This window comes from Chitinophaga sp. 01L420 (assembly GCF_056399985.1).
This window is the reverse complement of the sequence record NZ_JBFTSK010000011.1, coordinates 1-57671: the sequence shown is the minus strand read 5'-3', so window position 1 is coordinate 57671 and position 57671 is coordinate 1. Positions and strand designations below refer to the sequence as shown.

The 57671-nt window shown below is 45.1% G+C and carries 47 protein-coding genes and 1 riboswitch (1 of these 48 running past the window's edge); of the genes, 19 read left to right on the top strand and 28 right to left on the bottom strand.

The features are described from left to right. The 3 genes from AC1DP6_RS13140 to AC1DP6_RS13130 form a co-directional block, all read left to right on the top strand. A protein-coding gene (locus AC1DP6_RS13140; RefSeq protein WP_477055240.1) for an efflux RND transporter permease subunit crosses the window boundary here: on the top strand, positions 1-2888 show its 3' portion. Its footprint begins 280 nt before the window's first position; only the last 2888 of its 3168 coding nucleotides appear in the window; the start codon falls outside the window, past its left edge; the stop codon is at positions 2886-2888. Beyond that, positions 2881-4314: a TolC family protein gene (locus tag AC1DP6_RS13135; protein WP_477055239.1), complete on the top strand. Its 1434-nt coding sequence runs from the start codon at positions 2881-2883 to the stop codon at positions 4312-4314. The genes AC1DP6_RS13140 and AC1DP6_RS13135 overlap by 8 nt, the downstream gene beginning before the upstream one ends. Positions 4315-4451: 137 nt before the next feature. Further along, positions 4452-5399: a hypothetical protein gene (locus tag AC1DP6_RS13130; RefSeq protein ID WP_477055238.1), complete on the top strand. Its 948-nt coding sequence runs from the start codon at positions 4452-4454 to the stop codon at positions 5397-5399. Here AC1DP6_RS13130 and AC1DP6_RS13125 read toward each other — a convergent pair. Next, positions 5386-6102 carry a hypothetical protein gene (locus AC1DP6_RS13125; RefSeq protein ID WP_477055237.1) on the bottom strand — a complete coding sequence of 239 codons (717 nt, stop codon included), beginning with the start codon at positions 6100-6102 and terminating at the stop codon, positions 5386-5388. The genes AC1DP6_RS13130 and AC1DP6_RS13125 overlap by 14 nt on opposite strands. A gap of 99 nt (positions 6103-6201) precedes the next feature. Here AC1DP6_RS13125 and AC1DP6_RS13120 point away from each other — a divergent pair, with 99 nt between their 5' ends. After that, on the top strand, positions 6202-6885 hold the full coding sequence (locus AC1DP6_RS13120; RefSeq protein WP_477055236.1) for a hypothetical protein: 684 nt from the start codon (positions 6202-6204) through the stop codon (positions 6883-6885). A gap of 61 nt (positions 6886-6946) precedes the next feature. Here the strand turns inward: AC1DP6_RS13120 and AC1DP6_RS13115 are convergent, their stop codons facing one another. The 3 genes from AC1DP6_RS13115 to AC1DP6_RS13105 all read right to left on the bottom strand — a co-directional run bounded on the left by AC1DP6_RS13115 (position 6947) and on the right by AC1DP6_RS13105 (position 8987). Beyond that, entirely contained in the window at positions 6947-7633 is a 687-nt protein-coding gene (locus AC1DP6_RS13115) for a hypothetical protein (RefSeq protein ID WP_477055235.1), read from the bottom strand. Between the two features lie 174 nt (positions 7634-7807). Next, positions 7808-8476, bottom strand: a complete 669-nt coding sequence (locus tag AC1DP6_RS13110) for a hypothetical protein (RefSeq protein WP_477055234.1) — start codon at positions 8474-8476, stop codon at positions 7808-7810. Then, the gene (locus AC1DP6_RS13105; RefSeq protein ID WP_477055233.1) at positions 8463-8987 is read right to left on the bottom strand and encodes an RNA polymerase sigma factor; all 525 of its coding nucleotides are present in this window, start codon (positions 8985-8987) and stop codon (positions 8463-8465) included. The genes AC1DP6_RS13110 and AC1DP6_RS13105 overlap by 14 nt, the downstream gene beginning before the upstream one ends. Before the next feature lie 238 nt (positions 8988-9225). On the opposite strand from AC1DP6_RS13105, the gene AC1DP6_RS13100 reads away from it, so the two are divergent. Next, positions 9226-10614 carry an aminopeptidase P family protein gene (locus tag AC1DP6_RS13100; protein WP_477055232.1) on the top strand — a complete coding sequence of 463 codons (1389 nt, stop codon included), beginning with the start codon at positions 9226-9228 and terminating at the stop codon, positions 10612-10614. A gap of 14 nt (positions 10615-10628) precedes the next feature. Further along, positions 10629-11939 (top strand): hypothetical protein, encoded by a 1311-nt coding sequence (locus AC1DP6_RS13095; RefSeq protein ID WP_477055231.1) that lies wholly within the window; start codon positions 10629-10631, stop codon positions 11937-11939. Between the two features lie 23 nt (positions 11940-11962). On the opposite strand, the gene AC1DP6_RS13090 is transcribed toward AC1DP6_RS13095, so the two are convergent. Beyond that, entirely contained in the window at positions 11963-13681 is a 1719-nt protein-coding gene (locus AC1DP6_RS13090) for a peptide MFS transporter (RefSeq protein ID WP_477055230.1), read from the bottom strand. Positions 13682-13898: 217 nt separating this feature from the next. On the opposite strand from AC1DP6_RS13090, the gene AC1DP6_RS13085 reads away from it, so the two are divergent. Continuing rightward, on the top strand, positions 13899-15242 hold the full coding sequence (locus AC1DP6_RS13085) for a jacalin-like lectin (RefSeq protein WP_477055229.1): 1344 nt from the start codon (positions 13899-13901) through the stop codon (positions 15240-15242). Between the two features lie 55 nt (positions 15243-15297). On the opposite strand, the gene AC1DP6_RS13080 is transcribed toward AC1DP6_RS13085, so the two are convergent. After that, positions 15298-17415 carry a chondroitinase-B domain-containing protein gene (locus AC1DP6_RS13080; protein WP_477055228.1) on the bottom strand — a complete coding sequence of 706 codons (2118 nt, stop codon included), beginning with the start codon at positions 17413-17415 and terminating at the stop codon, positions 15298-15300. 365 nt (positions 17416-17780) lie between these two features. On the opposite strand from AC1DP6_RS13080, the gene AC1DP6_RS13075 reads away from it, so the two are divergent. From AC1DP6_RS13075 to AC1DP6_RS13040, 8 genes are all read left to right on the top strand, one after another. Then, positions 17781-18611 (top strand): SDR family NAD(P)-dependent oxidoreductase, encoded by an 831-nt coding sequence (locus tag AC1DP6_RS13075; RefSeq protein ID WP_477055227.1) that lies wholly within the window; start codon positions 17781-17783, stop codon positions 18609-18611. A 60-nt stretch (positions 18612-18671) separates the two neighbouring features. Then, positions 18672-19472, top strand: coding sequence for a helix-turn-helix domain-containing protein (locus tag AC1DP6_RS13070; RefSeq protein ID WP_477055226.1), 801 nt, complete (start codon positions 18672-18674; stop codon positions 19470-19472). Between the two features lie 116 nt (positions 19473-19588). After that, positions 19589-20362: a hypothetical protein gene (locus tag AC1DP6_RS13065; protein ID WP_477055225.1), complete on the top strand. Its 774-nt coding sequence runs from the start codon at positions 19589-19591 to the stop codon at positions 20360-20362. A gap of 47 nt (positions 20363-20409) precedes the next feature. Further along, positions 20410-21930 (top strand): MocR-like pyridoxine biosynthesis transcription factor PdxR, encoded by a 1521-nt coding sequence (pdxR, locus tag AC1DP6_RS13060; protein WP_477055224.1) that lies wholly within the window; start codon positions 20410-20412, stop codon positions 21928-21930. A gap of 87 nt (positions 21931-22017) precedes the next feature. After that, on the top strand, positions 22018-22929 hold the full coding sequence (locus AC1DP6_RS13055; protein ID WP_477055223.1) for a haloalkane dehalogenase: 912 nt from the start codon (positions 22018-22020) through the stop codon (positions 22927-22929). A gap of 94 nt (positions 22930-23023) precedes the next feature. Further along, on the top strand, positions 23024-23587 hold the full coding sequence (locus AC1DP6_RS13050; RefSeq protein WP_477055222.1) for a Crp/Fnr family transcriptional regulator: 564 nt from the start codon (positions 23024-23026) through the stop codon (positions 23585-23587). Between the two features lie 75 nt (positions 23588-23662). Then, complete coding sequence (locus AC1DP6_RS13045; RefSeq protein ID WP_477055221.1) at positions 23663-24085, top strand: DUF2147 domain-containing protein; 423 nt, start codon at positions 23663-23665, stop codon at positions 24083-24085. After that, entirely contained in the window at positions 24082-24465 is a 384-nt protein-coding gene (locus AC1DP6_RS13040; protein ID WP_477055220.1) for a DUF5360 family protein, read from the top strand. Before AC1DP6_RS13045 ends, AC1DP6_RS13040 begins: the two co-directional genes overlap by 4 nt. 242 nt (positions 24466-24707) lie before the next feature. On the opposite strand, the gene AC1DP6_RS13035 is transcribed toward AC1DP6_RS13040, so the two are convergent. The 3 genes from AC1DP6_RS13035 to AC1DP6_RS13025 form a co-directional block, all read right to left on the bottom strand. Beyond that, a complete protein-coding gene (locus tag AC1DP6_RS13035; protein ID WP_477055219.1) occupies positions 24708-25721 on the bottom strand; it encodes a terpene synthase family protein in 1014 nt (337 codons plus the stop codon). Positions 25722-25807: 86 nt separating this feature from the next. After that, positions 25808-26203, bottom strand: coding sequence for a barstar family protein (locus AC1DP6_RS13030; protein ID WP_477055218.1), 396 nt, complete (start codon positions 26201-26203; stop codon positions 25808-25810). Between the two features lie 131 nt (positions 26204-26334). Next, positions 26335-27732 carry a hypothetical protein gene (locus AC1DP6_RS13025; RefSeq protein WP_477055217.1) on the bottom strand — a complete coding sequence of 466 codons (1398 nt, stop codon included), beginning with the start codon at positions 27730-27732 and terminating at the stop codon, positions 26335-26337. A gap of 426 nt (positions 27733-28158) precedes the next feature. On the opposite strand from AC1DP6_RS13025, the gene katG reads away from it, so the two are divergent. Next, positions 28159-30435, top strand: coding sequence for a catalase/peroxidase HPI (katG, locus tag AC1DP6_RS13020; protein ID WP_477055216.1), 2277 nt, complete (start codon positions 28159-28161; stop codon positions 30433-30435). 70 nt (positions 30436-30505) lie between these two features. Here katG and AC1DP6_RS13015 read toward each other — a convergent pair whose 3' ends face one another. Further along, complete coding sequence (locus AC1DP6_RS13015; protein ID WP_477055215.1) at positions 30506-30922, bottom strand: pyridoxamine 5'-phosphate oxidase family protein; 417 nt, start codon at positions 30920-30922, stop codon at positions 30506-30508. Then, entirely contained in the window at positions 30919-31122 is a 204-nt protein-coding gene (locus AC1DP6_RS13010) for a hypothetical protein (protein WP_477055214.1), read from the bottom strand. Before AC1DP6_RS13010 ends, AC1DP6_RS13015 begins: the two co-directional genes overlap by 4 nt. On the opposite strand from AC1DP6_RS13010, the gene AC1DP6_RS13005 reads away from it, so the two are divergent. After that, positions 31115-32020: an NmrA family NAD(P)-binding protein gene (locus AC1DP6_RS13005; protein ID WP_477055213.1), complete on the top strand. Its 906-nt coding sequence runs from the start codon at positions 31115-31117 to the stop codon at positions 32018-32020. The two genes, AC1DP6_RS13010 and AC1DP6_RS13005, sit on opposite strands and share 8 nt — an antisense overlap. A gap of 141 nt (positions 32021-32161) precedes the next feature. On the opposite strand, the gene AC1DP6_RS13000 is transcribed toward AC1DP6_RS13005, so the two are convergent. Both AC1DP6_RS13000 and AC1DP6_RS12995 read right to left on the bottom strand, forming a co-directional pair. Then, positions 32162-33205, bottom strand: coding sequence for an SMI1/KNR4 family protein (locus AC1DP6_RS13000; protein ID WP_477055212.1), 1044 nt, complete (start codon positions 33203-33205; stop codon positions 32162-32164). Between the two features lie 57 nt (positions 33206-33262). Continuing rightward, a complete protein-coding gene (locus tag AC1DP6_RS12995; protein WP_477055211.1) occupies positions 33263-34099 on the bottom strand; it encodes a hypothetical protein in 837 nt (278 codons plus the stop codon). 233 nt (positions 34100-34332) lie between these two features. On the opposite strand from AC1DP6_RS12995, the gene AC1DP6_RS12990 reads away from it, so the two are divergent. Then, entirely contained in the window at positions 34333-35955 is a 1623-nt protein-coding gene (locus AC1DP6_RS12990; RefSeq protein WP_477055210.1) for an NADP-dependent glyceraldehyde-3-phosphate dehydrogenase, read from the top strand. A gap of 59 nt (positions 35956-36014) precedes the next feature. Here AC1DP6_RS12990 and AC1DP6_RS12985 read toward each other — a convergent pair whose 3' ends face one another. The 15 genes from AC1DP6_RS12985 to AC1DP6_RS12915 all read right to left on the bottom strand — a co-directional run bounded on the left by AC1DP6_RS12985 (position 36015) and on the right by AC1DP6_RS12915 (position 56878). Next, positions 36015-36263: a cysteine-rich CWC family protein gene (locus AC1DP6_RS12985; RefSeq protein WP_477055209.1), complete on the bottom strand. Its 249-nt coding sequence runs from the start codon at positions 36261-36263 to the stop codon at positions 36015-36017. 92 nt (positions 36264-36355) lie between these two features. Beyond that, entirely contained in the window at positions 36356-37285 is a 930-nt protein-coding gene (locus AC1DP6_RS12980; protein WP_477055208.1) for a hypothetical protein, read from the bottom strand. 45 nt (positions 37286-37330) lie between these two features. After that, complete coding sequence (locus tag AC1DP6_RS12975; protein WP_477055207.1) at positions 37331-38671, bottom strand: DUF5074 domain-containing protein; 1341 nt, start codon at positions 38669-38671, stop codon at positions 37331-37333. 41 nt (positions 38672-38712) lie between these two features. Beyond that, positions 38713-39306: a DUF6580 family putative transport protein gene (locus AC1DP6_RS12970; RefSeq protein ID WP_477055206.1), complete on the bottom strand. Its 594-nt coding sequence runs from the start codon at positions 39304-39306 to the stop codon at positions 38713-38715. Positions 39307-39502: 196 nt separating this feature from the next. After that, a riboswitch (cobalamin riboswitch) is annotated at positions 39503-39730 on the bottom strand. A gap of 185 nt (positions 39731-39915) precedes the next feature. Continuing rightward, positions 39916-43257, bottom strand: a complete 3342-nt coding sequence (locus tag AC1DP6_RS12965) for a TonB-dependent receptor (RefSeq protein WP_477055205.1) — start codon at positions 43255-43257, stop codon at positions 39916-39918. Positions 43258-43279: 22 nt separating this feature from the next. Further along, the gene (locus tag AC1DP6_RS12960) at positions 43280-44227 is read right to left on the bottom strand and encodes a fasciclin domain-containing protein (RefSeq protein ID WP_477055204.1); all 948 of its coding nucleotides are present in this window, start codon (positions 44225-44227) and stop codon (positions 43280-43282) included. Positions 44228-44251: 24 nt separating this feature from the next. After that, entirely contained in the window at positions 44252-45295 is a 1044-nt protein-coding gene (locus tag AC1DP6_RS12955; RefSeq protein WP_477055203.1) for a fasciclin domain-containing protein, read from the bottom strand. A gap of 12 nt (positions 45296-45307) precedes the next feature. Beyond that, positions 45308-46576 carry a fasciclin domain-containing protein gene (locus AC1DP6_RS12950; protein WP_477055202.1) on the bottom strand — a complete coding sequence of 423 codons (1269 nt, stop codon included), beginning with the start codon at positions 46574-46576 and terminating at the stop codon, positions 45308-45310. Between the two features lie 53 nt (positions 46577-46629). After that, on the bottom strand, positions 46630-47652 hold the full coding sequence (locus tag AC1DP6_RS12945) for a fasciclin domain-containing protein (RefSeq protein ID WP_477055201.1): 1023 nt from the start codon (positions 47650-47652) through the stop codon (positions 46630-46632). Between the two features lie 18 nt (positions 47653-47670). After that, entirely contained in the window at positions 47671-48930 is a 1260-nt protein-coding gene (locus AC1DP6_RS12940) for a hypothetical protein (RefSeq protein WP_477055200.1), read from the bottom strand. A gap of 7 nt (positions 48931-48937) precedes the next feature. Next, positions 48938-50728, bottom strand: coding sequence for a hypothetical protein (locus AC1DP6_RS12935; protein WP_477055199.1), 1791 nt, complete (start codon positions 50726-50728; stop codon positions 48938-48940). Positions 50729-50753: 25 nt separating this feature from the next. Beyond that, entirely contained in the window at positions 50754-54194 is a 3441-nt protein-coding gene (locus AC1DP6_RS12930) for a TonB-dependent receptor (RefSeq protein WP_477055198.1), read from the bottom strand. Between the two features lie 49 nt (positions 54195-54243). Further along, positions 54244-55215, bottom strand: coding sequence for a FecR family protein (locus AC1DP6_RS12925; RefSeq protein WP_477055197.1), 972 nt, complete (start codon positions 55213-55215; stop codon positions 54244-54246). A gap of 94 nt (positions 55216-55309) precedes the next feature. Beyond that, a complete protein-coding gene (locus AC1DP6_RS12920; RefSeq protein WP_477055196.1) occupies positions 55310-55882 on the bottom strand; it encodes an RNA polymerase sigma factor in 573 nt (190 codons plus the stop codon). Positions 55883-56164: 282 nt separating this feature from the next. Beyond that, positions 56165-56878 carry a Crp/Fnr family transcriptional regulator gene (locus AC1DP6_RS12915; RefSeq protein ID WP_477055195.1) on the bottom strand — a complete coding sequence of 238 codons (714 nt, stop codon included), beginning with the start codon at positions 56876-56878 and terminating at the stop codon, positions 56165-56167. Positions 56879-56973: 95 nt separating this feature from the next. Here AC1DP6_RS12915 and AC1DP6_RS12910 point away from each other — a divergent pair, with 95 nt between their 5' ends. Next, the gene (locus tag AC1DP6_RS12910; protein WP_477055194.1) at positions 56974-57378 is read left to right on the top strand and encodes a biotin/lipoyl attachment domain-containing protein; all 405 of its coding nucleotides are present in this window, start codon (positions 56974-56976) and stop codon (positions 57376-57378) included. Positions 57379-57671: the final 293 nt, after the last annotated feature.

Genomic DNA, 57671 nt, shown 5'->3' with positions numbered 1-57671 from the left:
TTAACCTGGGAACCGATCCTAACCAGGCATCGTTGAATGTTCAAAACAGGGTGGCATCAGTAGTGAATAAACTGCCCCCACTGGTGGTACGTGAAGGTGTTAAGATTACCCGTGAGGAATCAAACATGCTGATGTACATCAACCTTTACAGTAATGACCCACAGGCGGATCAGAAATTCCTGTTCAACTTCGCCGACATCAATATATTGCCGGAGTTGAAAAGAGTAGATGGTGTTGGGTTTGCTGACATTCTCGGTAACAGGGAATATGCCATGAGAATCTGGCTGAAGCCCGACCGCATGCTGGCTTATAAGATTTCTGCCGATGAAGTGATGAAAGCCCTGGGTGAACAAAGCCTGGAAGCTTCTCCCGGTAAAACCGGCGAAAGCTCTGGTAAAAGATCCCAGACCTTCGAATATGTATTGAAATATCCCGGCAGGTTCACCACCAAGGAAGGATACGAGAATGTGATCTTAAGATCCAGCCCTAATGGAGAAATACTTCGCCTGAAAGATGTGGCGGGTGTAGAGTTCGGAAGCTCGATGTATGATATTTACTCTAACCTGAATGGCAAACCTTCCGCCGCCATCGTATTAAAGCAATCGTATGGAAGTAATGCCAGCCAGGTAATCAAGGATATCAAAGCAAAAATGAAGGAGATCAAATCCAGCTCTTTCCCTAAAGGAATGGATTATGAGATCAGCTATGACGTATCAAAATTCCTGGATGCTTCTATTGAAAAAGTAATCCATACCCTGGTGGAAGCCTTTATCCTTGTAGGATTGGTGGTATTCCTGTTCCTGGGCGACTGGCGCTCTACCCTGATTCCTGCCATGGCGGTACCGGTATCTCTTATCGGAACATTTATGTTCATGCAGTTTTTCGGTATCACACTCAACCTCATCACGCTGTTTGCGTTGGTGCTGGCCATTGGTGTGGTGGTAGATGATGCCATTGTGGTGATTGAAGCAGTGCATGCTAAAATGGAGGAAGAACACCTCTCTCCATTGAAGGCCACCAAAAAAGCGATGCATGAAATCAGCGGGGCGATCATTGCCATTACGTTCCTGATGGCGGCGGTATTTATCCCGGTAGCATTTATGTCCGGCCCGGTAGGGATCTTCTACAGACAGTTTTCCATTACTATGGCAACGGCCATTATTCTTTCGGGTGTGGTGGCGCTGACCCTTACACCAGCGCTTTGCGCCATGATCCTGAAGAATGGACATGGGCTGCCTAAAAAGAAAAATCCCGTAGACAGGTTCCTCGATGGCTTTAATAATTCATTCAACCGTGCATCCGGAAAATACCAGAAAATACTGGGCGCCATCGTTAACAGAAGAGTAGTCACCATTGTGGTRTTACTCGCTTTCTGCGCCGGCACCTGGATCCTGAACAGCAACGTTCCTTCCGGTTTTATCCCGAATGAAGACCAGGGAATGTTCTATGCCATCATACAAACACCTCCGGGATCATCGCTGGAAAGAACCAACCAGATAGCCGAAAAGCTGCAAAAAGTAGCGGAAGGTATTGAAGGCGTGCAATCTGTTTCCGCACTGGCAGGCTATGAAATCCTGACAGAAGGAACAGGATCCAACTCAGGTACCTGTTTGATTAACCTGAAAAGCTGGGAAGATCGCAAGCATTCCGTGCAGGAAATCATGACGGAGCTGGAAGAGAAATCCAAAGACATTCCAGGTGCTACCATCGAATTTTTCCAGCCGCCTGCCGTACCTGGTTATGGTGCTGCCGGTGGTTTCGAGCTGCGCTTGCTGGATAAAGCCGGATCAGGTGATTATAAAAAGATGGAAACCGTGAGCAGGGAGTTTGTAAAAGAACTCACCAAACGTCGCGAACTATCTTCTGTATTCAGTTTCTACAGCGCCAGCTTCCCGCAATATATGCTGAGAGTGGACAATGATATTGCCCAACAAAAAGGTGTCAGCATTGATAATGCCATGAACACACTTTCTACCCTCATTGGAAGTAACTACGAAATCAGCTTTATTAAATTCGACCGTCAATACAAGGTGATCATACAGGCATCGCCGGAATACCGCGCATTGCCGGAGGATATCCTGCAGTTGTATGTAAAAAATGACCGGGATGAAATGGTGCCATTCTCTGCTTTCATGAAAATGGAAAAAGTGTATGGCCTATCAGAGATCACGCGGCATAACATGTACAACGCATCAGAAATAAGTGGCGCCGCCGCACCCGGATACAGCAGTGGTGAAGCCATTAAAGTCATCGATGAAGTAGCGAAGAAAACCTTACCCAGAGGGTTTGGGATAGACTGGGCTGGTATTTCCAAAGATGAGGTGGCGCAGGGCAACCAGGCCATTTATATATTCCTCATCTGTCTTGGTTTCGTATACCTGATCCTCGCGGCACAATATGAAAGCTTTATCCTGCCGCTGGCAGTGGTACTGTCGCTGCCTCCCGGGATTTTTGGTGCGTTCCTGCTATTGAAATTACTGGGGTTGGAAAATAACATTTATGCACAGGTAGCAATGGTAATGCTCATCGGTTTGCTGGGTAAAAATGCGGTGTTGATTGTGGAGTTTGCCGTGCAGAAACACCGGGGTGGAGCCACTGTACTTCAAGCCGCCATGGAAGGTTCTAAGGTGAGGTTCCGTCCTATCCTGATGACTTCCTTCGCATTTATTGCGGGATTGATTCCATTGGTGATGGCGTCTGGTCCGGGTGCATTGGGTAACAGAACCATTGGTACTGCTGCAGCCGGGGGTATGCTTTTCGGAACCGTATTCGGCGTGCTGATTATTCCCGGACTGTATTACATATTCGGCAGAATTGCAGAGCGACATGCACTTGTGAAAGACGAAGAAGAAAATCCATTAACAGAAGAAATTGATCACAATGTATAAATTCAGGATACATAGCGGCATTGGTATGCTGAGCGCTTGCCTGGCGATAGCCAGCTGCAAGGTGCCGGCAATAATGCCATCGGCTGAAAACAAGGCTGTTCCGGCATCCTACGACAACAATGCTGATACGACCAATACGTCCAGCTTGCAGTGGCGCAACTTTTTTACCGATAAGAACCTGGTAAGTCTGATTGATACCGCACTGAAAAATAACCAGGAGTTGCTGGTCACCTTACAGGAAATTGAAATTGCAAAGAGTGAAATCCGGTTCAAACACGGCGCATTACTTCCTACAGTTACTGCAAAGGCAGGTGCGGGCGTTGAAAAGGTAGGAAGATATACCAGCCAGGGTGCAGGTGATGCCTCTACGGAAATTGAGCCAGGCAAAGAGATGCCGGATCCGCTGACGGATTTTACGATTGGCGCCTATGCTAACTGGGAAGTGGATATCTGGAAGAAGCTGCATAACGCCAAAAAAGCCGCAGTAACCAGGTATTTATCTACGGTAGAAGGCAAAAATTTTGTGCTGACCAACCTGATCGCAGAGGTAGCCAATTCTTACTATGAATTGTTATCGCTCGATAAGCAGTTCGAGATCGTTAAACAAAACATCGAGCTGCAAAAAAATGCACTTGAAATTGTAAAGGTGCAGAAAGAAGCCACCAGGGCAACTGAGCTGGCAGTTCAAAAATTCCAGGCGGAAGTATTAAAGTCGCAGAGCCTGGAGTTTGATATACTGCAGAATATTAAAGAGGCAGAGAACAAGATCAATTTCCTGCTGGGTCGCTATCCGCAGGAAATTATCCGGGATAAAAATGCCTTCTCCGGTTCTCTCCCCTTGACCATCAGCGCCGGTATTCCATCACAATTGCTGGCCAATCGTCCGGATATTAAACAGGCAGAACTGGAATTAACAGCCGCGAAGCTGGACGTAAAAGTGGCCCGGGCCGAATTTTATCCTTCCCTCGGCATCTCAGCCGGACTGGGATTACAAGCTTTCAAGCCATCTTACCTGGTGAAGTCGCCGGAGTCATTATTATACTCACTGGCCGGGGAGCTTGCCGGACCATTGATTAACCGGAATGCAATCAAAGCGGAGTTTAACAAGGCCAATGCCAAACAGCTACAGGCCATGTATAATTATGAGCGTACCATTTTACATGCATACCTCGAAGTATCTAATCAACTTTCCAACATCAGCAACCTGGAAAAGAGCTATGATTTAAAGTCGAAACAAGTGGATGCACTCACCAGGTCGATCGACATTTCCAATGACCTGTTTAAGTCTGCCAGGGCCGATTACCTGGAAGTACTGATGACACAACGGGATGCACTGGAATCTAAACTCGAACTCATAGAAACCAAAAAACAACAACTGAATGCGGTCATCAATGTTTACAGAGACCTCGGCGGTGGTTGGAAATAAAATAACCTGATAAATAAAAGAGCCGGCAGCGATGGTTGCCGGCTCTTTTATTTATATCCTATATTTTAATTTCACCATTCCCTGATCTCCTCTTCCATCTCTTACCGAAAAATATTTTACATTTATTGAAAAAAGAGATGCAATATTTCATTCATCAGACACCCAAAGAAATACGATTAGTCACCGTTTCAGATATAGTAGCAGAAAAGATAAGCGCACAAATGAAGGGCTTCCGGATACAGAGCGGTACAGTGGAAACCTGGGAGAACGAGGAGAAAATGCCTGCCAACTTCCCCGAGAAATTGTTGAAGAACGGATACGCAGCTATCACGGAAACACAACACCAGGAGCACCTTAAAACAGCCGCTGCTGCGCTGTTAGCATTAACACAGGAACCATCCGGAAAGGACTATCATATTGTTTCCTGGGAAACAATTGAACCACAATTTGAACCGCCGTTTCTGAACGATGTCAATGAATATTTACGTGAACCCGCACTCCGCAATTTCTGCCTGTATCCCGGCGATACCGTTATTGAGGGAGATCTGGTGATCGACTATTCTGAACTGGCAACAACCGCCCAAACAGCCAGCAGGAATATCATCGTGAATGGTCATCTCACCATCAACGGCAACCTCGATGCCGGCCGGACTATAGAAGCATTGCCTCAATTCATTTACGTTACCGGTGATCTCCAGGCCAACAACCTCCTGTTATCCGGCTGGCTGGACATCGTCATAGGAGGAAATGCCACCATTACCGGAACGGTGCTTGGCTACTTTGGAGAACCAGGCGGCAGACTGCTGATAAAAGGGAACCTGACCACCACACATCTACTGAATGGTTTTATGTACCAGATCAACGTAGAAGGTAACACCCAGGGTGCATGTTATAGCTTTGACAAATACGACACCGAAGGATTACAGCCACAGGAGATAAAAAGTAACTTCCCCGAAGGGCAGATCCCCGATGGATATCCATTAGCTCCCACGGTGATACCTTTCGATACAGATTTAAAGGAATGTAGTTTTAGGTATGAAACCGCCTATGCACTGCTCAAGGAGGGACAGACTATTTTTGTATAGTGGGCGGTAAGTCGGTCAGGAAAGGGATGCGTATGAACCACACGAGGACCAGGCCATAAATGAATAATTCCACCGGCAGGCATAATGTTCTGTTATAGTCTTCTATCGCATGCAATCTCGAAAAAAGACACCAAAGATGTATGGCCATATAGCATGCATTTATGCCAAACGCAAGGTTAATGAGGAAATTTATTCTTAATTGCCGGCTGAAAGTAAATGCCAGCATAATACTGGATATAATAAGTGAAAATGTTACCGGAAAATTCAAGTACCGACGTATACTCAAAAATTTATACAATTCGTGAACAGCATCTTCCCGCACATGTGGACCATTCATCGTCGATATCTCCGAAGGCAATTCTATTGTCATTCTGAATAGATAAATGGCTTGCAAACATATTTCTATTGAACTGGAAAAGAATAATCCCAAAAAAACAGCGATAGCCGTAACAGGTGATGYTGCGTAATGGTGTATACAAATCACCAGCAAGGGATATAGTATGGCAAATGAAAGGACCAGCATCAGGTAAGCTGATAGCTGATGCGGTGGCATACTCCCCTCAAACACAACATTCAGAGAATCATCTCCGCTGATCTGGTAAGTCCAAAAAACATATCCCTTAAATAATAATGCCAATATGTAGATGAATATAATGCTGGCAGCTGTAAAATATGCGGTACGGGAAAGCGTTCTTTTCTCCATAGTTTATTACATTAATAGGGATATTTCAGGGCAGTACAGCCACACAATTCCCTGCAAATTTCAGAGAAGATACAAAAATCCGGAATTAATCATTACACCATGAGGTTTTCAAATAAGGCTTATAAATATCTTGATAAATTAAACCGTGATAAGGAATACGTTATCGCAGACAGTAATGAGGTCATTAATTACCTGGCAAAACAAAATATTGCCACCTTCGACCCAGTCATTGATTTTCAAATGAAGTTTTCAGGATTGGAGCTGACGATTTCAAAAAGCCGGGGATCAACATTTAACGCAAGACTTTTCTCCCAAAGCAACGTTGCAAAAAATACTACAATCGAACTGATAAAGGTAAACGGACAGTCTTATTTCTTTTGTGGGGACCATGAAACTGCGCAATTCTGGTTTGTATTAAGTGAGCAAGGACAACTATGTACCTACAACAGCAACAATGGCTCTGTCAATACTATTTTTTCTTCTTTCGATAAATTTATTGAAACCTATGCTTTTAAAGATCTTTTAAGCAAGGAAAACAAATATGAACATCCTCCATTCTATGACTTAATGAACCCACTAGAATTTGACAAGCTCACAAAAGACTACTTTCAGCATTTGACGGCGAGTGATGACTATAATAAATGGTTATCATCGGGCGACATGGTCATTCATACAGGCACCTGGTACGATCGTGCTGCTTGCTATGTCCATGTCTATGGCGACACTAAGCAGCATTGCGAAACATTCGTCAACTCCTTAAAAAGCGCCGCGATCATCGCGTAGCGGGCTTCCATATCATTGATGAACCAGGCACCTGAAACTCACATCAGGTGCCTGGCTACAATTAAATACTACTCAACTGTTGATATTTACTTTCCTGCGGAACTGATGCCGTATTATTATCTGCCCAATAGCCCAGGATCACAAATAGCCACTGAAACTGGGCAGACCAGGCAAGTGCGGTGACACTTGAAGGAACTGGCCCCCAAAAGTTAGAAAGCTGTACTGCGAGGAGTAAAACGATATTCACCCAGAATATAATCCTTGCTTTTGCATTTAAAGGCGTTGTTGAACGCAGGTAGAAAACAATGCCGGATATAAACAATATCAGTTCTACCAACAAGGTGCCTCCTACGGAAGACCAGAGCGAAAACCCAACTTTCACCGATGAGCCGGGAGATAACGGCAGATCATGAAAGTGTACAATAAGGTCCAGCAACCAGTGACTGAGCACGGCAGCTCCTAATATCACGGCATTCCTTGCATTTTTCTTAATCGCATAATATACCGCGCCAAATAAGATCGCCAATATGAAAGCGCCCACCAGGCTATGTGTAAATGGATAGCTTGTAAACTCAATGGCTCTTTGTCCTTCAAGTTCGGGATGCAGCGCCACTTTTTCTACGCCCAGGAGCAATAAAGTAGGCCAAATGAGGTCAGAAAACTGCACTGCCATGAAAAGTGTTCCCAGCGAAAGTTGCGGGGCTATTTTTTTAGTGACCATCCCTAGTCCGAAATGTCCGATAAACATAAGATTTGTTTTAAATTACTATGTTACGCAAAAACACTGACAAGTGTTTATTCAGTGCTCATCAACAATGCTGCGTATGAATGTTCTTCTCCACAAATATTGCATTTGATCGGGATAGTCTGCTTGACAAAAATCAAGATTTTTTTTTTGACGTTGCTTAGCATCCGGTAGTCTCTACGCTCCTGCCTTAAATGTATCTATCTCCTCCAGGTATCCTTTAGCCACAACAATGGAAGTCCATTCCTTTTTTCCGAGGAGGATTTTAAACCATTTTTCATTGGCATTTTCCAAACTTATATGCCGGTAAAGCCAGAAACCCAGAACGGTAAAAATCAGGGTCACAGGAAAGGCGGTGAACCAGAATAAGTCATCGTTTGCTATCCAATGCCAGCTCCAGAAAAAAGTAGTATAAAACGGCAACTGCAGCCACAGTAGCCGGACAATGCCAATGGTGGATACTTGAAGCTTCAACAACTTTTCCTGGATAAAGACCACACTGTCGCCATAATTAATCCGCTTTATCAGTATGATCTGCCTTACATAGACGATCATCGCCACCACTGCAAACAAAAGCAGGATACTTAAGGAGCCAGAGAAGAAAATATTTTCAAAGTGATTGCCATAAATCAATAACCCTAATAGTAAAGACCAGATAACTCCGATGGCGACAGCCCGGCTTTTAAAGGCAACCAATGATCTCAATTGGTTTTCTGCCCTGAAAGTCTGTACATATTCAATCGTCCGGACATGTAAGGCCCAGGCTTGTAAATTCATCACGTTGGCCTGGTCCATCCTCCTGGAATAGGCGTCCCACATATTTTCAAATTCATTATCTTCCATCATTACTCTTTTTAGATGTTGTGATGTCCCTTTTCAACCTTTCCTTTATTCTGCTCAGCCTGGAGGCCACATTCGTTTCAGTAATACCGATTACTTCCGCTATTTCTTTATAACTATTCCCTTCAAAATGAAGCATCACCAATGCCTTGTCTAACTCACCTAAAGCCGCGATATGCAATTGCAACAGGTGAAAGTTATCTTCATTCGTAGCATCTGCAGCTACACTCCCTGATATTCCGGGCTCCTTTTCTGCCAGCATCAGCTTTTTCCTATATGCCACAGCCGCCCTGTTAAAAGATATCGCTACATTCAATGCCACCCGGTACATCCAGGTAGTGTATTTCATGGCCGGATTATATGTTCCGTGCCCTTTCCAAAGGGTGTATATAATCTCCTGGGCAAGGTCTTCCCTATCCGCGTTATTATCACAATAGATATTGCATATCTTCATTACAATACCTTTATTATCAGCGAGTAACCTTAAAAACGCCTCCTTGTCCGGTTGTTTTTCCATCAGGTCAAATTCTCTTATGATATTATTATACGAATGAAGGTATCCGAAAATCACAGTTTGCCTGAAAAAAATTTGTACTGACAAAAAGCCGCATTATCGTCAGTGGTAATACGCAACCATTTGTTTCTTTGCAATAATTAACCATCTGTCTGCTCTTTTTAACCCGGTGACTGATAATCAGTGTTTGTTAGTTACTTTTAACCCTATATTATTGGACATTCATTAAAAAAACACTCAGATGTTTTCACCCGAAACATACGCCAAAAGAAGAAACAGGCTGCAATCAGATATAGGCAGCGGAATTATTTTACTGCCCGGTAATGATGACAGCGGCATGAACTACCAGGACAATGTCTATCCATTCCGGCAAGACAGCAGCTTTTTATACTTTGCGGGCATCGACAGGCAAGGACTTACATTTGTTATTGATGTAGATAATAACAGGGAGATATTATTTGGAGATGAACTCACGATAGAGGAAATCATGTGGACCGGTCCAGTGGATTCGCTGGCAGCACAGGCTGCGAGAGCGGGCATCACCGAGATACAGCCCTTATCCCGGCTTTCGGATTTCCTGACCGGCTCTATCAGCAGCAAACAAACAGTCCATTTTCTTTTACCCTACAGAGCCGACAACACCATAAAACTGAGTGCCTGGCTGGGCATACCCGCCAGCATGATACCACAACGCGTATCCCAAAAGCTGATTCACGCCATCATTCGTCAGCGGGCTATTAAAACTACAGAAGAGGTAGAACAAATAGAGATCGCTGTGAACACCACCATCGACATGCAACTGAAAGCGATGGAGCTGGCTGCTGACGGTGTTACCGAAACGGAGATAGCCGGTCGTTTACAAGCCGTAGCAATTGCGGCGGGAGGTAATATATCCTTTCCCGTTATCCTTACTGCCAACGGACAGTTCCTCCATAATCATCCACACCGGACGCCCCTGCAAAACGGACAGTTGGTATTATGTGACTGCGGTGCGGAAAATGAAATGCGCTATGCCGGAGATCTTACCCGCACCCATCCTGTCAATAAAAAATTCACGACCGCCCAAAGAGAAATTTACGACATTGTGTATCATGCCTACAAAGCCGCGGCAGATGCTGTAAAACCAGGTATACGTTATAAAGACGTACACCTGCTGGCCTGCGAACAACTGGCGGAAGGACTGATTGCACTGGGGCTGATGAAGGGCAATGCCAAAGAAGCGGTAGCTGCCGGCGCACATACGCTGTTCTTCCCCTGCGGTTTGGGACATATGCTGGGACTGGATATTCATGACATGGAAAACCTCGGAGAGCAATATGTAGGTTATACAGATGCATTGCAGAAAAGTACGGTGTTCGGATTAAAATCTTTGCGCCTTGGACGTGAGCTGGAAGAAGGCTTCGTATTGACGATCGAACCTGGTATCTATTTTAATCCTTTGCTGACAGAGTCCTGGCAGGCAGTAGGTAAATGTGCTTCTTTTATCAACTATGAGAAATTAGCGCCTTATGCTAATTTCGGGGGCGTACGACTGGAAGATAATTTCCTGATAACGGCCGATGGCAGCCGCCTCCTGGGTCGCCCTTTTGCCAGAACCGCCACTGAAATTGAAAACCTGATCGCTTTATAAATATCCTGTTACACATGAGCAACAAACTACTGTTAGTATCCTTTTTATTTTTGCTCGCCTGCAATGCCGGCAAAAATGAAGATACCGGAAATAACAAATTAAATCTCCTGGCAGAAAAATATGTGCGGCTCGGATTAAATATCGGTCAATATGATCCCGACTTTGTAGATGCTTATTATGGCCCGGATTCCTTAAAGCCGGTTGCAAAGCTGGTGGCCAGCTTCCCGAAAGATAGCTTCCTGCTGGCAGTGGATGCATTAAAGGCATCACTGCAACAGCTTTCTGGTGAAACCAAAGACGACACTATCCGCATCAGGGCTAACTGGATCACGAAACAACTCACGGCTTTCAGCAGGCGCATAAAAATATTTTCCGGCGAATACGGTTCTTTCGATACGGAATCAAAGGAATTGTTTGATGCAACTGCACCCAGCTACCCGGAGAAATATTATCAGTCGCTGGTGGCGAAGCTGGATAGCCTGCTCCCTGGTAAAGGCCCCGTACAGGACCGTTTTCAGCAACTGGCCAATCGCTTCATCATTCCGAAAGCCAAACGGGACACCGTTTTTAAAGCTGCTATTGCAGAAGCCCGCAAACGCACCTTACAACATTATGCATTACCATCAACAGAAAACTTTACCCTGGAATATGTTGCCGGTAAACCCTGGATGGGCTACAACTGGTACAAGGGAAATTATGTGAGCCTGATTCAGATCAGCGCGGACCTGAATATCTTCATCGAAAAAGCAATAGACCTGGCCTGTCATGAAGGATATCCCGGGCATCATGTATACAATATGATGCTGGAAAAAAATCTTTATCACGATAAAGGCTGGGTGGAAATTTCACTCTATCCTTTATTCAGCCCTCAGTCGCTTATTGCGGAAGGCAGTGCTAACTACGGAATAGAAATCGCTTTCCCCGGAGATGAAAAAAATACGTTTACCAAAAACGTCTTATTGCCACTCGCGGGATTGGATACTACCGGCTTAGACACCTATTTCAATGCGCTGGCAATAAAAGGAGCGCTTAACTATGCCCGCAATGAAGTAGGCAGAGGCTTACTGAACGGCAGCATGTCCGATTCTACGGCTGTACACTGGCTGCTGGACTATACGTTATTGAACCAGGAAGCAGCAGCGAAAGGGTTACTGTTTATTAAGAAAAACCGTAGCTATGTCATCAACTACAATTATGGACAGGACCTGATCAAAAACTATATCTCCGCCAGCGCCAATGGTGATCAGCAAAAGAGATGGGAAAGCTTTGGCCACTTGCTCAGCAACGAAATTACGCCGACCGACCTGAAAGGGAATCAGCCATAATTATTCTTCAAAACGCTGTCTGCTTACTTACGGGCAACCGTCATGGCAGACAGCCGTTTTGAAATCAGCAACAGCAACACGCCTGCCGCCCCCACCATAATTACAAAAAGCAGGAAGAAGTCATACGCATCGCGGATGATATACCCTCCAAAACTAATCGTCCTCCCAGCTTCAGGGTACAGGGTACTTAATACACCCGCAAACTTGTTAGCCGCCGCAGTAGCCAGGAACCATACCGCCATCAGTAAAGAAGAGAATTTCAGCGGTGATAATTTATTGACAAGTGAAAGCCCTATTGGCGACAAACAAAGCTCTCCAAAGGAATGCAACGCATACATTCCGGTAATCCAGATAATACTTACTTTGGTACCGGGTGCTACTGCATTCACCCCAAATGCAATCCATAAATATCCCAACGACAACAATAACAAGCCTATAGCCATCTTCACCGGTGCGGAAGGCTCATATTTTCCCAGCCGGGGCCACAGCCAGGCAAAGAACGGTGCAAACAAAACGATATAAATGGAGCCCAGGGAAAGAAACAGACTGGGGGGTATTTCATGCAGCGACAACACACTTTCATGCTGCAGGAGAAAATATGCATTCACCCCAACAATGCCCCCCAGGAAGAGGAATAATAGTCCATATACCGTATTACGCAACAGATGATCGGCAGCGGATGCAAGCTGTCTTCCAGCTTTCCGGAACAATAGGTATAACCCATACACTAAAAAAACAGATACCAACTGAATGCTCCATACCGGTATTTGCCAGCCCAGTTGCCGGTTGGTTTGTTCATCTGCAAAAAATGTCAGTGAAGCACCTGCCTGTTCAAAAGCAGCCCAGAAGAATATCACAAAAAAGGAAATGATAAAAATTAATTTGATCCGCTGTTTTTCTGCCGGCGTGAGCGATTTATCTCTGAAAATAATTACGGCAATCAGCAATACTGCTGCCAGCAACAAATAAGACAGGTAATTGACTACTTCTGCATCCAGGTAGAGTAACCCGATCATCAAAAAGGTGCTCAGCAACAACCCGGTGATAACAATAAGCGGCTGCAATAGCTTAACCGGTGCGCCTTCCGGGATCAGGCCCAGCACATTTCCGTTGGGATCTTTCACATACCGGTGATGAAATACTACCTGTACCACCACGCTGATAATCATGCTGATGCCACCTGCCAGGAAAGCCCATTTGAAATCTGCCGGGGTGCCGGTATCACCGGTAAGTCCGCAGATGATAGGCCCCAACGCTCCGCCGGTATTAATGCCCATGTAAAAAATGGTATAGGCGGTGTCTTTCCTTTTATCTCCATCTACATATAACTGCCCTACCAGGGAAGATATATTGGGTTTGAAGAAACCGTTGCCGGAAATCATAAAACCAAGACCACAAAAGAACAGTAACAGCGAAACAGAGGAATAACTATGAAATAAGGAGGCACTCACGAAGAGGATCAACTCCCCTATGGCCATCACGATACCACCGGTAATGATGGAACGCCGGTTCCCCCAGTAACGATCGGCGATATAGCCCCCCAGTAATGGTGTGAGGTAAATAAGCCCCGTATAGCTCCCGTACAGGTTGGCGGCAAACACTTTACTGAATAACAACGCTTTGGTCATAAACAGGATCAGTACTGCACGCATTCCGTAGTAGTTGAACCGTTCCCACATTTCGGTGACAAACAATATATAAAGACCTTTGGGATGAGATAACGGCCGGGAAGCATCAGGCATAGGAATTTTTTTTCAGTACCAGGTTAAATCGGGGCACCGTATCAAATATGCCTTTCTTTAGCAGATATCTGTTTGCAGTAATTAACAGAATATGCGTTCATTTTAACTTTATCCGGTTCCCATATCAACTATCAGGGGTATACGGGGATTTTCACGGGTATAAGCCATGGCGGTACTCGTTATATTTGTTACAACTATCACTGCAAAGCCCTAGTTTATGACAACTCCCAACATTCCCTCAAAAAGTGTAAATGCCTGGATTTACCTGAATGAAGATGAACCCAAGGGCACAGGCTACACCTCCTTAAACAGCAGTTACCAGTCACTGGTCAACAACAACGTTTATAAAAATACGGATATGGTGATGATCTGTTTCTTCGCCGTATTACTAAACGAACAAGGATATTACACGATCGACATCGGCAATGCGGGTACCGTTCACCCGGATGGTTCCACCACCGCCCAATACCTGCAATATACCATACAGGATGCCCGTGCACAAAATCCGGATGTGAAGTTATTGGCTACGATCAACTACAACACCAATACCCTTTCCCAGATTTTTTCATCCGACTCCAGTCAGTGGCAGACGGAAGCCGCGAACTTTGCGACCAATGCCACTAACTTCCTGGTCACCAATCAGATGAACGGCATCGATATCGACTGGGAAGGAAGTTTTTCTGTCGCCATCACCGCCCAGCAATTCAGTATTCTTTTCAATGCGATCCGGCAGGCCTTCAATGCCAACAACGGCTCTTACCTGTACCTGAGCCTTTCACCGGCATCAGTAGGCAACCTGGACGTAGCAACCATGAACAGTTGCTTTGATATCGTGAACCTCCAGCTGTATTCCGGCTTCACGTCTGTCAGCTCATTTGTTGACATAGGCATCAATCCATTGCTGATGGCCTACGGCGCTAAGTTCGAATCCAATTACCAGAATGCCAACAACGCATATGATCAGGCCAGCAAAGGATTTAAATACAAAAACCAGCAATACATCTATAATAATATCACCCAGTGGCGGTTGAATTCAAATAACTATGAGTTTGAGCAGGGACAACAGATATTGCTGTACGAGCTGGCTTACGGCATTCCCGGTGTTTCCTTTAACGATGGTACCATTGTGAGTAACGCTGGTAACCCAGCTATTACGAATCTTAGCATCAACAGTGGAGAAGTGCTGGATGCATTGCAGGCCACCAACACCTGGACCACCAATGGTACACAAAACATATTGGGCCTGTTGCAACATGGCGGGAACGGTGGACACAACCAGACGATCAACCTGGCTCCCGGTGAACTGATCACGGAAGTATCTGGCTACAGCGGTATCTGGTTTGGTTGGGAGATCATTGCACAGCTATCCTTTAAAACCAGTTTAGGAAATGTACACGGCCCTTTCGGCACTATGAATAATGTTTCTTCTTCTATTGCTTTTAATTTCACGGCTCCTTCAGGCCAGAGTATTGTCGCCTTCAACGGCGAAACGGTGCAGTTACCGGTTGCCGGTGGCGGTACTACGATGGTCATCTCTTCCCTCACAGTAAGCTACGGATAAGCAAAACAAAGGCGCGATTAATCGCGCCTTTATTTTTTTTTATGATGTGGATGGATTACAATTTCTGTATTTTTCTTACACTCATTTTTCCGTTATAAGTCAGCGACAGTATATAGGTGCCTGTTGGTTTATTGCCGGCATCAAACGGGAAATTATAAACGCCTGCCTCTAAACGTTGTGAAGTGATTAATGCTTTTACCCTTTTACCATTGATGTCATATACATCGAGACTCACCATACCTGCTTTTTTCAGTTTGAAGCTGATGCTGGCGTGGTCATTAAACGGATTGGGGTAACTGTTTAATGCAAAGGGATCTTCTGCCACCGGTGTAACACTCATCTTCGCTGTTGCCAGCGCGCTGCCGCCTGTTTGTATCCTTACTTCCGTATAGCTGTTCCATGTATTTACACTGTTGCCATGACCCACTATACGTACGTATCTCCCGTTTTTAGGTGTGAATGAAAACGTTTGCAGGTTAAGTGAAGTGCCGCCGCTCACCAGGCCAGCTGCTGCGGTGGTCCAGTTAACAGTATCATTACCTACCAATACATCAAATGTAGAGGTGCGTACATTACCACTTAAAAAGGCGATCTGTACACCTGATACCACCATGGTATCATTCAAGCAGAATTGTATCCATTGTCCGTTGCCGTTGGCAGACCAGCGGGTATTCAGGTCTCCGTCCAGTACATTCGCCGGTACATTGCCATCATCGCTGCTTGCAATTACAGGCTGACAGGCTGCTGTGGGGTCACTGGCAAAAGGCCCCACCATGGCAGGTGTGAGTATACGGGCAATAACAGGAGCGGTGGAAACTTCATCGGCCCCTTTATCCAGCGGGGAATTGCGTGGCTGTCCGTCCATGTCGGTGGTAACCGCCGTATAAGACCCGGTGCCTGCATTGATAGCAGGGCTTCCGGCCTGCAGGTGGAAAGTGCCGGTGCTATCTCTTGCCAGCAATGGATTAGCCGTAGTATATCCACTACTGGGCATACTACCGGCGCCATTGGTATTATAGAGCAAATTCCCTGACCATACACCTCCTGTATAAGGTCCTGCAATAGAAGCTGCCGGGCCACCACCCTGGATCACATTATTGACCACCGTTTGTGCAGTAGCGCCCAGTCCATTTGTGCGACCGCTCTGCACTATGTTCCCGGTGTTATTCACAAGGGTATTATACGCTATCAGTGTACGATCCGGACGATCATGTACTGTCAGCGCATCGCCGTTTGCCACCTCTCCATCACCATTACCGATGTTGATAGCAGGATTACAATTTTCAAAATGATTGCTGAAAATGTTGTGATCATCTCCGAAAATGCGGATGCCCGGTGTGTTAATAAAATAGTTACCATATACGTCGCAGTGATTACCATGTCTCAGGGTTAACTGGGCAGGGCAATTCCGGATGGTATTATAACGAATTGTAACAGCGGATGATTTAACAGAYAGCAACTCATTCTCACCCGCACAATCTTCAAAAAGATTATACTCAACAATACTATTGGAGGAAGAGAGACTAAAACCACTCAACCCGAACTGGAATGTTTCCGCGCCGTTTTCTGTTTGCGGCTGTTGATCCAGGAAGTAGTTATGATGGATATGCAGGCGTTGTGAAATCTGGCTGCCACTGCCGCGCACCGCGATAAATCGTCCCAAGGCGTTTTTATGCTGAAAGGTATTATGATCTATCTCCTGATCATTTCCATATATCAACAGGTTTTCTCCTGCGCCGGGATTCTGGAAAACATTGCAGGTCCACCTGCAAAAACTGGTACCGGTGGCCATAGTAGCCTGGGAGGCATTGTGCGTAAATTTGAATCCCCGGATGATAATATATTTTGCGGGACTCAGAATACTAAAACCGGCAGTACCTTTTATTTCCGCTCCGCCTATGGTTTGTGCAGCAATGGTAATGGGTTGCGCTGCAGTCCCCTGTTTACTGATCGTCACATCTGTGGATGCGGTATATACACCATTGGCAAGAATGATGATGTCACCCGCCACCGCGTTGTTGATCGCTGTTTGCAAAGCTGATAAAGAAGATACATTAATAGTAGCAGCAGAAAGTCTTACCGCTGCCGTAAGGCATAACATACAAAAAATAGTTCGTTTCATCATGCGGCGCATCTGCAGCCCGCACAACAGGGAGTAGTTTTTCCGACTCATTTTGATCGATTTAGAAGGTGATTTTGATTGAAATTGACATACACTTTTTTCATATGGAATTCGTAACATCAACGGGGAATATAGCAGGTAACACAGGATCCTTCTATTGCGCAATACATATATCATCATCAGGTCTTACTCATGGCATTTACGCCTGACCTTTCTCTAAAATAAGTATTTTATTTGAAAATGCAATCGTTTGCATAAATTTTATAAATCACTGCTGATTACCCGCAGTGGGGTCTTCGCCCCGTGATAAGGACTACCCTCAACACATGCACGTTTCAACAAAGTAATTTGAACGTTTTAACAAAATGGCCGTATCAGATTGAGCCGACCTTTGATAAACACTAACTTATAAATGAATGGCTAAAGTTTGGTTTATTACCGGCAGTTCCCGCGGATTGGGAAGAAGTCTGACTACGGCAGTATTAGCCAATGGCGACTTCGTAGCCGCCACCGCCCGGCATCCAGAGCAATTAAAAGATCTGGTTGAAAAGTATCCCGATCACATTTATCCGTTAACGTTAGATGTCACCAACCCCGCAGCGATCATTGCAGCAGTTGAAAATACGATGGAGAAATTTGGCCGGATAGATGTGTTGGTAAATAATGCCGGCTTTGGCATCCTGGGCGCTGCAGAGGCTTACAGCGGGGAACAGGTGCGCAACCAGCTGGAAACAAATTTGTATGCGCCCATCGCCATCACCCGGGCCATATTACCTTACATGCGCCGGCAACGTTCCGGCAGGATCTTACAAATCAGCTCCATAGGTGGCCGGGTGGGTGGTCCTGCCCTGAGCATCTACCAGGCAGCAAAATTCGGTTTGAGTGGCTTTAGCGAAGCGCTGGCGAAAGAGGTGAAGCCACTGGGCATACTGGTAACCAGTATTGAGCCCGGCGGTTTCCGTACCGAAGTATTTAGTTCCATGAGCTGCGCCCCCACCATAGAAGGCTATGAAAGCACCGTTGGCATGCGGATAGAGCAGTTTAAAAGCAGTAACTTTATCCTGGCGGGCGACCCTGACAAGGCCGCAAAGGTAATGATCACCCTGGTGAACCATCCGGAACCGCCGGTACACCTGCTACTGGGAAGTGACGCCATCAACAGGATAAAACAAGCCAGTACTGCCACAAACGAAGAAATGGAAAAATGGCTGCCGGTAAGTACATCCACGGATGCCGCCATACCATAGATTTTACGCAAACGGAAACGGGTAAACGTTTTCGGACGCAACGCAATAATAAATGTAAGGATGCCACCACTCAATAGAAAGCCATCATCCATCGCCTATTCCTGCTACACTACCAGCAGCAGGGCGGGAGAACAATTTATACCTGAGTTTGCATTCAGCTACCAGGAATCAGGCACAATGATCATGAATGATGGCAGCCAGGAATATATTTTTAAGCCCGGCGACTTTAGGTTCGGCAGGCGGAACCAGCTGATGAAATTCAATAAACTACCGCCGGATGGAGGGGAATTCCGCTCGATATCCGTTCACTTCGACCAACCCTTTTTACGGAACTTCAGTATGGAAGCCGGGTATACGTCTGAAAAGCATGTCCCCGGCAACGCGGTCTTCTGCCTGAAACAAGATCCTTTGTATAAAAACTATTTTGATTCCCTGTTGCCATACATGCCGCTGAATGGCGAAGCGGATGCACCCCTGATTACCGTGAAACTGAAAGAAGCCATCCTGCTGCTGCTAAAAGTAAACCCCGAAATGAAAAACATCCTGTTCAATTTCAGTGAGCCCGGGAAAATAGACCTGGAGGCTTTTATGAACAGGAATTTCCATTTTAATGTAGACCTTAACCGGTTTGCTTACCTGACCGGCAGAAGCCTCGGCACCTTCAAACGGGATTTTGAAAAGCTGTTCCACTCCACTCCCAGCCGCTGGCTACAACAACGAAGGTTACAGGAAGCCTATTATCTTATTAAGGAACAAGGCAAAACCCCTTCCGATATTTACCTGGACCTGGGTTTTGAAGACCTCTCCCATTTTTCATTTGCTTTTAAAAAGCAATATGGGGCTGCGCCTACAAAAATTTAAAGTACAACCCCGTTTTACATCCCCCGCTTTTTCATAGGAGTTGGCAGACAAACGTTTGTGCTGATTTTGACAATTATTTTGTATATATTCGTCTTAATCAGAAGACAAAATACTATATGAAAGGATACGCTTTATTACTGCTTTTACTTGCGTCATTTTCCGGATTTGCCCAGAACACGATTAATAACTACAAGTACGTGCTGGTACCGGAAAAATTCAATTTCTCCAGAGAAGAAAACCAGTATGGGTTAAACACCCTGGCCAAATCACTGCTGGAAGAAAAAGGATTTACCGTTTATTTTGACAATTCGGAAGTACCAAAAGAACTGGCCGGCAACAGATGTAATGCTTTGAATACTGAAGTAGTGCAGAAAAAAGGACTGTTTGTAACTAATCTTACTGTTATACTCAAGGACTGCCAGGGTAATATCATTTTTAAAAGTAAAGAAGGTAAAAGCAGGGAGAAAGAATTTGCAACTTCCTACAATCTTGCTTTGAGAGATGCCTTTACGTCACTGAATGATGTACCGTATGCTTATAATGGCACCATCAATGAGAAGCCACAACAAGTGGCCCCTGCTGCTGCAACTGGTGTTGTCACTGCTACTGCTACCGTTGCTCCTGCACCTTCTCCTGTCGCCACACCGGTGGTAGCAGAAGTAAAGGAAGCTGCCGGAACATTATACGCCCAGGCAACCCCCAATGGATATCAGTTAATTGATACCGCACCAAAAATAGTTTTAACCTTACTGAAAACTTCAGCTCCCGATTATTTTATTGCCGATAACGCAACATCTCATGGAATAGTGCTGAAGAAAGGCGGAGAATGGCATTTTGAATACTATAAAGATGCTAAGCTGATCTCTGAAAAACTGTTGATTAAGTTCTAACGATTACTGAATTAATGTTCATATAAAGAGCCTTCAAGTCTAACGATTTGAAGGCTTTTATTTTCTTCCTGTATATTCACCTCATCACAGCAGAAAATATGACCAAAGCATCTTCCGTTATCATGCCGGCAGGCATACAAATTTCCAGGGAATCCGCTGTCCCTCTGTACATGCAACTATACCAGCAGATCAAGGAACTGATTGCGTCCAAACAACTACGACCGGGCAACCGCATTCCTTCCAGCAGAGTCCTCGCTGCGGAACTGAACGTATCGCGTGTCATCGTGAGCCAGTGCTTTGAATATCTTATCATGGAAGGATATCTGGAAGGCAAAACCGGCTCCGGCACCTTTGTGGCCCAGGTACAACCAGRGCAGTTATTACAGGTGAACAGGTCTTCCGCAAACAATCCACCTGCTTTAAAAACAACACCACCACCAGCCGAAAAAAAATCAGGCAGCCGCATTATAGCCCAGCCTTTCCAGATAGGCATGCCTTCCCTGGACCGTTTCCCGTATCATACCTGGCAGAAGATCGGCAACAATGTATTAAGGGACCTGAAAAATTATCATCTGGGATATGAAGACACCCTCGGACTATGGGAACTCCGTAAAGAGATTGCCGTCTACCTCAGACTGGCCCGGGGCGTTACCTGTGAAGCCGCACAGGTAATGGTGGTGACGGGCTCACAACAAGGACTCAACCTGGTAGTGCAGACATTATTACAACCCGGCGATAAAGCCTGGATGGAAGATCCCGGTTATCATGGCGCCCGCCTTGCATTTAAACATGCCCATATCACCGCCTGCCCGGTTCCGGTACAGGAAGATGGCCTGGATGTCAGTTATGCCATGGAGCATTATCCTAACGCTAAACTGGCCTATGTAACGCCCTCCCATCAATTCCCAACCGGGTATACCCTCTCACCGGAAAAGAAAAAGCGGTTGCTGGAATGGGCTGCCACCAATAACAGCTGGATACTGGAAGATGATTACGACAGCGAATACCGTTACGAAGGAACGCCCCTGCCTTGTTTGCAGGGAGCCGATAATGCTGGCAGAGTAATCTATGCCGGCACCTTCAGCAAGGTATTGTTCCCGGGATTGAGACTGGCTTACCTGGTACTCCCTTCTGCCGAACTGGTCAGCAGGTTCAAAAAAATAAAAGAAAATACAGACCGCCAGTCCCCCGCTATGGAACAGTATCTGCTATACCATTTCATGGAAGGAGGTCATTTCCTGCGCCATATCCGTAAAATGCGGTTGCTCTATGCAGAACGCCAGCAACTGCTCATTCAACTCATTCATGCCAAACTAGGTGATTACCTGGAGGTGCACAATACACCTTCCGGCATGCATCTCCTTTGTTGGTTAAAAGAAGGTATCGATCTAACGAAACTAAAACAGGAAATCAAATTACAGGCATTGAGTGCTGCCTTTGTAGAAAATTTCTCCACTACCCATCATTTGCCACCGGCCATTTTGTTAGGCTTCACGGCTTATTCCGGATACAAGCTTAAAACAGGTGTTGAAAAACTGGCCACCTGCCTGCAGCGTGCTACACAATAAATTACAGGTGGTCTTAGTGAAATGGTGAAAATGGTCTTAATCAGTTATCGCCAAGGAAAGTAGTTTTGTTTCATAAATAAAAAATCGATGAAAACAACTACTCCTGAAGTGGCTGAAACTACTATCAGCAACACTGATCATCTGCCCCGTAAAACCGTGATGGCACTGGATACCGAAATCAGCTACATTGACGCCGGTGAGGGCGAACCTGTAGTGTTTCTGCACGGCAACCCCACCTCCTCTTATCTGTGGCGCAATATTATTCCCTGGCTGAGCAAATACCGTCGTTGTCTGGCTCCCGACCTGGCAGGCATGGGAAAATCCGGCAAATCACCGGAGCAACGCTACCAGTTTACGGACCATGCCGCCTACCTCGATGCGTGGTTTGAAGCAGTAGGATTAAAACAAAATATGATACTGGTATTACATGACTGGGGCTCTGCGCTAGGCTTTCACCGCGCTTTTCGTTATCCTGAGCAAATCAAAGGCATTGCCTACATGGAAGCCATTGTACAGCCAAGACGCTGGGAAGACTTCCCTGCCGGCAGGGATGCTATTTTCCGCGCATTGCTATCAGATAAAGGAGAAGAGATGATTATGAAACATAATTTTTTCATCGAAACGGTACTGCCCAAAAGCATCCTCCGTAAACTGGATGAAGTGGAAATGGAGGCATATCGGGCGCCCTTCCGGACGGAGGCAGACAGACTGCCCACACTGATCTTCCCTCGTTCACTCCCTATCGATGGATCGCCTGCAGACATCGCCCTCATCGTGGAGCAATATGGAAAATGGATGGCAGAAAATAGACTACCGAAATTATTAATCTCCGCAGAGCCAGGAGCATTGCTGGTTGGCAGGGCATTGGATTTTTGCCGCACCTGGCATAACCAGCGGGAAGTAACGGTGAAAGGTATTCACTATATACAGGAAGACTCACCCGCAGAAATTGGCGTAGCGCTCAGAGAGTTTGTCTTGCATGATTGCGCCACCAGATAAAAGAGCGGGCTGACTCAAAAATAAAAATCCGGTCAGCCCTTTGTTATGAATTAAAAACCTGGAATCAGTATCTTGTCAACTTTTAAAAAACAACATGCAACGTTTAATCGCCACGTTGGAAGCGCTCACTCCTCTGCCCCCATCACTGATTGCCTTTCTGCCGGAAATTGTTTTTTCGGCCAACCATCCCAAAGGTACCCTGCTTGCTGAACAAGGGGAACCCTGCCGGCATATCTACTTCATTGAAAAAGGATTGCTGAGGGGCTGCTATCAACATGGCTCAAAAGATATCACCACCTGGTTTGCACGTGAGCAGGACATGGTTACTTCGATGTCGGCCTTTCTAACAGGCCAACCTGCTATTGAAAACATCGAAGTGCTGGAAGATGCCAGCGTAAAAGGTATCAGCTACGATCACCTGCAGTTGCTATATCAGCGTTTCCCGGAATTCAACATAGTAGGAAGACTGCTTTCCGAAAAATATTATATAGAACTGGAAACACGTACACTATCGTTGCAGTACCATTCTGCCCGGGAAAGATATTTGAAACTGCTGAATGAACAACCCTATATACTGCAAAAGGTGGCCCTCGGACAAGTTGCCTCTTATCTTGGTATGTCACAGGAAACATTAAGCCGTATCCGCAAGAACCTGTAATGGCTTTTCTTTTTTGACTTTTATCAAATTTCTATCTGCTGCGCAGGCCCTAGCTTTGTGTCGAAAATATTGATGATGCAAAAGAAATGGCGACTCACCTTCCTCCTGCTTCAGCTGAGTATTTACGTCCAGGCACAACAAAAGATCCTGGGCAAATGGCGCTCAGAAGATAAGGCAGGCATTACGGAAATATATATGGAGCATGGAAAGTATCTGGGAAAACTGGTATGGCTGAAGCTTCCCAATGATGCGAATGGCCATCCCTATACAGATTCAGAAAACCCTGATAAAAGTAAAAGATTACAGCCACTGATAAACCTGGTTATACTGAAAGACTTCAGCTATAAAGATGATATATGGAAAGATGGCAGCATCTACGATCCTGAAAAAGGAAAGCTATATAAATGCATCATGTGGCTGGAAGATGACAACACCCTGATGGTTCGTGGATACTGGGGACTTTTTCACCAAACACAAACCTGGACAAGAGCGCTATGAAACAGCTCCGGTATTTCTTCCTGCTGACAGACCTTGGCTTTATCGCCTATTGGTTGATTACTATTTTGCATCTCCTTCCCGCCGAATATTTATACAACAATTACCAGTCGCCTGTAATGGTTAGCTGGAACTGGTCATTTTTTCCACTGGATATGCTCATTTCCGGCAGTGGACTTTTGAGCATAGCCCTGTATCAGAAAAATAACAGGGACTGGAAAAAATGGGCACTTGTTTCTCTTATATTGACAAGCGTTTCAGGACTGCAGGCGATTTCTTATTGGGCGCTGTCAGGGGAATTTGATCTTACCTGGTGGCTGCCCAATTTATTGCTGCTATGCTATCCCTTCTTCTTTCTGCCAAAGCTGTTTAGAACACTATAGGAGCACACTGACGTTCCCTTTTTCGTAACGATGCCGCCCTCAGCTATCCAGCTTTTTTGCGGGAAAATTCCAATGCTTTGGTTGATAACGAATCCAGCTTATCCATTTTCTTTACGAGAAACTGCGGCGAACAGAAAAGCCTTTTGGAACACTCGGGATGCCTATAAGAATACCATGGAATACCTGATAAAACGTAGCCCTCTTTATAAAAAATAATTAAAAAGGAAGTTCAAGCGCATACGTTAGGTTTTCCACTTAAACTCGTTGCTTTTGTACTCTCCTTCTACATAGCCTCCTGGCACATAGCGGTGTTTGTCGTTCGTGTGCCAGGAGTATACTCCCTGCAGTAAAATACCAAGTGTAAATACAAAATCTTTCGCCAGCTCCTGCCACTCCCCAAACTCTGGCAGGTTATCATACAGCAACATAAACTCTTTCTTGTACTGGTCATGAAAGTCTAATGCCATCATGTAGGCTTCTTCCCAGGAAACGGAATGTTCCTGCTTCATCACTTTCACTATATTTATCACATCGCCTTTACGGTTTATTTCTTTTGGCAGCGAAATAAAATCATTGTGACAACCAATCATTCTCGCCACCAGCGCATACATGCGCACCAACATGGGATGATCAAGTACCATATCCGGCAGCTCTCTGAAGTTTTTCTGCATACACACGTAGCGGCAAAAGGGTAATGCGCCGCTGGTATCTTCCCGAATGATCGTATAAATGGGAAGCGGCGGAGGCACATTGGCTGCCATATATAGTTTCTCCTGCCTGTAGCCAATCAGCACCCCATCTGTGGTAGCAATGAACTTATTATACAAACGGGTGGGCATCCCGCATTTAATGGCATCCTGCCGGAGTAGATAAAACTGGTGGTATATCCCCAGGTCTGTTGGCTCCGCTTTCTCTTCTCCTGATAATATAGCCATCACCCTTTCCCGGATGGCCTGCATTTCATCGCCGCTGCAATGATCAAAATAATCATCCATCATGGCGCCATGCACGGCATATCGGGTAATAGGATACAATTCTTCCAGCGTGAGATATGGGAATGCACGTGCAGGAATATCGCTGAGTACATGCGATTTATGCATTTCCCTTGCTGCTGCAGAATGGAAGGTATAATCCGTATCAATCCAATTGTAATAGTCTTCTCTTAAGCGCATCAACAAAGGATTTTTCAGATCCCGAAAAGGATATTCCGGCAGGGGCAACTGTGGCAGCTTCTTAATAAATTCCTGATCCGACATATACTTTTTTTTATGTTTGGACAAGTCGATGATCAGGTAAAATTAGTTCCCCGCACTGCTATTAAAATGTGGTAGGCTATGTTCGATCAATGAATGGGCTGTAACGTAATATTTGGATGCTCCGCAATGATGTCCAGCAGTATGTCGAAATAGGTCTGCCCCTCTCCTTTATTCAGCGCATCCAGCTTTTCGCGGAAGTGTTCCTTATCAAAGGGTGAGCCTGGCAGGAGTTTCTCTTCGTAATATTGTTTGGTGGCCTCATAACCCAGGGCCTGCCTGCTTTTTTCCATCTGCTTCCATACCAGGATGACAGGTTCGTTACTTTCAATAGCCCCAAATCCGCCGTAAAGAAGGTCATTAAAGGCGTCCAGGCTATTGCCCAGTGTCCAGTCTTCACCAGTCATAAATACACGGTTTAATTCCCCATAAAACGACGGTATATCGCTGATCAGGTTTCCATCAATGACAATTTGTTTTTCCATGGCGGGTTTTATTTTATAAAGATAGGGAAACAAAAATAGCGGAGGGGATTGGCGGAAACGGAAAGCGTGACACCTTCTTTCGAACGTATCACGCTTTCTGATTCTATATCAGATAAATAGTCTGGTATGGTTTAGTGCCAGAACCGGCTGTTGCTATTATGTCTTCTGAATTTTCTGATGGCTTCGAAATTCATTCTCAGCTTCTTGTTCTGGTCAGAAGATTTCGCCGCTTCAAATGCGCCTACTGATTTAAATGCCATTACCATGTCGTAGTCCATGGCTACCTGACCGGAGTCAAATGGAACATTGCCATAATTATTCCGGAACCACAGGTTCCACTTAGGGCTGCCTGGCGTATAAACGAATAAGGTATCATTCGGGAAGGGACCAGGTAACAGGAAGGAGTTAAATGAATCCTGCGCAGGGCTATGGCAACTCATACAGGAAGACAGTGCCAGGTTTTTATATTCCTTACCCGTATTAATATCGTAGGCTACCTGGGCAACAGCACCATCATTCGGGCCGCTTAACCGGCCGCCCCAACCCAGCGTTTCCCGGCTATATTCCGGCGCTAACGGATTAATAACGGTTTCCTGCAGCTTACGATTGGGTTCTAACGTACTGTTTATGCCCGGGTCATTGCCCCACATGGCTCCCAGCGGTACCATCTTTCCCCATGGCGTTGTAGCAGGCTTGTACCTGTCATATACAAAGGTGGAATATACCCATCCGGTTTCAGGAGAGGTAGCGCTATCCTTTACAATGATATCCATCTGGAAAAAGCTGACGGTACGCATCTGGTATCCAGGTCTGGGATCCGCTTTTGTTGGAATGGTATCAAACACGTGGAAGGTTTGCGCACCATCCATAGGAGCCCAGTCCGGGCCGTTGATATTTGAAAAAGCCAGCTTTACGACCACACTACCTTCTTTAAATTGTGTGGCATCGTTCATCAGGTTAACTTTCTGACCGGTTTTACCCCAGATTTGTCCAACCGTGTAGGCAGCAGTGGAATCGTATAAAACAAGCGCGTATCCGGCTTCATCTTCTTTTAAGGTCTTGAACATATTGGCGGGGTTGCCGTTGCCTAAATAGGCTCCCAGGATGGCTTCCCGCTGAGTTCCCAGCCAGGGTTCATTAAACCAGCCGTATTTTGCGGATGTCCAGGAGGTGTTGTTGGTAAAGAACGGGATTACACGGGGAGCGATGTAGCTCTTCAATGAATCCATGTAAGCAAATACATTCGAAGCGGAAATGGGCTGCCCGTTTAATGCACGACGCCAGGGAGGATCTACAACAGGTGTTACTGTTGTAGGGTAATCATGGCTGAGTACAAATAAAGAATCGGGGTACTGTTGTGCCGAGGGAACGGAATCCCGGTGGTTCAGAAATGCGCCATCCGTGACAGATACCTTCAGCTCAGATTTTGCATCGGTGTCTGTTTTGTTGTTGCTGGCACAGTTGTATGCTAATACAACTATAACAGATAAGGTAAATAGAACACCGGTAACGCTGTGTGTTTTCTTCATAGCATGTAGAATTTTGGTTAAAACGATTTGTGAAGTGGAATTAAAAAAGTTATTTTGAGAATGGGGGAATTCACACGATTGCTTATCAGATTCGTTTCAAAACGATACATAAATATATCGAAAAAAATAAATCATCTTCATTTTTAATCCATAAAATAGCTAATAATTACAAGAGACCACTCAAACAGCGTATCCTTTGAAAGGTGTGAACCCTTAGATAGGCAGCTTACCTAACTATTCGAAAAAGCCATATGATGGTGGGCAGCAAGAGCCCCGGTTTATAACAGCAGAACCACCTAATAGATTTTAACTATTGAAACATAGAAATTAATTGATTGTGATTATTACTTCAATACCATAACTTTATAATTCTGCACAAATACCAGGTGCAAGCATGTGTTCATTTCGTACCCTAAACATTCAAAAATGGAGAAAGAATTAAACGACATCAGTAAATGCCCGTTTCATAATGGCACTATGAAGCACAACGTTGGCGGTGGCGGCACCAGGAACCATAACTGGTGGCCCAACCAGTTAAAGCTGAGTATCCTGCGTCAGCACTCATCCTTATCAGACCCTATGGGTGAAGATTTTAACTATGCCGAAGCTTTCAAAAGCCTCGACCTGGAAGCAGTAAAAAAGGACCTCCATGCACTCATGACCGACTCGCAGGAATGGTGGCCGGCAGACTTTGGACATTATGGTCCCCTGTTCATCCGCATGGCCTGGCACAGTGCAGGCACCTATCGCGTAGGTGATGGCCGTGGTGGAGCAGGCGCAGGACAGCAACGTTTTGCCCCGCTGAACAGCTGGCCCGATAACGTGAGTCTCGACAAAGCCCGCAGACTACTCTGGCCTATCAAACAGAAATATGGCCGCAAAATTTCTTGGGCAGATTTGCTGATCCTTACCGGTAACATAGCACTGGAGTCCATGGGCTTTAAAACCTTCGGGTTTGCCGGCGGACGTGAAGATGTATGGGAACCGGATGAAGCAGTATACTGGGGCACAGAAACAACCTGGCTCGGTGGCGACCTGCGTTATGCGCATGGCTCCCCCGGCGTAGACGAAAAACATGGTGTAACGGTATCCGATGATGATGCCAATGGTGATATCCACTCCCGCAACCTGGAAAAACCGCTTGCTGCGGTGCAGATGGGATTGATCTATGTAAATCCCGAAGGTCCTGATGGTAATCCCGACCCGATTGCCGCCGCTAAAGACATCAGGGATACCTTTGGCCGCATGGCCATGAACGATGAGGAAACAGTAGCCCTGATAGCAGGCGGACATAGCTTTGGTAAAACCCATGGCGCCGCTCCTGCCACTCACGTAGGCAAAGAACCCGAAGCCACTGACATGGAAGCGCAGGGCCTGGGCTGGAAAAACAGCTATGGCTCCGGTAAAGGTGCAGATACCATTACCAGCGGCCTGGAAGTAATATGGACGAAAACGCCCACTCAATGGAGCAATAACTTCTTCGAAAACCTGTTTGCTTTTGAATGGCAACTTTCTAAAAGTCCTGCCGGCGCACACCAATGGGTAGCCAAAAATGCAGAGGCCATTATTCCTGATGCATATGATAGTTCCAAGAAGCATGTACCCACCATGCTGACGACAGATCTCTCATTAAGACTGGATCCGGCTTACGAAAAAATCTCCAGGCGCTTTCTGGAAAACCCAGATCAGTTTGCAGATGCCTTTTCCCGGGCATGGTTTAAATTAACACACCGTGATATGGGCCCCCGTGCACGTTACCTGGGTCCGGATGTACCGGCAGAAGAACTGCTCTGGCAAGATCCTATTCCTGCAGTTAACCATGCATTGATAGACGAAAATGATATTACTGCCCTAAAGGCAAAAGTATTGGCATCAGGCTTGAGCGTTTCAGAACTGGTGACTACCGCCTGGGCCTCCGCTTCCACCTTCCGTGGTTCAGACAAACGCGGTGGCGCCAATGGTGCCCGCATTCGTTTGGCGCCACAGAAATACTGGCAGGTAAACAATCCACCGCAACTGCAAAAAGTGCTGGATAAATTAGAAGGCATTCAAAAAGAATTTAATGGTGCACAGTCTGGTGGTAAAAAAGTTTCTCTGGCAGATTTGATTGTATTAGCGGGTACTGCTGCTGTTGAAAAAGCAGCGAAAGATGCCGGCAATGCCATCACCGTTCCTTTCACAGCCGGTCGCATGGATGCTTCCCAGGAACAAACCGATGTAGAATCCATAGGCTTCCTCGAACCATTTGCCGACGGCTTCCGCAACTATCGCAGATCAAAACCATCAGTATCAACAGAAGAGTTGCTGCTCGATAAAGCACAGTTACTCACACTTACTCCTCCTGAATTAACCGTACTGGTAGGTGGTATGCGTGCTTTGGACACCAACTTTGATCATTCCGCAAATGGCATCCTCACTAAACGTCCTGGCCAGTTAACCAATGACTTCTTCGTAACGCTGCTCGACATGAACATTGCCTGGACTCCTGTTGGAACAGACAAAGAAGTATATGCAGGCGTAAACCGGACTACCAATGAACCCATTGGGAATGCCACGCGTGCAGACCTTGTATTTGGTGCAAACTCTGAACTGAGAGCTATCGCTGAAGTTTATGGCAGCGCCGATGCGCAGGAAAAATTTGTGAAAGACTTTGTGGCTGCCTGGAGTAAAGTGATGAATTTAGACAGGTTTGATTTAGCCTGATGCATAATTTAATGAATAACATAATAGAGAGCCTCCGTTTACCGGAGGCTTTTTTTGGGCAATACCCTGTTTAAAAGAGCTGTTCCTCGACTCTTGGTGGGGAATTAAAATCCGCATACCGGATCCACTTTGGTTCTACTACAAAGTAAGCAATGTCTTTCATGTTCTCTTTGCGTTCTCTGCCTTCCGGGAAAACCCTGAAATACGTTTCCAGCAACTCATCCAATTCATCAGCATGGGGGATCCTTGCTCTTCCTTCGTACTGGATTGTCCTTTCTTCTTTCCATCCAATGACGAAAGCGATAGAAGGATTCTTCATTAAATTATGATACTTTCTGGACGTAGCTGATGTATCAAAAATTATTCTGAGATCCGCCGTAACAGCAATACCTACCAACGCGGCCTCCGCCTGATGGTCCGCTGTAACAGTAGATAATACGGCATATTCATTTCCAGCAATGAAATCGTAAAGGAATTTCGTTGTCATATTTCTACGGGGTTTAATGCAATACCAATAAAAATCCTGCTGCCACCTGGCCTTATAAAGATACACATAAAGGTGGTGTTGCTGAAACTACCCATCACTGCCCTTCTCCGGCTTTTGGCTACAACAAAGCCTGTTCTGGATACATCTGTTTTGTCGCTGCAATGGATCTTTGCATCAACAAACAAACAGTATATGAACATCGTACTTACAGGCTCATTAGGAAATATTGGAAAACCGCTTGCACAGGACCTGGTGCAAAAAGGACATGCGGTTACCGTTATCAGCAGCAAAACCGAAAGACAAGAAGACATCGAAGCATTGGGCGCAAAAGCCGCCATCGGCAGCATGGAGGATGCTGATTTTCTATCTGCCACGTTCAAAGGCGCAGATATCGTTTATGTGATGGAAACACTGGACGCCGCCGGCGGTTTCTTTGATCAAAATATTGACTTCATAGGAACAATCAGCCAGATTGGCCTTAACTACAAACAAGCGATCCAGAAGTCAGGTGTAAAGCGTGTGATACATCTCAGCAGTGTTGGTGCACACATGGCTAAAGGGAATGGAATTCTTGCTTTTCACTACAATGTAGAAACCATTCTCCAACAACTACCTGCCGATGTTTCCATTAAATTCATGCGTCCTGTTGGTTTCTACACCAATATGTTTGGGTTGATACGAAACATTAAAGCAAAAGGCGCCATCGTACAAAATTATGGAGGCGACAACAAAGAACCCTGGGTGTCTCCTTTAGATATTGCGGCAGTGATCGCGGAAGAAGTGGAAAAACCTTTCGAAGGCCGGACGATTCGTTACATCGCGAGCGATGAATTCTCTCCCAACGAAGCGGCGTGTCTGTTGGGCGAAGCCATCGGAAAACCGGATCTGCAATGGGAGGTCATTCCGGATGAAGAATTATTGAATGGCTGGTTAGCGGCAGGCATGAACCAGCAGGTTGCCAAAGGTTTTATGGAAATGCAGGCCCGCATGGGAGACGGCGTGTTGTATGAGGATTACTACAGCAATAAACCAACATTGGGAAAAGTGAAACTGGTCGATTTTGTAAAAGAGTTTGCTGCGATGTATCATCAGCAATAAAATAGCCATCTTTCTCATTAAAAATCAATACCAATAAGGAACCAGGATGTATTACAGCACCTGGTTCCTTATTGGTTTAATATATTATGGGAACTACAATTGCGGATGAACATTCGTTTTCATTTTTATTTCAGTCATCTCTTAAATGCTTGTGATTTTCTTAAGAAAATCCATAAAGCTGCCGGCAAATTCTTCAAACTCCCAATGCCCCATACCATGCCGGCTAAACAGTATCGGCGCATCACCATTACTGACCATTGACAGATCCAGGCAATAAGGATCTCCTCCATCATCTGCAATGACTAACAGGTGCGGAGGCCAATCCTGTATGACCTGGCTGGTGACGGGATTAAAAGCATATCCCTGTTGACGTACTATTAATTCCTGCGCTCCGTAAAGATGCAACCCCTGTTCAATATGGCCACCATCGAGCATTACATGCAACGGTGAAAAATCTCTCAGGAATAATGCATACACTTCGGGCAAGGTCCATTTTTCATTAATGTGCCCCAGGTCATTTTCATTGGCGATGACCAGCAGGTTGCTGGGATTAGCCTTATCGTATTGCTCTTTGCGATATTTCGCCAGTTGTTTTTCAAGTTTTGCGGCCAGCATTTCCAGCGGTGTTACGGGCTGCTGTAAGGCCGGATGTGTTGCGGGATCCGTATACCCAACACCCGATGGATACCCTTCTTCCTGCCACTTCAATAGCGCAGGAAGCGGCAATTGCTCGGCCTTCCAATAACCGGGATCACCTGGAAGATCACTGTCGCATTTTTGTTCACTATGTACCGATAAGCATTTGATGGCATTTGCACGCACCTCCAATTTCACTTCATCACTCATGGCCATTGTCACCAGTAAGGGATAAGCTTCCTTACCGGCTGTTTTCAGGTATCCGTTGACCGCCCAGTAGGACAGGTCAGGAACGGTCAGCGCCCATTGGAAAAATGCGGCGTAAGCCTCCTCTCCTTCCTGCACCAATCCGATAATGTCTGTCATCAGGAAGTTGCGCCAATGCAGGAGTTTGCCTTCCCTGGCATAACGTATAAATGCCTGTATTACCGCCTCCCGCTCTGGTTCGCCAAAATTCTTTATCAGCTTGTCTTTAAGACGGGAAAACTTTGTCCCGTCTGTTTCTTCGGACAACTTATGCTCCAGTTCTTCTCTTTTGTTCATCTTCATACTGAAAAATTCTTCATTAAAAAATGTGGCCAACAGAGATGACCTTACGCGCAACTGCTAGAATAAACTACCCTGTACTACTGCCGGCGGCATTGTTGGCTGAAACAACCCAACAATTGTAAACGGCTGCCTGGAACTCGCATGTGCATTTTGTGTAGTACCCAGGAAGAAATAAAGATCCGTATTCCTGGCATATTCCTGCTGGTATTTCTTTTTCACCTCGTTGATGGCTTTCTGTTCTTTTTCAATACCGCCACCCTTTTTCAGGCTTTTCCAATACAGGGAGGCCAGTTCCCAATCTTCTACCGGGAGTGTGATCTCTTCGTTTTTATCATCCATAAAACGGAAAGAAAATTGATAAGGCAGCTTTTTCATTACCGCAAAAGGATCCTCCGGCTGCTCATATACGTTACCGTTTTCTTTCTCTTCCTGTAATTTTTCCAACCGGACGCTATTCCATTCCCGTTCCGTTTCTTCCACTACAAAACCCAGTATCCGTGTGGGTTTGAATACCACCAGTGACGTATAAAATGCTTCGTGTTTGGCTTCCATCATTAACGTGGACAGGTTGCGGTATACACTCTTCAGCACCATGGCTTTCCGTTCGCTCCAATGATCTTCCGTACCCAGATGTCCTGTCTTTTTTACCGGAGCATCCACCACTACCCGTCTAAAACTTTCCAGCCTGAAGTCACGGGTGTTACGCACAAGATCCAGCTCCACCCAGTCGTATAACTGATATTGCTCTTCGTATGTTTTTTTTGAAAACGGGATGGGGTATATCCTGATAAAGGTTCCATCTTCTCTGACACCGGCGATGCTAACCTGCTCATCATAATGGGAAGATACGGTGGGGTAACTTTTAACAGTGATCAAAACTTTCGTCAAGGGCATGCGCAAGATGTTTTATAAAATATAAGTGCCGTATTAATTTTCTGTAAAATATCAGGCAAAACTAGGTTAATCATTGAAAATAAAAAAGTTRGCAATCATACCGGCAGCATTTTCCATGGCTGTTTTATCTCCTGGTAATTTACCATATAGATTTTCTCCACTCCCCGATCGAAACATTCTATGTGTATTATTCCACCTAATTTGTGTACTTTGTACGCATAAAATTTTAACACATGAGTTTTCAAGATGAGCTGAAGAACCTCTTTGTTGAAGAAAATGAAATACCCGAAGAATTCCGTATTTCTGAAATTCATCAGAGAGAGTACCTGGTAAACGGGGAGATGAAACAATGGAATGGACCAGTGAGTGAGGTATATTCTCCTATTAATATCCCCACTGCGGATGGCCTGAAACGCAAGCTGATAGGCACTTACCCGCTGGGCACAGAAAAAGAAGCCTTCGAAGCACTGGATGCTGCCCTCGCAGCATATGATAACGGTCGCGGTGAATGGCCAACGATGGGACTGGATGGGCGCATCAACTGTCTCACTGTATTTGCCCGTAAAATGACGGAGCAACGCTCCCTGATCGTAAAACTGATCATGTGGGAAATCGGAAAATCCTATGCTGACTCTGTCAAGGAATTTGACCGCACCATAGAATATATTAACGCAACCATAGACGCGCTCAAGGAAATTGACCGCAGCTCGTCCCGCTTCGAAATCAAAGAAGGCACCATCGCACAGATCCGCCGTTCACCACTGGGTGTGGTACTTTGTATGGGACCATTCAACTACCCACTGAATGAAACCTTTACTACGCTGATTCCTGCGCTGCTAATGGGTAACACCATCCTCTTCAAACCGCCAAAACATGGTACCCTGGTGCATTATCCATTACTACGTGCATTCATGGAATCATTCCCGAAAGGTGTGGTGAACACCATATATGGTCGCGGCGCCTCCGTAATACCAGGCATCATGGCTACCGGTAACATCAACGTACTGGCCTTCATCGGCTCCAGTAAAGTGGCCAACGACCTGCGGAAACACCATCCCAAACTGAACCGCCTGCGTGCAGTACTCAGCCTGGATGCCAAGAATGCCGCTATCATCACGCAACATGCGGATATACAGGTGGCCGTAAATGAATGTATCCTGGGGGCATTATCGTATAACGGTCAACGTTGTACCGCCATCAAAATATTGTTTGTACACCGCTCCATTGCCAACGAATTCAATGCGCGTCTCAGTGAGTCTATCAGCAAAATGAAATTCGGTATGCCATGGGAGAAAGGCGTACAACTCACCCCCGTAGCGGAACCTGGCAAGCCTGCTTATATCCGTGAAGTGATTGAAGATGCGATCGCTCACGGTGCTGCCGTGATCAATGAAAATGGCGGCGCCAGCAATGAATCGTTTGTATTCCCTGCGGTGGTATACCCGGTAAATGATAAAATGAAACTCTATAAGGAAGAACAATTCGGACCCGTGATCCCCGTTGTACCTTATGATGAGATAGAAGAAACAATCGATTACCTGATCGAGTCAACACATGGCCAGCAGGTAAGCATCTTTAGTAACAATCCTGATGAAGTGGCTTCACTGATCGATCCATTGGTAAACCAGGTAAGCAGGGTGAATATCAACAGCCAGTGCCAGCGTGGACCGGATGTATTCCCCTTCACCGGCCGGAAAGACAGTGCAGAAGGTACGCTCTCTGTGCATGATGCGCTGCGTTCCTTCTCTATCCGCTCACTGGTAACTACCAAGATGAACGACACCAACAAAAAACTGCTGGAAGATATCGTGAAGCAACATAGCTCTGACTTCCTAAGTACTAATTTTATTTTCTAGTATAAGCCTATTTCAAGAAAGGCCTTGCAGCAGATAGCTGTAAGGCTTTTTTATTGGGGCTACTGATCTTTCTTAAAACGCAAAGGTGAAATATTCGTTAACCTGTCCTGGAACAGCTTCGCGTGATAGGCTGCCTTCATTTCTTTCAGGCAATTAAGACAGAGACAATCTGAAAATTGTTCCTGGATATAACTTCTTTCCAGATCATCCAATGGCAGCAAAGTACATTGGCAAATCAGAATGGATCCCACCTTGCACTGAAATTCGCTGTTACAGCGCGGACAATATTTCTGCTCATGTTCACACATACTCTACGGTTTTAATGAATCAGGATATGGTTCCATATAAAATAATGGGTTGCAGTTACACTACTGCAACCCATTTCACTTTAAATTACATCTTATAAATGAAGATCTCTTGCTCCTTTTACTTCTGTAGATATTTCACCTAACATCGTTCCTGCACTGCAGTTCTGACCGGTATATACCTTTACAAAATCAATGGCATTCAATGTTACTGCTGTACCACTGGCGTTTACAGCCCAGGAGATGTCGAAAGTATTATAGCCGAGTGTTGGATACTCGCTGGAATAACTATCGGAATATCCCCATGCGAACGCAAGATTGGTAATGATACCACCAGTTTGTAATGTATTTACAAGTTTGGTACCCGTAAAGGCGATTGAATCCTGGTTAGGCGCCATAGCCGGATAATAGTTGTTCGTAGTGTGATAAGCGTTAGCCTGCACATAACCGGTAGCTCCCTGGTTATCTTTCCACAACACACTGGTACCCACAGCATGAGGATTATAATAAGTGATACGATAGTTTTTGATAGTACCCGTTGCAGTATACTGACTACCGGCCAACTCATACCAGGTATCATCAGGAATGCCATTACCGTTGGTATCCTGGCTAACCATCACCACTCCCGGCTCTGACCACTGATAGGTGGGCCCTAAGGGATTACCATAAATACCCAAATCATTGCCGGCACTGTTCACTACAGAGTGATCAAATCCAAATACAATGTAGCCGCCAAAGCCACCAAGCGATACCAGGTTGCTGGTACTGCCCACCAGGCTTTGCGCTGCCGTGGTAGTACCATACGATGCATCATTGATAAACTGACCTGCGGCCGGCATGTACGTATATACATGGCTGATAAGGGGACTGCTGGTCAGTAAAGCRGGTCTTACCGTTACGTTGCTTACAAGTGAAGCGGAAGACTTCTTCATAGGTTCAAGACCGGCAGAAAGATTTTCTTTCTGACAGGCAGCCAACATTAAAAGACTACCAAGGCCTAAAGATGTCAAATAGGATTTTCGCATACTAATTATTGTTGAGGTTTAAAAAACAGTTAAATAGTTCCCATCTTAATAAAATACGGGAAGTGTAGGGAAATAATATCCGACATAACGTACTGTTTGTTTTAAAGAACCAGTAGTAGCATCATAGAATAACCATCTGTTATCATTACTGCTTCCCCACTCGTCCGTCAGCGTCAGCACCACGAGTTCTTTTGTTCTTTCATTGAACCTTACCGCCGAGCCATAGAAATATTGACCATTGGGAATCGTGATGAATGGCGTTGCAAAAGAAGCCTCGTTGCCGGCAGTGTATTTATATATTTTGGTTCCACTGTATTCCAGCGTACCACCAATACCAGGTCCGTCTTTACGTTCAGCAATGAATACTTCGTTACCGGATCTGCTGGTAGCGATACCGCCTGAATGCCATGACCATAAAGCCCAGGGGTTGGTTACTTTAAATGGTACGGGGGTTTCAGTCACAGCGAGACTAACAGGGTCAATACGTAACAGTGCGGAATCACCTGCCGCCCACACCGCGCCATCTTTGGTACGGGCAAAGCCTATAGTACCCTTGGGATATTTCTTTACGATACTGTAGTCTGATGTTTTTAATATAACGATACCATCATTTTGTGTAAGTACAAATACATAGTCTCCGGCTACCATCATATCACCAGCAGATGAATTAATGCCATCTATCTTAGTCCCTATGGTCGGACCAGTGAGGTTTACACGGTATACGCCATCTACTGCACTTAACAAACCTCTTGTATCATCTATTCCTGTAAAGGCATGACCTTCCTCCTGCGGAAGATGATCTACCCTGCCTGTTTCTTTCATGGTATATGCATCGGCTACCACCAGTGGACCACCTACTTTTACAGACATATACACCTTACCTTTATGGATGGTGGCAAACTGCAGTGTTGCACTGGTTGGGCCAAAATCTTTACCGGGATTTTCTGTTTTAAATACATCTTTAGCAATCTTATTACTATCATAACTATAATAGAATAAGTCGCCGGAAGTAGTTCCATACTGTCCTTCCTGTACTACCAAAAAGCCGTTTTCATACTTACCCCACACCTTTACCTGGTAGATCGCGGAGTCTGAAGCACCGGCATTGCTGGCTGTAAATACGATATGGTAATCCCCCCGGGCACTTGCCGTGAAAGTATATACCGAATCATTTCCGACTGCATTTCCATTTATTTTCCAACTGAAGGTCGCGCCAACGGGATTGTTTATCCTGGGATGATAAGAAAGCGTAGCGCCAATATGTATAGAATCTGCACCTCCGGTTTTGTCCACACCGGGACCGGGAATGGTGTCGTCATTTTTTTTACATGACATTGCCAGTGCTAAAATAGAAACTACAAAGAAAGTACTTCCCGAAAATCGCATGTTTATATATTTGATTGATGATTAAGCTACAGTTGTTTCAATTATGCATGTAATGCTTTGGGGTAGCGGTATTTCAGCATTTCAAAAGAACCAAAGAATACCGTTGAATAAAAAAGATTTGCCACGAGCATATTCTTTAAAAATGGTAAAGCGAGGTAATAACATTGCAACAAACCTGCAAGGTTGTACGTATAGGGTTTACCGGTAGTAATATTAATACCATGATTAATCCATACCCCGAAATCAGAAACGATCCAATGTATCAATCCGGCAGACAAAGCGGAAAGAAGTATGCGGAGAGGCGTTACTTTTTTGATGATCATTCTGCCTGCTGTTACCATGAGTGCAAAGGCGGCATAGTTCCATGCCCAGCCACTATAAAGCAATCCTGTAGCATATTCCGGATATATCACGTGAGATATGATGATATCGCTGATGAATAATGTTAGAATAGGAAAGGCATACGACTTGAAAAGATTACTGAAATAGGCGCCTGCAAAAAGGGCCATAGCGCCAATCGGTGTAAAGTTTGGATAGGGCATCAGATTACCCGCACCTAATACACGTATGAGGCCAGCACCTAAAATAAAAACAAGTAAAACAAGAAAACGTGGGTCAATTTTTTTATCAGTCATTGTTAATCGTTATTATAAAGGGAATAGGGATGCTGCATGAAGAAATCAAATGATCTCTCACGAAAGAAAACATACATGCTATAAGTGATGACATGCGCTATCAGGCACAGTCAATCAGATACAAAAATTCTTTTTTACCAAAATAAAAAACCGGAACACCGGGAAAAATACATCCATGTTCTTCACCCGAAAACATGATATATAGTTGCAAAGGGCAGGTCTTCTGGCTTTCCTGCTTTTTCGGTCGCCTTCCCGTTCCAGATAAGCGGAACAGTGGCAAGGAGGAATTAACTCCGAAAAAACGATACCTGTGGTCACACAGGCAGCAGGATTTACAGCTACGGGGATAGCTCCGGTTTTACACCGGATTCCCTTTTAATATTCTTGCATACATGCTAGAATAACCAGTTGCAGGCGCAAATTAATGAAAGCAGATGGTTTCTCCAAATTACGAATTACGAATTACGAATTACGAATTACGAATTACGAATTACGAATTACGAATTACGAATTACGAATTACGAATTGGTGAGTAGATAGTAAACGCGAAGATCAACATCGCTTATATCTACTCACCAATTCGTAATTCGTAATTCGTAATTCGTAATTCTACAAACTATATCGCAACCCTAACTGCATTTGCCAGCGCGAGGTCAACGGATCGATGGAGTAAGGCTTACCCGGATCCTTGAACTGGTAAAGCGGATACCCCTGCGAACTACGTGCAGGAATATACGGTTGCAAGCCGATACTGGCGGTCGAGTTATAGGTGTTGGGCGAAAAATAACTCCATCCCCATTCCTTGTTGAGCAGATTGGTGAAGTTCATGATGTCTACAGAAAACATAATAGTATGGCGGTCTTTCAATGGTTTCTCTTTAAAAAGCGTAAGTTCCTGTGAAAGGTGCAGATCAGCATTTACATTCCAGGGAGTTCTTCCGGTATTACGTTCTGTAAAATCGCCTCTGCGTGAACTTAAATATTTGTTGTTGTCAATGAAATGATCGAAAGCGGCTGCCTGCACCTGCGCAGTACTGATAATTGTATTTCCATCTGCCGCATATTGCGTAGCAAAGAAATTGATCGTTTCACCTTTTGCCGGTATATATGCCAGCGCGATCTGCTGCGGTGTATTTTGCGGCGTATAGTTAACGAATCCATAGGTAAACGGACTGCCTGATTGCGCCGAAAAGAAAATCGAAATCACACTGCGCCACCTGTCGGACCAGCGACGGTCGTATCCTGTCATAGCAATGATCCGATGCCTGATATCGAAGTTGGATAAAGACAGCGCAGGATCATTAGGATTCAGCGCCTGGTTCAGTTGCCAGTTCGATTCCATAGAATTCCGGATACCGTTGGAGATATCTTTCGATTTTCCATAGGTATAAGCAGCGGTGAAATGAAAGCCATTAGTAAATCTGCGACTTATTTTGGCCGTAAGACTGTATCTGAAACCTTTGTCAGTATTAGTAAGCAGGTATCCATTTGCCAACCGCGGATCAACGCTGCCTCCATATATCGGCTGCTTTCTCAAATGCTGTGCGGTGTCATATGCATAGTAGGAAGGATTATCTTTCAGATTGATTTGTATAAACCTTACATCTTTGATCGTTTTGGTATAGATACCCTCCAACGAATAATTGAATCCATGCTGATCGGTATAGTCCACTGCAAGACTGCTTCTCATGACAGCAGGCATCACGAAATTGTTGTCTATTACATCGATCTGTGTTTGTCCGGCATTGGGATCATTCACTACCCGGCCTTGCTGATGAGCAAAGGCGGCAATTCCATCATACGGACTGCTTTCCGGCCGCAGTAAAGGATCGGTGCCCGGTTGGAAAGGATTAGGCGGAACACCATTTGTTCGCAGATCGATGGACCCAAAGGAATTGCCGGTATTATAATAGGCGTATCCCAGCCATGCCAAAGGAATACGGCCCGTGAAAACACCTACTCCTCCCCTCAGTATCAGCGTGCGGCTTTCATTCAGGTCGGCCCTGAAACCAATCCGCGGCGATATCTGCGGTTGTGATAAATATTTCTGATTGATGTCACTCATAGGCGTGTAGGTATACGTGGTTCCGAAATACGGATCACGAAAAGCCTCCTTGGTACGGTTACTCAACGGCGCTTTACCCGGAATATTCGCCCAATCTATTCTAACACCCGGCATCACTTTAAATCGCGGCGAAACCCTGATTTCATCCTGCACATAGGCACTGAGGAAATTAACTTTAAAACTGGCCGGTGGATGGTTATACAGGTAGTCGCGGTTATTGTTGAAGTAATTAAAATTTCCCTGTACTCTTTGTGGGTTGTTGGACAGGAAGTCTTCAATGCTTTGATAGGTTACCCTGCCATTCCAACTGTTCACAAATCCATATCCGATATTATAAAACTCATTATGCGTACCAGCCGTGAGCGTATGTTTACCCATTCTAACGGTTACATTATCTGTAAACTCAAAGGTCTTTTGTCGCAGATTAAAAATAGAAGCTTCCCGGTCGGTGCCAAAGAAGATGGTCGTTCCCGGTGTGCGTCCTACAATCTGCACCTGTGGAAAATCTGCCCTGCTATTGGGTTCGCGATAATCGTGAATATCGGTATAACCGATAATGAGGTTGTTGGATACCCGGTTATTGATGCGGGACTTCAGCTCTATCACGGTGGAAGATTGATTATTGAGCTGTTTGAACCCGATACTGGAAAAACGAAAATTGAACTGATCTCTTTCCATTTRCATGGCTTCAGACAAAACAGTATTGTTGCGGATCACCAATTGATGACGATCGTTGATATTCCAGTCAAGCCGGTTGAAGATTTTTTTGGAACGCGCGAAAGTATTGTACAGCTGATGTTCTCCGGGGTCGAAATTATATTTGCTTTTACTGTGTTGTACAATTTGTGTAGCATCTTCCAGGCTTAAAATATTATCTGATCCGTTACTCCCTGCCACCTGTTGCACAGGTTCCCTTCTGTCTGTAATTTCTGCATTGGTGAAAAAGAACAGTTTGTCTTTGATGATGGGAAATCCCACCCTGGCCCCTGTTTGCAGATCATAGAAAGAAGATGGTAACGCTTTGCTGCTTTCGGTATTCGTTCTGTCAGGACCTACCAGTGAAGCATTTCGACCAAAAACATACACGGACCCATGTACTTCATTGGTACCTGACCTGGTAACAGCATTGATACTACCACCGGTGAAATTACCAATTTTGATATCAAAGGGAGAAAGGTATACCTGCATTTCTTCGATGGCATCCAGAGAAATCGGATTGGTGCGTGTAGAGCTGCCGGGCATGTTAGAGGTACCGGTTTGTCCACCTACAGAAGGACTGAATCCAATAGCATCATTGTTGATGGCGCCATCGAGGGTAACGTTGTTATAACGAAAATTACTGCCCGCAAAGCTATTATCTTTCGTGGCCTGTGGCACTACTCTCGTGATGTCGGTAATGCTGCGCGACATGGTGGGCATGGTTTGCACGATCTGGCGGCTGATCTGTTCTTCTGCTCCCAATCGGGTATTTTTGGATTTTCCTGAAGTAGCCGTAATCGTTATACCGGCCAGTCCCACCGTAGCTTCCTGTAATTGCAGCGATATGATTTGCGCATCTCCCAATGAAATTTTTGCAACGGTGGTATCTATTTTCTTCATACCTACATAGCTTACCTCCAGGTGATAGGGACCTCCTATTTTGAGATTACTGAAATAGAAGTGACCATCTTTAAGCGTAGAAAGATGGTACCGGGTAGCAGAAGGCAGGTGTGTAAGTGTTACCGCAGCAGCTTCCAGTCCTTTCTTTCCGGGCCTGGCTATCCAGCCTTCCAGTGCACCACCCGTTTCCTGCGCCCGGAGTGCCGGTGCGCAAAACAGCGACACGATAAATACCAGTACCGAAAGGTGCTTTGAAGCTTTATTCCGGGAGAAAAATATCTTTTTCATTATATCAGGAGGATTATAAAAATCAAGGTAAAATGATCTGATCGATCAGGTGGGCAACGCCATTGGTTGCTTTAATATTTGCTTGTATAATGTTGGGGGAGATGATATTGCTCCCTGCTTTCAGCTTAGTGGATCCAGGCTCGAGTGTGCCATTCATAAAGTAATCTGGCGTAAAAAAATATCCCTTCACAATGTGCATTCTAAGCAGACTACTAAGACCGCTGGAACTGAGCTGTGCAATGTCTTCCAAACTATTATAACCCAGTTTACGAAAAGCCGCATCCGTAGGACACAACACAGTAGATGTCATCCAGTTACTTTCAGGCAATCCGGTATCCAGTATCTTCCTGTAGTCTAATAAGGAGGACGGTTGTCCGGGTATAGGTGTAGTCCTTTCTAACGCTGCAGTCAGCATAGTCAGGTTCGGGTTGTTTTTAATCATTTCCCACAGTGTGATAGTTCCGGGAAATACCACGTTGTCCATTTTATGCACCACACCGTCGCCTAAATCGCTGGAGCGTGTTGCACCGGTACCGTTCAGAAAAAGGCCATAATAGTTGCGGGAAAGAATAGGATTAAACGTACTATCCATACACAGTGCACTCAACTTGAAATATCCCGCTACCGTAGCACTGCCCAGTCTACCGGATAAGATCTCACCATAAATAATCTTTCTTAAAGAGTCTTTATCAAAATTACTGATGGACTGTACCGTCATACCTGCCTTCGCAAAGGCGGCATCCGTAGGGGCAAAAAAACTAAATGGTCCTCTCTTCAGGTAGGAAGTATCTGCTGTAAGATGAATGCGGTTTAGCGCAGCATTAAAGCAGGATAATTCTGGGTCGGCTGCAATATATTCAAGGCAGGTTTGTTTGGCGGTATTAACGTCTTTATTCACCAGTTCTTTGGAACACGCGAATAATACCAGGGAAATCATCACTAAACCGGCGTAGCGTATCTTTTTAAACATATGGTCTTGTTTTGTCGTTGGGCATTATGGAAGAAGTATATTATCGATGTGATGTACCACGCCATTACCTGCCGGGAAATTGGCGAAATTATAGCGCTCGTAGCCCCACAAGTAGATCTTTGCCGGCGTGTTGTTTTTATTACCTGAAAAAGTGGTGGAATTATACGTTTGTGCATCTCCACCAATCACTAAGCGTTCCCCATTCAGCGTAGTAAGCGCATGATTGTCCGAAGTATCCGCCATGCGATGTATCCGGTCCAGAAAACAGCGGCCTTTCAGCAAATGGTACTTAAGCAATGTCGCCAGTTCGGTCGGATTCGTGGCCAGGATGCTGTCGGGAGTAGTAAGATTCAACCCCGGTTTAATGGCGCCTTTCTGTCGCATCGCTTCATTCACCGGCGCCAGCAGCGTGTATTCTCCTGTTTGTAACAAAGGGAGTAATCCGCCATGTTGCATCGCCAGTGCAAAGAGCGTCAGCGTGGTATCTCCCAATATAAACTGCTGTATGTTTGTCACATTCTCTGGCTGTATCACCTGTGTCAGCACCTGCAGTAATCCGTTACTGGTTTTGATATCTGTATCCGACAGCAGGACGCCATTCACCCGCGTGATGGTATCTGTACCAGGGAGGTAGCGGCTTACATACACATAGTGGCCATTGCCCGTCAAAACAGGCTGGTTGTCACCTAAGGGCAGTTTCCGGAATGACTGTACACCAGGTAGGGTGCTATAGTTTGCCATTGTAATGCACCAGTTGTTATCGTATTGTGATGAAGGAAGATCACTTATCCTTAGGCCCAGTGTACTAAAAGCAGCGTTGTCCGGCGCCAGAAAAGTAGATGCTCCGCTTCCTTTCAACAACTTCGTTTGCCCGGTATAAACCAACAATCTGTTGCAGATAGAAAAATTAAAATTATCTTCCAAAACATACCCCGTGCGGGTCCTGTCTATCACTTCCCCACCGGATGAAACGGGATCTTTACTACATCCGGGCAGGAGCTGCAAAAGAAATAGCGCAGCCAACCAGTAACCTATTGAACAAAACCTTGGTAGTTTCCGATGTATCATAAAACTGATTGCTTAATTGAAAGGGTAAAAAAGTTTATCTACCTTATAGATCATGCCGTTGTCGAGATTGTAATTATTCACCGGCTTCCATGGATCAGCATCCCGTGGTATCATTATTTTTTCCTGGTGGCTGCTCCACTGCACATAAGCGATTCCATTGCTGCCGGAAAACTGCAGATCATACGGGTATTTTACATAAGGCAACAACACTAACGCAGTGGGCCGGTTCATTTTATTAAAGATGCCATTATTGATTTTTCCTTTGAGCATGTCCGCATACAAAATGCGCACGGGATATTTTGACGCATAGTCCCCTGTGATGCCCTCCAATATATTCCGGCCAAGTAGCGTGTCGAGGGAGGAAAATCGGTAGTCAAACGTTATCTCCGAATAATCGTCATTTACCTGGGCTGTTACCCCAAATGGATATCTGTAGGCAAGGGTCCTCAGATCATCAACAGAGTGAAAACCTGCGTCATGAAATGCCTTATTGGTAGGTGCCAGCAACACAGGTGTGCTCTTCTGGTAAACAGTACCATCTACCGGATTTGTTTTCCGTTCCGAAAGCAATGGCTGGTCGAGTGGAGGAGAAAGAAAATCAAAAAACAACACCCCATCAAAATATGCATCGCTTCGCTTGATGCTATCCAGTAATATAACAGCATCCCGGTACATGCTTAGTTCGGGATCGGTATCAACAACGTCCCACATCGTTCTGCTTTCGTCCACAGCTGGTTTGGTAATCACTTTTCCAATCGGATAAATAAAGMCATTCGCCGTTGTTACGGGTGGAGTATTGCCTGCTACTGCATAGCTATTGACATACAACTGATCCCCCTTTTGTATGGATAACCACGCTGTTTTTATGATAAACTTTTGTTGAGGCACCAGCACCGTATCATTTTTCAAAGTGGGCAGAAACAGCGATACCATCAGGCTTTCGAATGCATGTTCATCATAGGCGCCTGCCAGAATATGATAGGAAACGATTTTGCGCAACGAATCAGGAGAAAGCTGCCCGATCTTATCTGCATTAAGTCCTGCCACCTGCATCGCCACATTTCCCGGCGCAAAAAGGGTGTACAGGTTATTCGTTTCGAGCATAGCGGCATACCCGGACTTATTCAGCACCTGGGAAAAAAGGCTCAACGAATCAATACCAGCAATTGCTTTCCCTAAATTCCCTTTCCCGGATTTTAACGAAGCAGATGGCTGAATAACGGAGTCGGAAGGTTTAAGACATCCTGCTGCCAGCATCAGGACAACCATCCATAGTATCATCACCCGTCCCTTGTTTATTGTATATTTTACGTACATACGAAATGTTATTAAGATTATCTGATCCGCGCACTGTCGGGAATTACCGGCAACTGGTCCAGCTGGTGAACAATTCCATTTACCGCCAGGTTACCAGGTTTGCTATAAAGCAGGTCTACCCAGTCACCAAAAAAAATAGTACGAAGACTATATTCCGGATCACGGTAATTAAGCGGCAATACCTTGATCCTGATACCGTTTCCGCTACCGCTCCTTACAATTGATAGCAATACATCGTCTTTCAGAAAAGGCCCGCTGGGCGCGGCAACTTTCATATCGGTCAGAAAAAAGAAAGCAGGACTCAGCACATAGCTATCGAATACCAGCTTTTTGTAATCCGCCACCTGCATATTATTGATACCATCTACATCCCAGTTATGCGAAGCAAATGCTTCATTGGTAGGCGCCAGTATTACACATGGTTTCCGGGCGCGTAGCGCATCCCATTGTCCGAATTTCTTCAATCCGGCTACGAAGCAACTATAATCAGGATTAAGTGAAAGAATATCCTGTACAGATCTTGCCGGGACTGTCAACGCTCTTTCCAACGCATGAATGACCCCATTTCGCGCATAGATGTTCTTTTTAACTACAGTAACACCATTCACATATAGATTTGTGTCCAGCGAGGTACTGGAAGTATACAGGCTATCCAGCGCCAGGGTAGGATATGGAAAATTATACGCCTGTGGAATCCCTGCACTGCCTATTTTCCCCGGCACTACGTGGTACAATATCAGTTTCTTTAAATCATCCGGCGACATCTTCCGCAAGCTATCGGCAGTAATACCGGATCGGCCAAAGGCGGCATTATCGGGAGCCAACAGCGTATAACCGCCGGCTTCATTATCCAGTAAAGTATCTGCGCCAGTTTTTTTCAGCGCTTCATAGAACATGCTGAAGGAAAAATTATTAGTCAGCAAACTTCTTAAACTAGCCGCGGCACTATCGGGCGGTGTTGCTTCTATCGCTTCTTTCTTAATACAACCTGCTGTTGTCAGCAAGAGCAGAAAAACAACGTATCTGATATAATCTCGCATCGCTTTTTCAATTATTTTTTATTGAGGAATTTCGTTGAATCCACGTTGCACCCGCATCATGTAAATCCTGTCATACACGATTTCCATGATGTTGAGCGTAGCAGATACCTGGTACTTGTTTCCTGCACTGGTGATTAAATTAAGATTAGGTGCCACGTTGACTTTAACCGGCTGATCCGGGCTGGAAAGAAAAGGGTCGTAGCGGTAGATATTGTATACAGCCGGATCGGCCGAGTATTGCACTACGGTGACTACCTTTCCGGGCCTTTCGCTGTCTCCGAAAGTAAATTCAACGTAAGGCAGCGAATTCAGTGCTCTGCCGGCAGTGTTCAGGTCGTCTACCCTGTAGTAGGTGCGCAACGTATCTTTTTCAAAAAAATAATTCCTCGGCAGCAACGGCAGCATCATATAGTTAATGTCCGTATTCATTTTCTCCGTCAGGTTCGTATAAAAAATATTATCGTAGCCGGGTAGCGATGGGTAGGTGCTGGTACTTCTATCCAGCGTCTTATAACTGTACCTTATACTGGTCTTTTCGGGAAAAACGGAGGCGAAGGAAAGTTCCGCCTGTTTGGGCATTACACCAGACAGATTAATGAATCCCACGTAAATTTTATCTTCTTCATAGGCCTGGTGCGTAAACTGTTCTTTTCTTACATACAATCCGAATTGATTCTTGTCAAGGTCACGACTAAGTATCTGTAACGTATATACTTCATCTTTTTCAAAATCAATTACCGTATCCACCAATACCTGGTTTCTTATTTCCTGCGACAGGTTAGGAAAGGCAATACTATTCCTCGGACGATTCACAAATACAATACGATGCTTTCCTGCCGGAATCTGTGCCCATGCGGAAAGGTCAAATCCATTGATAGCAGGCGCCGTTAATACATGCGCATTACCGGGATATTCATAATTCAGGGGAGTGGTGCTATAAACTTTTCTGCCATACCTGTCAATGACATACTGCCCTTCTGAACTATTACCGGCGTTGATAGGACGCGAGGTACTGTACAATTGCCTGGTGGTCAGAAAATCTCCCATCACCCCGGCGTTCACCGGAATACCATTGGCATCTGTTTCAGGGTCCATCAGGAACGTAAAAAAAGAAGAAACCCCACCGCCCTGTAACACATCGGGTACAACAGCTACCGAATTGAATACCCTCATATAAGCCGTATCTGTGCCGGGATCCAGTTCCTTGTATTTATAACAACCAGCCAGGAGTAATACCATCGGCACTATAAAAAACAGGTATGTTATTCTATTGCTCATGAATCGCTTATTTATTGTGTTTGATAACAATTAACCGGGCTTTGGCGCCGGCTATTCCACCCACTAACGCCATCGTGTATACGCCGTTTTCGGCCGGTGGTTTCATATTGGGACTGGAGTACATCCGGTCGTTGGCGGTAAAAGTATTAATGCAGGTAACCGGGGTAATGTCCGTCAGTAAAATGCCCGGCGACTGGCCAGCAGCAGTATTATTCACCCAGATTTTAACCGGGAAGTAACTGATGTCTGGCCCATAGTCCGGGGTACCATCGGCCCTATATCCTATCGGGTTGGGCAGTGGATAAATGACGCTGCCATTTTTGGGAGGAACCACACCCGGCATCAGGTTACGGTATGCCGATGGGAAACGCAAGGTATCGGGATAAATATACTCGGGCAGAAAAAGCTGACCGTTGTTGGTGAAGGTGATGACTGGTTGTTCGTTGCAAAAGTTCATGAAGCGGCTCTGCCAGGCATAGGTAAATCTGAGTCGCCGGCGTTCTCCGTCTGTACCATCATCCGGCCCCAGCACCCCACTGGGATCAGCACCGGTTTTATAGATGGTATTGGTCATGTCGTTGGAAGTAAAAACCAGTTGTGTCTTTCCGGCTTTGTCCTGATACGCCCAGATTGTATTGTTGTCAAATGGATATACCTGGTGCGTGGTGGCTGCCAGCACATTGCCCGCTTCGTCCAGTGCCTGAATAGTATGACTACCCTGTATCACCGTATGATATATCGCAGGTACTGCTTTATCCCGGAAGATGTTGCCGATATAGTCCAGCGGACCTTCACTCATTGAATGGCCATCTATCTTTATCGTTATTTTCTTCCCTGGAATGGTATTCACGGCATTCAGGCGTGCATAGGTGAGATTAACACCCGGATCAAGGTCTGTGATAACCTGATAGGCGTTGGCCTTTCGCGATTCCCGGCCAGTGGCGCCTCCGCAGGTATAGTCGTAGGTAAACAGGCTGTTAATCACCATAATAGTATAAACTCCCCCTGGCTTAAAGGTGACCACCGGGGGCATAAAACCTTCCTGTGGTAATACACCAGGAATACAATAGTTGAATGCCGGGAGAATATTATCTGTTACCAGTTGCTTTTTAAAATCAACGATCCCTCCTGCTCCTGCAAATAATTTGAATTGATAAGCACCATAAGGTATTTCAACATATGCAGAAGAGGCCCCATTGGCAATCCCTTTCAACTGCGGATCTACGCTGGCGCCATCCGCAAACGTGAGTGATACAGGTCCTCCCAGATTGAATGCAGAATTGGGATCTCCCAGGTTCACGATGCGGATCTTAAAATTCTGAGGATTCACCGGCGGTGTATTGTTACGCGGAAAGCTCACTATTTTACCGGTAGGTAACAGGTAAAAATCCATGGGATTCACGGGATCATTTTTTATCAACGTGTCCTTAAACGTTACTTCACTATTCACACTCGGTATAGAAAGATAAGCTCCGCCGGATTTATCGAGCAATGCGGTGGGTATAGAAAAAGATGTTTTATTTTTCCAGATGCCATCCGGAAAGATCTGTTTGCCAATCGCTGAGATATTCAGCTCTTCCGTGGTGGTGCCTCTGGGCGCGGCGAGCACTATGTTATTCACCACTACGGACTGATCACGCTGACTGATATTGAATAAACGGATATTAGAGTTGGTAAGGTTGAGCAGGTTATCCTGCGGTATCACGGCTGATAATTTTGTTTTTGTACAGCCCATGTTTATACCTACACAAAACAGGAATAACAGATGCCATAAGCGATGTTGCAGATAACAGTACATGACGCTTTATTTTTAAGAATTATTTTTATAAGATTTTGTACGCAATACCCAATGAAAACTCCGAGCCTCGCTTGTACTGTCTGTATATATAAGTGCTGCCATGATATTGACCATTGTTGCCTGCATTGGTATATACCTGACGATAGTAGGGATCCAGCATATTTTTAGCAAACCCTTTCACCTGAAAATACTTGCCTAACTGTTGTGAAAACACGAAGTCGAGCATGGGTACCGGGCGGTCAAAAATATCGGGGGTACCGTCCAACTGCACTTGTACCAGTCTCGCTCCTACTATATTGAAGTTGCAGGATATATTGGTGAGTGTTTTAGGATTATTATAGTCCAATGCGGTATTGATGGAATAAGGTGCCTGTTCAAAAACCGGGCTGGTAGCAGGTGAACGGCGATCGTTAATCCGCGATGCTTCCAGTCGCTGCGGGCTCTTTTCAATCCGGCTCATGGCCAGCATAATGTTGGCATTAAAGAACAGGTATTTCAATGAAGGTGACAGGAAGCCCAGGTTGCGGCGCCATTCAAATTCTGTTCCGTATACCTGACCTTCATTGGGATCGTTCTGAAAATTAATTAGCGGAAACTCCGGTGATGTAGACAGACTTCCCTGAGATTTGTAGTTAAACACTTTCTGCAGCTGATGACGGATCGACTTCGAAAATGCAGAAACAGCCAGCACCTCATTCGGCGCGGTGAACCACTCCCAGCGGAAGTCCATACTGCGGGTAAGCTGATTTTGCAGACCAGGATTACCGCCTACTACCGCAAACTGGAATGGATCGAAGGAATAGATATTGGTGAGTTCACGTAATTCTGGTCTTGCCAAAGATGTACTGTAAGCCAGTCGTACGTTCATATTGTCCTTTACTGCATAAGTGATGTTGGCTGAATAATACGGTTTATAGTCTACCACATAATTTGAGAAAGGCCTATCAGTCACATTTTTGATGCTTACACCGGGCAAATTGGAGGCGAGGTCTAACAACGGCGGCAGGTATACCTGGTTCGTATCTACGGTGGCATTAATAACAGTAGATTCGAAACGCACGCCACCGGCTATACGTAACCGGGAGCCCACATGGGCATCGGTCATGAAATAAAAAGCTCTTGTTTCATAGGTACCGGTATAATTGTTGGGTGATTTTTTTATCTGGTATAAAAATCCTCCTACCCTGGGTTGCCCTTCCTCATCATAGGAAGAAGGCCCTTTCAGGCCGATATAGCGCGTAGAAACCAACTGATTGATATCTCCCTTCACGGCACCCAGCAAATTGCCTCCACCGCCTAAACTACTGCCCGGAAGGCCCAATATATTTTCCTGGTAGTCACGCTCCCGCCGCAGAAAGGCGCCACCTATCCGGATGATCTGCTGAAAGCCGCCTACCATAAAGGGTTGCGTCAGATCTGCCTTGGCATTGTAATTATCTTCATTCAGCTTCCTGTATTGGCGCCCGTTGGGATCGGCAATGATGGCACTCGAATAGTCATTGCCCAAACCATGCGTTAACCCCGTAACAAAAGCATAAGTATCTGAACCAATGCCGGCGCCATTCGGATTCATTTGTTGTACCGTTCTCAGCTGCGCATAGTTGCTCGAACGGAAATCAGGTTCATCCTGTATGGTTTTGGACGTGCTGAGATTATAGGTTAAACGGGGCGACCATTCTTTGTTCAGGAATTTATGTTCTCCCTGTATGTTGTAAGTATCAAAGGTGCGATAGGATAGTTTTAACTGGTTAATAATGTTGTATACCGGGAAATTAAGTCCTGTATTTTTCCACTGCCCTGTAAGGTTGCTGGCAATAGCTTCCGCGCCACGGCTGCCCACAAATTGAAATTGCAGCACATGACGGGGATTGAACTGGTAAGCCAGACCAATGAGTCCGCCGTAATTGATGGTACGTTTACCAGTATTCTCACTATAACCAATATAATGGCCAAGCCGCTGGTAAGCCGGTGAAATAAAATCAGGTATATGCAGCTGATTGAAGATCTTACTCGACCCGGTCACTACGCCCTGGTACAGGCTATACTGATTCCGTTCGCCATTGTAAATGTCTTCGTATCGCTGATAATAATTGGCGCTCAGGATAAGTCCCAACTTATGTCCGTTAAAAACTTTGTAGGAGTTTCCAAATGAAATGCTGTACAACTGATTCGGACTTGCCTTTTTATAGCTGGTCGTCAGCACCGGGTCGATCCCCTGCATGATGCTGTTGATCCGCATGGACTCCTTCGCCAATGCAGGGTTATTGCGGCTCTGGATAAACACTTCCTGCATCTGAATCAAACCACCCGGATACTGATTCGACAGTTGCAGGAAATCAGGCGTGAGCGAATGCGTTTTTACCTTTTGTCCCCAGAAGCCAACGTTATCATTATAGAAGCCGTTATACTGCCCATTAAGACCGATGTTCGTATTAAATCCTACCTGGGCGGTTACCTCTAGTGTTTGTTTCGTAGGGACTGATTTCGTTTTCAATTCAACGATACCAGCGGCTGCATCGGCGGCCCTGTCGGGAGACAGTGTTTTATATACAGTGATATTATCCAGCAAACCGGCCGGAATCAGGTCGAGCGGAACCGTGCTGCGATCGGGGTCCGATGAAGAGAGCCTCGCTCCATTCAGCTCGGCAATAACGCTTCGGTCGCCGAGTCCACGTATGGCCACATACTTATCGTCTGTGATCGATACCCCGGTAACCCTTTGCAACGCCTGCGTAGTGGTGATGCTGGCCGTTCTTTCTATCTGCTGCGCAGAAATACCATCTGAAATCACCGCTGCTTTTCTCCGCTCGGCGAGCAGGGAAGCATCTGTATTATGGTTTCTGATCGCAGAAACCGTTACTTCACTGAGCCTGTTTTTAGACTGTACGAGCTTAATGGCCAGGAAGGCGCTACTACTGGCCACCACTTCCTGCCGGTCATATCCCACATGACTTATGACTATCCGCGTATTGGCAGCGCCATTGCTGAGACTGAACATTCCTTTTTCATTGGTAGCAGTCCCCTTATTGGAATTACCAATAGTGATGGTAGTACCTGGTAAAGGATCTCCATTTTCCGCATCGGTGACAAGGCCATGAATGTTAGTTGAACTGCCTTCTTCAAAGGTGCTTTTCGGTTCGCTTTTTTTGTCGATTCTCAGGATGATCTTAACGGGTGAAAAGATGCTATATTCAATATTGGCTTGTACGCGAATCGCGTCCAGTACATCTTGCAGGGAAACAGACTGCGCTTTGAACTTTATTGTTACGGGTAATTTTTCTATGACATCTTTACCATAGGAAAAGCGTATATCCGTTTGCGTTTCAATCGCCTTTGCCAATTCACCTACTGTCAGTTGTGTTTTTTGAAGGCGAATCTTTTGCTGCGTCTGTGCCTGCATCCGCACCATGAACATTACCGAAAAGAGCAGGAGAACAAAATGCCTGATAAATTTTCTGTGCCGCATTATAATTATTTCTACAGTTTATATTGTTGGATTTGTTTACAGGAATCTTTTAATAAATAGTGATGTGTTGTCCGGTCATTTTGTAATTGTTTCCCAATGTTTGAGAAAGCAGACGCATTACATCCTGAATAGATAAGTTGGTTTCGAAATGCATGGTGACCTTTTCTGCATTCCATTTATTACCGGCTATGGTCACCGGCATTTTATACCATTGGCTGATAGTTTGTAACATTTCCGGTAAGGGAGTTTGATCGAAATAAAAATCACCGTTCCACCAGCTACAGATGCTGGCTGCATTGACGCTATCTACGGTTCCTACAGGATCGGCCTGCGATACATCTACGCTCAGCCGCTTGTTCATGGTAAGTTCTGTCAGTTGGCGCCCTTTATAGGCCACAGCGACCTTACCCGTTTTCACCACTACGGTGGGATGTTGATGGGAAAGCGTATTCACTTCAAAGGAGGTACCCAATACGCGGGTTTGCAGTTCCCCTGACGCTACATAAAAAGCCTTGCTCTCGTCAGGTTTTACATCGAAAAATACGCGGCCCGTTACTTTTACTTTCCGGTCCGACTGATTGTAATTGTCAGGCACCTCTATTACAGATCCAGGGAATAAACAGGCATCTGATCCATCCGGTAATTTATAATGCAGTGCACTACCCTCTTTGGCGATGATGGAAGCATAGACGGGCGTTCTCTCCTGATGCCTTCCGGCGATATATTTAATGATACCTGCTGCCATCAATAAAAAGAGCAGCGAGGCGGCGATCCGCAGGAGAGGCTTTTGTCTGAATAGGGCAACCATACCGCGTTTACGGACAGGTGCTTCCTCCACACCAATGCCTGCCATGATGTTCTTCCAAAAATATTGGGTCAGCTCTTCTCTTTTTAAAGGAGTCAGATCAGCTGCCTCGGCTGTTGGACGATCGAGCCAGTCCTCAATCCGTTTCTTTTCTTCCTTTGATGCGTTACCCGCGAGGTATTTGTCGATTAAAATCTCCAGTTCAGATAGTTTCATATAGCTATGCTTACATACAAGCGTACAAAACGCAGCATTTTAACTATCCGGGGTGTATTACGAAATTGTTAACAAGGGTAAAGCGACATAAAAATCAGAGTTGACTAAAGAGTATGGCGGTCAGGATAGCTTCTCCCAGACCCACTTTCATCTTCTTAATAGCCGTATTAAGCTGGTTGCGCACACTTTGTTCTGAGAGCTGTAGTTGTAGTGAAATTTCCCTGATCGTAAGGTTTTGTTCCCGGGCCATTTTGAAGATTTCTTTCATTCTTTTAGGCAACTTTTCTTCTTCCCTCTTCACCAGCAGATCTATTTCCTGCGCTTCCATCGGTGTGAGGGTTTCCTCAAATGCCGGCAGTATAGTGTTGATAAGGATTTCCTGCTTTTCACGGGCTTTTATGGATCTGGAAATAAAAGAGAGGAGTTCGTAACGGGCAATACTGAACAGATAGGCTTCTACGGATGTTTGTATGATAATCTGGTTACGTTTCAGCCAGAATGAGATGAAGATATTCTGGATGAGATCTTTGGCGTCATCTTCGGAATTGAGCTTCTTGTAGGCGTATAAATAAAGTCTTTCCCAGTACTTTTTGAACAAAAGGTTGAACGCTTGTACGTCATCCTGTTTCATTTGACGGAACACTTCAATTTCCTGATCAGCATTCATAAAAGCCTGGGTTTTGACAAACAAAGGTAGGAATGCGATATAGATGTGGGAAGACGTGAATCTTATGTTATTATTAATTTTAGTGATTACTCCTACCTGGAAACAGGTAGCAGGATGACCATATGCTATCTTAATTCGTATTCAACACCATTACCCTTCAAATCTGCCACCCTAAAGAAATTGAGTCGCTCAAGCAATTTTATTGCGCGCTCATTTTGTTGCGCTGTTCATTTAAATCAACACTATAGTTTGCATTTACAGAGGGGCAAAAGTTATTCACAATTAACTCAGGCCACAACCTGACACCTTAATAAGCTGCTTGATGTCTTTAATACAGATCTTCCTGCTATGTGATGTTAAAATACCGGCAGCTTTAAACTCTGTTAGAAATCTAACAATATTCTCCTTACCGGTACCTACCATATTTGCCAGATCGCTACGGGAAAGATTAATCATAATATCTTCCCCTGCAACTGTTTCCTGTTTAAATTTTTCACGCAAAACAATTAATGTGATTGCAAGTCTCTCTTTAACAGAACGCTGTGCAAATACAGAAATGCTATTTGCCAATACGGTGAATTCATGACTCAGAGCTTTGAGTAATCTACGCGGCAACACGGTGGATCTTCCCATAATAGTCATAAAATCTTCTTTGGGTATGAATGCAATGACACTTTCTTCTAATGTAGCAGCAGAGTCAGGATAACGCTCATCGGCCAAAATAGCGTGATATCCGATTAATTCCCCTGCATTGGCAACGTATATAATCTGTTCCCTGCCAGTTTGATCAACCTGGTATTTTTTAACCTTACCTTTTTTTACAAAGAAAATACCGGAAGCAACAGCTCCCTCTCTAAATATAACTTCTCCTTTCCCATATCGTTGCTCCTGCATGTGGGAATAAAGATCGGCACATTCATCCTCCGGTAGATTAGTCAGAATGGACTGAGATTTAAAATTCCACTTATAAATAGGAAACAGACCGTCTAAACTCATAATAATTGACGCATTGGGCTAAAAAGTGATTTTTTGCAGGTTTTTAATTGAAAAGTATCAATGAAACCAAATGCCATCAAAGGTACCTTTGCAATATGAAAATATCAACTATTTCTCGGCCGAGAATCAATTTCACAAATAATCATGAGTGGATTGATTTAAACGGAAGCGTTGGGTTTGTAGGTGTTTCTGCACACAGACTAAAAGGAATTAAAAATATAGTTAATATAATATGGTATAATCCGAAAGGCATCATTGATAAAGGAACCATTATTGCTGAGATCTATACCGGTGACCAAATTATACCTATACATGCTCCTCTTGGTTGTAAATATCTTGGCCGGAATCAAAAATTATCCGGGAATCTAAATCTTATATTAGAAAGTCCGCAAGACAATGGCTGGGTATTTTTCGTGACCCCACTTAAATTCCACAACCAGGACCCGCTTCTTTCACCTGAAAACTATCAGAAATTAGTCCGATCCAAAGTTCCCAATTGATTATTTAATCATAATGCGAAACACCTTGGTGAAACTTAACGGATAGTATTAGCGGGCATCTTACCTCTCAAATGTAGTACCGAGCATTGAAGCTGTTGCCGCTTCGTCCTTATCTGCATCAGAAATGCATTTATCAGGCATATAYATGAAGATCAGAAGAAAATATTGTGATGAAGAAATCTAATTTTATTACCGGCATTTTGGGAAATAAATGCCCTCGTTGCAGAAAAGGAAAATTGTTTAAAAATGATAATCCATATGAGCTGAAGAAGGTCCTGGATATGTACGATAAC

What these genes read in the sequence shown, in the direction of transcription:
- AC1DP6_RS13130 (WP_477055238.1), top strand. Translation starts at nt 4,452, where the DNA reads ATGCAATATTTCATTCATCAGACACCCAAAGAAATACGATTAGTCACC.
- AC1DP6_RS12990 (WP_477055210.1), top strand. Translation starts at nt 34,333, where the DNA reads ATGAGTTTTCAAGATGAGCTGAAGAACCTCTTTGTTGAAGAAAATGAA.
- AC1DP6_RS13085 (WP_477055229.1), top strand. Translation starts at nt 13,899, where the DNA reads ATGACAACTCCCAACATTCCCTCAAAAAGTGTAAATGCCTGGATTTAC.
- AC1DP6_RS13135 (WP_477055239.1), top strand. Translation starts at nt 2,881, where the DNA reads ATGTATAAATTCAGGATACATAGCGGCATTGGTATGCTGAGCGCTTGC.
- AC1DP6_RS12940 (WP_477055200.1), bottom strand. Translation starts at nt 48,930, where the DNA reads ATGAGCAATAGAATAACATACCTGTTTTTTATAGTGCCGATGGTATTA.
- AC1DP6_RS13045 (WP_477055221.1), top strand. Translation starts at nt 23,663, where the DNA reads ATGCAAAAGAAATGGCGACTCACCTTCCTCCTGCTTCAGCTGAGTATT.
- AC1DP6_RS13095 (WP_477055231.1), top strand. Translation starts at nt 10,629, where the DNA reads ATGAGCAACAAACTACTGTTAGTATCCTTTTTATTTTTGCTCGCCTGC.
- AC1DP6_RS12960 (WP_477055204.1), bottom strand. Translation starts at nt 44,227, where the DNA reads ATGTTTAAAAAGATACGCTACGCCGGTTTAGTGATGATTTCCCTGGTA.
- AC1DP6_RS13065 (WP_477055225.1), top strand. Translation starts at nt 19,589, where the DNA reads ATGAAAGGATACGCTTTATTACTGCTTTTACTTGCGTCATTTTCCGGA.
- AC1DP6_RS13000 (WP_477055212.1), bottom strand. Translation starts at nt 33,205, where the DNA reads ATGAAGATGAACAAAAGAGAAGAACTGGAGCATAAGTTGTCCGAAGAA.
- AC1DP6_RS13090 (WP_477055230.1), bottom strand. Translation starts at nt 13,681, where the DNA reads ATGCCTGATGCTTCCCGGCCGTTATCTCATCCCAAAGGTCTTTATATA.
- AC1DP6_RS12930 (WP_477055198.1), bottom strand. Translation starts at nt 54,194, where the DNA reads ATGCGGCACAGAAAATTTATCAGGCATTTTGTTCTCCTGCTCTTTTCG.
- AC1DP6_RS12975 (WP_477055207.1), bottom strand. Translation starts at nt 38,671, where the DNA reads ATGCGATTTTCGGGAAGTACTTTCTTTGTAGTTTCTATTTTAGCACTG.
- AC1DP6_RS12910 (WP_477055194.1), top strand. Translation starts at nt 56,974, where the DNA reads ATGAAAATATCAACTATTTCTCGGCCGAGAATCAATTTCACAAATAAT.
- AC1DP6_RS12970 (WP_477055206.1), bottom strand. Translation starts at nt 39,306, where the DNA reads ATGACTGATAAAAAAATTGACCCACGTTTTCTTGTTTTACTTGTTTTT.
- katG (WP_477055216.1), top strand. Translation starts at nt 28,159, where the DNA reads ATGGAGAAAGAATTAAACGACATCAGTAAATGCCCGTTTCATAATGGC.
- AC1DP6_RS13110 (WP_477055234.1), bottom strand. Translation starts at nt 8,476, where the DNA reads ATGATGGAAGATAATGAATTTGAAAATATGTGGGACGCCTATTCCAGG.
- AC1DP6_RS13015 (WP_477055215.1), bottom strand. Translation starts at nt 30,922, where the DNA reads ATGACAACGAAATTCCTTTACGATTTCATTGCTGGAAATGAATATGCC.
- AC1DP6_RS12915 (WP_477055195.1), bottom strand. Translation starts at nt 56,878, where the DNA reads ATGAGTTTAGACGGTCTGTTTCCTATTTATAAGTGGAATTTTAAATCT.
- AC1DP6_RS12920 (WP_477055196.1), bottom strand. Translation starts at nt 55,882, where the DNA reads ATGAATGCTGATCAGGAAATTGAAGTGTTCCGTCAAATGAAACAGGAT.
- AC1DP6_RS12995 (WP_477055211.1), bottom strand. Translation starts at nt 34,099, where the DNA reads ATGCCCTTGACGAAAGTTTTGATCACTGTTAAAAGTTACCCCACCGTA.
- AC1DP6_RS13030 (WP_477055218.1), bottom strand. Translation starts at nt 26,203, where the DNA reads ATGGAAAAACAAATTGTCATTGATGGAAACCTGATCAGCGATATACCG.
- AC1DP6_RS13010 (WP_477055214.1), bottom strand. Translation starts at nt 31,122, where the DNA reads ATGTTCATATACTGTTTGTTTGTTGATGCAAAGATCCATTGCAGCGAC.
- AC1DP6_RS13070 (WP_477055226.1), top strand. Translation starts at nt 18,672, where the DNA reads ATGCCACCACTCAATAGAAAGCCATCATCCATCGCCTATTCCTGCTAC.
- AC1DP6_RS13120 (WP_477055236.1), top strand. Translation starts at nt 6,202, where the DNA reads ATGAGGTTTTCAAATAAGGCTTATAAATATCTTGATAAATTAAACCGT.
- AC1DP6_RS12925 (WP_477055197.1), bottom strand. Translation starts at nt 55,215, where the DNA reads ATGAAACTATCTGAACTGGAGATTTTAATCGACAAATACCTCGCGGGT.
- AC1DP6_RS13100 (WP_477055232.1), top strand. Translation starts at nt 9,226, where the DNA reads ATGTTTTCACCCGAAACATACGCCAAAAGAAGAAACAGGCTGCAATCA.
- AC1DP6_RS12955 (WP_477055203.1), bottom strand. Translation starts at nt 45,295, where the DNA reads ATGATACATCGGAAACTACCAAGGTTTTGTTCAATAGGTTACTGGTTG.
- AC1DP6_RS12935 (WP_477055199.1), bottom strand. Translation starts at nt 50,728, where the DNA reads ATGTACTGTTATCTGCAACATCGCTTATGGCATCTGTTATTCCTGTTT.
- AC1DP6_RS12945 (WP_477055201.1), bottom strand. Translation starts at nt 47,652, where the DNA reads ATGCGAGATTATATCAGATACGTTGTTTTTCTGCTCTTGCTGACAACA.
- AC1DP6_RS13025 (WP_477055217.1), bottom strand. Translation starts at nt 27,732, where the DNA reads ATGAAGAAAACACACAGCGTTACCGGTGTTCTATTTACCTTATCTGTT.
- AC1DP6_RS13115 (WP_477055235.1), bottom strand. Translation starts at nt 7,633, where the DNA reads ATGTTTATCGGACATTTCGGACTAGGGATGGTCACTAAAAAAATAGCC.
- AC1DP6_RS13050 (WP_477055222.1), top strand. Translation starts at nt 23,024, where the DNA reads ATGCAACGTTTAATCGCCACGTTGGAAGCGCTCACTCCTCTGCCCCCA.
- AC1DP6_RS13005 (WP_477055213.1), top strand. Translation starts at nt 31,115, where the DNA reads ATGAACATCGTACTTACAGGCTCATTAGGAAATATTGGAAAACCGCTT.
- AC1DP6_RS13035 (WP_477055219.1), bottom strand. Translation starts at nt 25,721, where the DNA reads ATGTCGGATCAGGAATTTATTAAGAAGCTGCCACAGTTGCCCCTGCCG.
- AC1DP6_RS12985 (WP_477055209.1), bottom strand. Translation starts at nt 36,263, where the DNA reads ATGTGTGAACATGAGCAGAAATATTGTCCGCGCTGTAACAGCGAATTT.
- AC1DP6_RS13055 (WP_477055223.1), top strand. Translation starts at nt 22,018, where the DNA reads ATGAAAACAACTACTCCTGAAGTGGCTGAAACTACTATCAGCAACACT.
- AC1DP6_RS13040 (WP_477055220.1), top strand. Translation starts at nt 24,082, where the DNA reads ATGAAACAGCTCCGGTATTTCTTCCTGCTGACAGACCTTGGCTTTATC.
- AC1DP6_RS13075 (WP_477055227.1), top strand. Translation starts at nt 17,781, where the DNA reads ATGGCTAAAGTTTGGTTTATTACCGGCAGTTCCCGCGGATTGGGAAGA.
- AC1DP6_RS13105 (WP_477055233.1), bottom strand. Translation starts at nt 8,987, where the DNA reads ATGGAAAAACAACCGGACAAGGAGGCGTTTTTAAGGTTACTCGCTGAT.